Below are 56,449 nucleotides of genomic sequence, written 5' to 3' on the forward strand. Positions count from 1 at the left end.
CCGTCGACGACGTCGTAGTACTGCCCCGCGTACTCGAATCCGGTGCCCGCGAATCCCGCTGCGCCGATCTCGGTTTCGTTCCAGACGCCGCGGGCGACGGTCAGGAATTCCGCCGCACGCCGGTAGCGTTCGTCGCCGCTGACGCGGTCACCGCGGGCATACGCCTCGGCTGCCTCGGTATCGACAGCGAGCCGCCAGTTCAGCCGCCCGGCCGAGTGCCGCTGCAGAGTGGCCGAGATCTTGGCCGCGTACACCGGGGTGCCGAACGCGGGCTGGAATTCCACGGTGACCTGCGCGTAGCGGGTGGCCCGCAGGGCAGCGCCCGCGACGATCCAGGATTCCTCGCCGAACGGGTCATAGGGCGCGAGCACGCCGTCGAAGCCGTTCAGTTCCGCGGCGTCGACGATCTGGGCGAGATCGTCGAACGGACCGAAGCGACCGGGACGTACATCGGTGGCCTCGGTGCGCGGCGCCTGCGGACCGAAGCCGCCGCGTCCGCGCAGTGCGGGTTCGGCGCGGCGACCATCGCCGCGGCTGGGCAGTTTCCAGACGAACTCGCTCATGCGGGCACCCGCTCGGCGGCGACGAGTTCCTGCGCGCGAGCCAACGGCTCAGGGGCGACCCAGGATTCGAGATCGAAGTCCGCGGCCAGGAAACCGTGGGTGTAGAGGAACTGCTTCTGCACGCCGAGCAACTCGACGCGTTCGTCGGTGAGCGACGGGTGCAGACCTCGATGGAATTCGTCACCGTAGGCGGCGGCGACACCCTCGGGGCCGGACAGTGTTTCGCGTTGCAGCACCGCGCGGACACCGTCGAGGTCACCGGCAGCCCAGTCGGCGGCGCGCAGGCTCTGCGCGAGGAAGCCGACGACGACCTCCGGGCGGGATTCGAGCAGGTCCGCGTGCACGGTGATCGGGCGCGGGGTGCCGTTGTTGACGCGCAGACGCCTGGTCGCCGAGGCGTCCAGGTCGACCGCGACGCGCAGCCCGTTCTCCTGCGCCACCTCCTGGGCGCGAGCGCCCTTGACGTAGATGGCGTCGACCTTCCCGGCCAGCAACTCCGCCACACCCCAGGTGGTCGACCGCCGTGCGGTCTGGATCTCGGTGCGCACCTGCGGATCCCGCTCGACGTCGAGTTCGGTGACCCGGACGTCGGCGAGGGTCAGCCCGGCCGGGCGCAGCGCGTTGGCGAAGCCGTGCAACGCCATCGCCCGCGGGAAGCTCCGGGCCTGATCCTGCGCCCAGGCCGGCACGCCCACTCGCAGCCCGGCCAGACCGGCGGCGTCGGCGACCGGCGAATCGGGGCCGACCAGAATCGCCTGCGATTCGTCGATCCAGGTGAGGCCGATCAGCCGGGTCGGCGAGCCCTGGGCGCGGGCGGCCAGCGCGGGCACGTTGCCGCCCTCGCGGATCAGACCGGACAGGTCGTGCAGGAAGTGGTGGCCGGCGAGTTCGGGGCCCGCGTCCTGCAGGACGCCGAACTCGAGGCCCGCGCTCGCCGCAGTCTCACCCAGCCAGCCGAGGCTGTGCGCGAGGCCGCTCGCGGTCGGCACGGGGCAGCGGGTGTACCACAGGGTTTCGGTCATGACTGGCTCCTGGTGTGTGGTCCGACGCCGAGTTGGGCGAGGAATTGCGTTCGGTAACCGAGGGTTTCGGGGGCCGCGTGATCCCGCGGCTGGGGCAGGTCGATGACTTCGTCGACGGCGAAGCGGCCGTGGTCGAGGATGATCACCCGATCGGCGAGCCGGATCGCCTCGTCGACATCGTGGGTGACCATGAGGACGGCGGGGCGGTGCCGGGCGACGAGATCGCCGACCAGGTCCTGCATCTGGAGCCGGGTCAGCGCGTCCAGCGCCGCGAACGGCTCGTCGAGCAGCAGCAGCTCCGGTTCCCTGACCAGTGCCCTGGCCAGGGCGGCGCGCTGGGCCTCACCGCCGGACAGGGTGGCGGGCCACTGCCCGGCCTTGCCGTCGAGGTGCACTTCGCGCAGTGCCCGCAGACCGGCTTCCCGTTGCGCCTTGGTGCGGCGCAGGCCGACGATCACATTGGCCAGCACCCGCTTCGACGGGATCAGCCGGGGCTCCTGGTAGACGGTCGTGCGGCGGGCGGGTACCAGCACTTTTCCGGCGTCGGGTACTTCGAGGCCGGTGAGCAGGCGCAGCAGGGTGGTCTTGCCGGTGCCGCTCGGACCGAGCAGCACGACGAACTCGCCCCGGCGGATGGTCAGGTCGACTCCGTCGAGAACCGTCTTGTCGCCGAAGGCTTTCCGCAGTCCGGTGATCGAGACCGCCACCGGCGCCTGCGCCTCGACCGTCTCCCGCAGGGGCGCGGCTGTTGTCGTGGTCATCGGATCGCCACCTGCTTCCGCCAGGGCATCGCGTAGCGTTCCGCGAGCCGCACGAGTGCGTCGAACACCAGACCGAGCAGCGCGTAGAGCACCACGCACAGCACCATGTAGTCGGTGCGGTTGTATTCCTGGGCCAGCGTCACCAGGTAGCCGACGCCCTGCTGGGTGCCCACCTGTTCGGCGGCGATCAGGCCGGTGATGCTGATCGACAGGCATACCCGCAGCGCCATCAGGATGCCGGGCAGTGCCGCGGGCACGATCACCTCGGCGACGAGCCGGGCGCCGGTGAGACCGAAGCTGCGGGCCGCCTCGACCATCTTGCGGTCGACGTTGCGCACGCCCAGATAGGTGTAGGCGTACATGGGCGCGGTGGTCGCCACCGCGATCAACAGCACCTTGTACAGCTCGTCGATGCCGAACCACGAGATGAACAGCGGTACCAGCGCGAGAAACGGAACCGCGCGCACGATCTGCATGGTCGAGTCGACCAGTTCCTCGCCCAGGCTGGACAGGCCCGACAGCAGGCCGAGCACCAGCCCGACGGAGACGCCGATCGCGACGCCGGCGGCGGCCCGGCCGAACGAGGCGAGCGCGAAATCGACCAGTTGGCCGCTGTCGAGCAGTTCCAGGAAGGCCGACCAGACCGCACTGGGACCCGCGATCACGCGCGGCGAGATCACGCCGCTCGCCGACCCCGCCCACCATGCCAGCACGATGGCGGCGGGGAGCGCGGCGCGCAGGCCCAGCGACAACCACCGGGGTCGCTGCCCGGTCACCCGGGCCCGTGGCGGAGCCAGTTCGAGGGTGGTCATCTCACTTTTCCTTCAGTGCGGCCAGCTGCTCCGGGCTGAGCTTGGAGCGCAGGTCGTAGAAGATGTCGGCGGCGGTGATCCGGCGGCTGATGACGCCGTTGTCGGCGAAGGTGTTCACGACATCGGCGAGGTCGGCGGCATCGGAGTCGGCGGGCAGACGCGGCACGGTGACCTCACCACCTACCCTGATGGCATCGGCGAGGCGATCACCGGTGAGCGCGCGCGGCCCGGTCTTCTCGAAGACATTCTCGAAATCGGCGGGCGCGGCCTTCTGCTTCGCCGTAAGTCCCTGCAGCACTTCCAGATACTTCGCGGCGACGTCCGGGCGCTGTTCGAGGACCTCGGTACGGAACACGACGACGGTGTTGTCGTTGGAGCCGATCGACTTCTCGGTCGCGATCTCGCGCGCCCCCGCGGCCTTGGCCTCCTGGTACGGCACCAGGAACGAGGCCCAGGCGTCGACCTTGCCGGTGGCGAACGCCGAGGCGGCGTCCTTCTGCTGCAGCGGCACCCTGGTCACCTTGTCGGCCGGAATCCCGGCCTGTGCCAAGGCTTTCAGGGTGATGTACTCGCCCTTGCCCGCAGGATTCACCGCGATGCGCTTGCCCACCAACCCCGCCACCGAGGTCACCCCGGACTCGGGGGTGACGACGATCCCGCTCTGGTCCTGACCGGCCGGATCGGCCACGGCGACGATCTTCACGCCGACGTCCTTGGACAGCGCACCGACGACGGGACTGAAGGCGGCGCCCGAGACGTCGAGCTCCTTGGTGTTGAACAGCTTCAGGTTGGAGCTGAAACCGGGTGTGGTGGTGACCCATTGGATCTTCGCGCCGAGCGGGGCCAGCGCAGCGTCGAAGGTGCCGTCGCGCTTGCCGACCGCCAGCGGACCGGTATTGCCCGGGTCGGTCACCTTGAGCACGAACGAGGCCTGGGCACCCTGCTCGGGCGTGGAGCCGGAGCCACACGCCGCGACGAGGGCGACGACGGGGGCGATCGCGAGGGCGATCCGCGAGAAGGCCGGCAGCCTGCGGGACATCGGGGCTCCTGTTCGGGGAAGGGCGGGTGATGCCTTCGCAGCGTAGGAGCGGTACCGGCGCCGAACGAGGTATGTCTTTCCATGGATCGGAAAGCTTGACAGGGAACGATCGGGCGATCTATGGCGAATCGCCAGGGGTAGCGCGCAATTCCTTTCCGTAGAGCGGAAAGCTCGTGCCTATTTCCGTTGATCGCCTGTGTTACCGTCGATTCCGTGGAGACCTCCAGCGTGCAGACCGTGACCCGGGCCCTGTCGGTACTCGATTGCTTCCGCGGCGGCGAAGAACGGGGCGTCTCGGAAGTCGCACGCGCACAGGGCCTGGCGGTGAGCACCACTCACCGCTTACTCGGGGCGCTCGTACAGGCCGGATTCCTCGAGAAGGACGCCGAGTCGAGCCGCTACCGTATGGGCGGCGCACTCGCCGAATACGGCCAGATCGCCTACCGCCAGCACAGGATCTACCTCGCCGAGCCCTACCTCGAACAGCTCGCGGCCACCACCGGCGCCACCGGCTCGGTGGCCACCCGCCACGGCATCCACGCGGTGCTGCTCGGCACCAGCCGGTGGCGCGAGAGCGACGGCCACGAACTGCAGGGCGTGCGACTGCCGCTGCACGCGAGCGCGCTCGGCAAGGCACTGCTGGCCTGGTCCGACGTCACCGACGACGAATTGCGTTCTCTCCCTTACGAAGAGGGCACGGAACGGTCGGTGTCGAGCGCTGCGGAGTTGCGCGCGGAACTGGTCGCGACGCGCGCGCGTGGCTACGCGTTCAACGATCGCGAACTCGATCCCGGGTATCGCACCATCGGCATGCCGATCCTCGACCCGCAGGGCCGCTGCCGCTTTGCCCTCGGGCTGCGCGGTCCGGTCACGCTGATGATCGATGAGCGGGTGCCGTTCTTCGTCGAACTCGCCAAAGTGACAGCGGCCGACATCGCGGCCACGTTCACCGCCGCATCGGACTGACGATCAATCTCATGAAGGGAGCGGCGGTGGCGACCGATACCGCACGTCCCGCAGTCGGACTGCGCTCCGAGCGCGGCGCGATTCTGGCCTCGCTGATGATGGCGACGAGTTTGGTCGCACTCGATTCCACGATCATCGCGACCGGCGTGCTGACCATCACCGCCGACCTCGGTGGGTTCGCGCTGTTCCCGTGGTTGTTCTCGATCTATCTGCTCACCCAGGCCGTCACAGTGCCGATCTACGGCAAGATCGCCGACACCCTCGGCCGGAAACCGGTGATCCTGTTCGGGATCGCGGTGTTCGCGCTCGGCTCGCTGTTGTGCGGGCTGGCGACGAGCATGGTGGCGCTGATCGTGTTCCGGGCGATCCAGGGCATCGGCGCGGGCGCGGTGCAGCCGATGACGATGGTCATCGCCAGTGACCTCTACACCTTGCCCGAGCGCGCGAAGGTGCAGGGTTATCTGGCCGGCGTGTGGGCCGGGTCCGCGGTGCTGGGCCCGCTGCTCGGCGGCACCTTCGCCGATTTCGCGAGCTGGCGCTGGATCTTCCTGGTCAACCTGCCGTTGGCGGCGATTGCCGGAATCATGCTCCTGCGCAACTTCACCGAGACCGCACCGCGCGGTCCACGCCGCCAGGTCGACTATCTCGGCGCGGCACTGCTCACGCTGGGCGCGGGCGCGCTGATCCTCGCGCTGCTCGAGGGCGGACAGTCGTGGGCGTGGAACTCCCCGATGAGTCTCGCGCTGTTCGCGGGCAGCGCCGTCGTGCTGGTCGTGTTCGGGCTCGTCGAGCGCCGCGCCCCCGATCCGATTCTGCCGCTGTGGATCTTCACCCGGCGCGTGGTCGTCGCGGCGAGCGCGGTGTCGGTGCTCATCGGCGCGATCGTCCTCGGCCTCACCTCCTACGTGCCGACCTTCGCCCAGGGTGTCCTCGGCACCACCGCGACGATCGCCGGGCTGACCGTCGGCGCGCTGACCATCGGCTGGCCGATCACCGCCTCGCAGGCGGGTACGCTGTATCTACGGTTCGGCTTCCGCACGACCGCGCTGATCGGCAGCGCGATCGCGCTCGTCGGCTGTGCCGCCCTGCTGCCGATCGGCGCGCACGCGAACCCCTGGCAGATCGCGGGGACCTGCTTCCTCATCGGCGCAGGCATGGGCCTGGTCGCCAATCCCACCCTGATCGCGGCGCAGACCAGCGCGGCGTGGTCGGAGCGCGGCGTGGTCACCTCGGCGACCATGTTCGCCCGGTCCATCGGCAGCGCGGTCGGTGTCGCGGTGTTCGGCGCGATCGTCAATGCCCAGGTCGGCACCGTCGACCGACCGGATCCCGGCGAACTCGCCCACGCCATCCACCTGGTGTTCGTCACCCTGCTCGTCATGGCGGTCGCGCTGTCGGCAGCCGCGCTGACGATGCCGGGCACACGGACACCGACGGGGTGACGACACCGGTATCGTCGAGGCGTGTGGGGAACTGGGGACTCGACTGATCAGGCTGCTCGTCGCGCGCGACGGGCGAGTTCGTTCGGGGCGCAGGCCGCCGTCTATGCCGAGCATCGGCCGGACTATGCGGCGGCAGGCATCCGGTGGGTGCTGGAGCCGCTCGGCGCGAAAGACGTTCCCGCCGTGCTGGATCTGGGTGCCGGTACGGGCAAGCTCACCGACGGACTTCTGGCTGCCGGCGCCGAGGTGATCGCCGTCGAACCCGACGAGGCGATGCGCGCCGAGCTCGTTCGCCGGTACCCGTCGGTGACCGCGCTGTCCGGTACGGCAGAGGACATTCCGCTGCCGGACGGGTCGGTGGACGCCGTGCTGGCCGGGCAGGCGTTCCACTGGTTCGACCAGGCGCGCGCGTTCCCCGAGATCGCCCGGGTGCTGCGGCCGGGTGGTGTGTTCGCCGCGTTCTGGAACATCGAGGACAATCGCGTCGCGTGGGTGGCCGGGCTCCAGCGCACCGTGCGATCGGACGCGTCCTTCCCGCTGCCCGCGGCGGACGAGGGGCTCCCCGAGCATCCACTGTTCACCCCGTTCGAGCGGGCGGAGTTCCCGCATACGCATCGGCGGACCGCTGATTCCCTGGTGCTCACCATCGGCACGCACTCGCACACCATGGTCATTCCCTCCGATCAGCGCGCCGCCCTGCTCGGCCGGATCCGGGACTACCTGCGCGCGACACCGGAGACCGCCGAGGGCGAGTTCGACTACCCCCTGCGCACCGAGGTGATCCGCGCGGTGCTGCGCGGATCACCGCAGCGCTGAACGGCTTTCAGCTGGCGCGTTCCTCCAGCCCGCGCACCACATCGACGACCTCGCCCGGCGCGAACTCGACGACACGACGCACCCGCGAATTCGCCACCGGTGCGAGGTCGACGACGATCGGCTCACCGGCGCCTGCCTGAACGATCGCGGTGATCCGGTCCTGCAGGAAGCCGCCGTCGGGAACGGCGACCCGGATGACGTCACCCACCGTGAGCGCCTCGGCGCGGACCGGGCCGCCGAACGCGGCGGTGGGGTCGAAGGTGCCGCAGCGGGTGTGCCCGGTCGTCGCGCCGAGTCCACGTTCGGCGATGGTCCACCACACCGGCGATTCCGGTTCGCCGGCGCCGACCCGCGCGTGCCAGGCCAGCACCCGGTCGCGTTCGGCCTCGGCGGCCGCACGGGTCTCGTGCAGCGAGACCTGTCGGCGGACCGGGGCACTGCGTGATCGCGTGGTGCCCGCGGCGCCGTCGATCACCAGGATCCAGCGGGCGCCGGCCGCGTCGTCACGACGAGCCGAGACCCGTTTGGCCAGTGCCAGTCCCGGTGTCGCGCCCAGCTGATCGGCGGCCTCCTCGATGCTCTCGACCAGCCCGAGCGCGCGCAGCAGCTCGGCCACCGACAGCTCCGAGGTGCCCAGTTCCTGGGCGAGCGCCGTCATCGGTGTGCGTCTGCGCCAGCCGATACGGGCGCAGTGTTCGTGCCGGGTGAACCACAATCCGCTGCGGGTGCGGCGGTGGTGGTCGACCACCACCGCCCACCAGTCCCACTCCGGTTCGGCGACCAGGCGCCCGCGAATCCATCGTTCGCGCTCGGCCGTCGACACCCGTTCCTCCGGTGGCACGAAATTGCGGAGGGCGGCGCGCACCGCGGATTCGGTGCGCCCCACCGTCCGCGCGGTACGCGCCAGATCGGCCCCGGCCCGCAAGTCGTCGGCCAGTATCCGGTATTCCGATTCACGCCAGGTGGTTCCATGCCTGCTCGGTGGCAGCAGATCGCCACGGTCGATGTCACTCATCCCGTGCCCCCGTTCTCGCACCGCCCGGCCACACTCGCGCCGGGCTCGTTTGTGTGACCCTTCGACGATACCGGTGGGGTATGACAGAAAACGCTTGTCTGCCAGCGGCTTTCCAGCAAACGGGGGGGGTGTGGCGGCTACCCGGTGTGCGCGAGCCCGCGGCGGCCGAAAGCGTAATAGCCCGCGCACACCAGCGCAGCCCACACCGCACCGACGACGAGCGCCGTGCGGCCACCGTCGGTCCACAGCAGCAGCACGACGACCAGGCCGAGGAAACCCAGTGCGGCCCAGTTCGTCACGGGCGCGCCGGGCAGCCGGTAGTCACTGGCGGGCAACTCGCCCGCCCGCACCTTGGCGCGATACTTCACGTGGCACACCAGGATCACGCCCCAGACGACGATGATGCCGACGGTGCTGACCGAGGTGATGTAGGCGAAGGCCTTGTCCGGCGAGATCACGTTCACCACGACACCGATGACCATCGCCGCCGCCGAGGCACAGATGCCGGTGAACGGCACCGACTGCTTGCTCAGCGCTGCGAACCGGGCGGGCGCCTCGTCGCGCAGCGCCAGACTGCGCAGCATCCGCCCGGTGGAGTAGATGCCCGAGTTGCACGACGACAGCGCCGCGGTGAGCAGCACGAAGTTGATGATGCCCGCGGCGGCGGGGATGCCGATCTGCTCGAACACCTCGACGAACGGGCTGCGGCCCGCGTGGAAGCTGCGCCAGCTCGCCACCGACATGATGACGACCAGCGCGCCGACGTAGAACAGGCCGATGCGGAACGGCAGGGTGTTGATCGCCTTGCGCAGGGTGGCCTTCGGGTCGCGGGCCTCCCCCGCCGTCACGCCGACGAGCTCCACGCCGACATAGGCGAACACGACGATCTGCAGCACCAGCAGGGTCTGGCCGAAACCGTGCGGGAACACGCCGCCGTCGGCCCACAGGTTGGTCACCGTCGGATCGGCGGCGTGGCCGAAGCCGAACACGAGCACGCCGATGCCGATCATGATCATCGCCAGGATGGCGGTCACCTTGATGGCCGAGAACCAGAACTCGCCCTCACCGAAGATCCGCACCGAGATCAGATTCGCGGCGAAGAGCACCGCCAGCACCACCAATGCGGTCACCCACTGCGGGATGTCGAACCAGTACTGCACGTACTTGCCCGCGACGGTGATCTCGGCCATGCAGGTGGAGACCCACACCGCCCAGTACGACCAGCCGGTCGCGAAACCGGCGAAGCGGCCCAGGAATTCGTGCGCGTACTCGGCGAAGCTGCCCGACACGGGCCGGTAGGTCAGCAGCTCACCGAGCGCGCGCATGATGACGAAGATGGCCAGACCCGCGGCCAGGTAGGCCAGGATCAGCGACGGTCCCGCCTGCTCGATCGCGGCGCCGGCGCCGTAGAACAGGCCGGTGCCGATCGCGCCGCCGATGGCGATCATCTGGATGGTGCGCGGGCTCAGGCCGCGCGAGTAGCCTTCCGATTCGGATGCCGGAGCGGGTGCCGATACGGCTTCGGTGGAGAGGCCGGGGCCGCCAGCTGACATGGATGGTGTCCTTCCGTCGCGTCGATCAGTGCTGCACGCTACCGTCCGGCAATCGTGGCCGGGGTCACCACCACCGGCCGGCGGAAATACCGGCAGCCCGACGCGGGTTGGCTTGCACGGGAGTTGTTCACTGTCGAGGAGGCTCATGAGCGCGGTCACGCTGTCGGTTCTGGATCTGGCGCCGGTGCAAGCCGACGCGACCGCGGGCGACGCGCTGCATGCGACGACGCGGCTGGCCCAGCACGCCGAGGAACTGGGCTTTCGCCGCTTCTGGGTGGCCGAGCACCACAACATGCCCGGCATCGCGAGCGCGGCGCCCGCGGTCGTGCTGGCGCATCTGGCGGCCTCGACGTCCCGGATCCGGGTCGGTTCGGGCGGGGTGATGCTGCCGAATCATCCGCCGCTGGTGGTCGCCGAGCAGTTCGGCACGCTCGAGTCCCTGCATCCAGGGCGGATCGATCTGGGCATCGGGCGCGCGCCGGGCACCGATCCGGTGACCGCGCGGGCGCTGCGGCGCAACGCCGAGGGCCTGGCCGGTGATTCGTTCCCCCGTGAGCTGACCTCGCTGATCGGATTCTTCCGCGGCGCCGATCCCGACGGCATCGTCGCCAGTCCCGGCCGTGACGCCGAACCGCAGGTGTGGCTGCTCGGTTCGAGCGGCTACAGCGCCCAGGTGGCCGCGGTGCTCGGGCTGCCGTTCGCCTTCGCCCACCACATCGCACCGGATAACACCGCCGCAGCGCTCGGGCTCTACCGCGAGAACTTCCGGCCGTCGGAGACGCTGAGCGCGCCGTACACGATCGTGGCCGCCTCGGCGATCTGCGCCGACACCGAGGCCGAGGCCGACCGGCTCGCCGCACCGCGCGATCTCGCCTTCGCGCAGCTGCGTGCGGGTCGTCCGCAGGCGCTGGCGACGCCGGAACAGGCTGCCGCCTTCCCCGGCAGCGATGCCGAACGACGCTTCGCCGCGCAGCGCAAAACCGGTCAATTGCAGGGCTCGCCGGACACCGTGCGCGCGCAGGCCGCCGAGCTGCTCGCCGCCGCCGCGCCCGACGAGCTCATGCTCAACACCCTCGTCTACGACATCGACGCCCGCATCCGCTCGCTCGAGCTGACCCGCGCCGCGATCAACGGCTGAGCCCGCTCAGCGCAGCCGGAATCCCCTGGCGGTCAAGGACTCCCGCAGCCGGTCGCGGCCGTTGAGCGAAGCCTTCGACGCCAGCCTGGCCAGGACGCGCTCGGTCCACGAGAACGGCAGCCCCTGCTCGGAGTAGATCTCACCGATCCGCTCCTCGTAGGCGGCGACGGCCTCGCGCTGACCGGGCAGATCGTAGGTTTCCTGGTGCAGCACGGCCGCCTGCGGCAGTCGCGGCTTCACCCGCGTACCTTCCGCCGGGTCGGGGTGCCCGACGACCAGGCCGAAGACCGCGAAGACGTGGTCGGGCAGGTGGAGTTCGGCGGCCACCCGTTCCGGGTCGTTGCGCAGCGCGCCGATGTAGACGGTGCCGAGTCCGAGGGATTCGGCGGCGATCACCGCGTTCTGGGCCGCGAGGGCCGCGTCGACGAAGCCGACATAGCTGGATTCGAGATAGTCGGCGCCGTCGAGCGGGGCGCCGTGATCGTCGGCGAGTTGCCGCAGCCGGGCGAAATCGGCCGTCCACACCAGCAGCACCGGCGCCTGCACGATGTGCTCCTGACCACCCGCTACCTCGGCCAGCCGGGCCTTGCGCGCCGGATCGCGTACCTCGATCACGCTCCACACCTGCAGATTCGACGAGGACGCCGCGGACTGCGCGGCCGACACCAGCAGCCGGATCGTCTCGGGCGAGACCAGGTCGGGCAGGTACCGTCGCACCGACTTGTGGTCGTGCAGCACCTGCAGTACCGGATTCCACTGCGCGGGGACCTCGGTCGACGGGTCTGCGTAGCGCTGCTGCACGGGGTGGACGGGGCTGGGTGCGGTCTGCGTCATACCGCCCATCGTCGGACACCGCGCCGCCGGCGTCTGCGGTAACCCTCAGCATGAACCGAACACCGCCCGATCGATACAGTGGGGCTGGGAAGCCCGCCGACTGGTGGGACGAGGGAGCGCGCAATGGGCAAGGTGTTCGACCGGATCGACGACAAGCTGCGGGCCTTCATCGCCGAACAGCCGATGTTCTTCGTCGGCACCGCGCCGTCGGAGGGCGGCCACGTCAACGTCTCCCCGAAGGGGTATCGCGACACCTTCGCCGTGATCGACGACCACACGGTCGCCTACCTCGACCTGTTCGGCAGCGGCTCGGAGACGATCGCGCACCTGCGCGACAACGGCCGCATCACCGTGATGTTCTGCTCGTTCACCCGGACCGCCCGCATCCTGCGCCTGTTCGGCACGGGCCGCGTGGTCCGTCCCGACTCGGCCGAATTCGCCACGCTGCGTGATCATTTCGGCAGCGGGCATCCCGGCATCCGCGCGGTCGTCGCGGTCTCGGTGGAGCGCGTCGCCGACTCGTGCGGCTGGTCGGTGCCCTACCTCGAGCTCGTCGAGGAACGCTCGATCCTCGACGAGGCGCACACCCGCCGCACCGACGCGGACTTCGCCCGCCGCATCGCAGGTGACAACGCCGTCAGCATCGACGGCCTGCCCGCCCTGGAACCCGATCATCCGCTGCCGTCCCAGGTTTCGCGCGAGCGCACGCCCGACGCCGTGGACAGCTAAAGTGCGGCGGTGAACACCGGATCCGCCAGCTCGCTGCTCGACCGTCTCCTCGCCACCCAACCCGCGCCCGCCTGGTGGCTGGTGCTCGTCACCGCCGCGGTGGCGCTCGTCCTGGTCGGCTACCGGCCGCTGTGGCGGCTCACCCGCGCCGCGGTGACCGTGGTCCACGAGGGTGGGCACGCGCTGGTGGCCCTGCTCACCGGGCGCAGGCTGCACGCGATCACGCTGCATACGGACACCTCGGGACTCACCGTGTCCAGCGGTAAGCCGACCGGTCTCGGCATGATCCTCACCGCCGCCGCGGGCTATCCGGCGCCGGCCGCGCTGGGGCTCGGGTACGCGGCGCTGCTCGGGACGGGCCGGGTGACGCTGATGCTGTGGGTGACGCTGCTGATGCTGGCCGCGGTACTCGTCAAGGTCCGCAATATCTACGGCCTGCTCACCGTCGCGGTGCTCGGTGCCCTGGTGTTCGGCGTGTCCTGGTTCGGCACCGATCTACTGCAGGCGGGTTTCGCCTATCTGGCGGCGTGGTTCCTGCTGGCCGCCGCGGTCCGGCCGGTGATCGAACTGCAGCGCAGCCGCCGCAGGCAGCCGGGCCGCACCGATTCCGATGCCGATCAGCTGGCCCGGCTGACCCACCTGCCCGCGCTGCTGTGGGTGCTGTTCTTCACCGCCCTGTGTCTGGCCGCGTTGGTCGTCGGTGGCGGGCTGCTGCTGGCGCCGGTCGAGCAGTTGTATCCGCTGCTTCAGCGGTGATCGGCCCGCCAGGCGTCGATCGCCTCGGTCGCCAGGACGGTCGGCGGGGCGAGCGCGTCGAGGGTCACGCCCGCCTCGTCGGGTTCCAGCGGTTCCAGCGTCTCCAGCTGTGAGTCGAGCAGGATCGTCGGCATGAAGTGGCCGAGCCTGCCGGTCATCCGGCGCAGGAGCTCTTCCCTGGTGGCGGCCAGATGCACGAAGTACGCGTTCGGCGCGCCCCGGCGCAGCCGGTCACGGTAGGAGCGCCGCAACGCCGAACACGCGGCGACGCCACCGGACTCCTGGTGCCCGCCGAGCCAGGTGGCGACCGTGTCGAGCCACGGCCACCGGTCCTCGTCGGTGAGCGGGATGCCTGCCGCCATCTTCTCGATGTTCTCGATCGGATGGAAGTCGTCGCCCTCGGCATAGGGCACGTCGAGCCGCTCGGCCGTCAGCGCGCCGACCGTCGTCTTGCCGCACCCGGAGACGCCCATCACCACGATGACGGGTTGCGCCACATCGACCTCCTCGTCCGACCTACGGGCCTACAGGCTCACATACCGCACGGGCAGTGAGTCCCGGGAAACGCGGCTTCGGCCGTGGATCCGATGGCGGTCAGGGAATCGGATGGTCGGTGGGCAGGTTGACGAAGCTCGGCTCCGCCGGGTCGAGGCGCAGGTGCTGGGGTTCGAGTCCGGTCGCGTTCAGCATCGGCCGGAACGGCAGCGCCTTGGGCGCGTTGCCCGCGTAGACATCGATGCGCAGCCGGTGTCCCGGTGCCAGCACGGCCTGGGTCGGGATGATGGCGACATCGATCGAGGTGGGCGCGCCGGGCACCACGGGCAGCAGCTGGTCGACGGTGAGCGGGTTGAACGGGGCGGTGAGATCGCCGTTGACCGAGCGTGCGCTGCGCCGTTCGTCGATGGCCCGCATGGAGGTCGTCAGCTGACCGGTGGTGAGCACGGTCGAGGTGCCGTCGGGCGCGACATCGTTGACGGTGACGTTCCAGAAACCGTCGGTGGAGTCGTGCACGGTGTTGAGCCGCACATTGATCGGGCCCGAGATCACCGTCTGCTCGGTCAGCGGTGCGCTGGTGAAGGTGAGCGCGTTGCGCTCGGCGATCCGGGAGTCCTTCGCACAGGGGTCCAGTGCCGCCGCCATCCCGGCCGACCCCTGCGCCGCGTCCCGCGAGCACATGGTGCTCAGACCAGGTGCCACAGTGAGGTTTTCAGCGGCTGCGGGTCCGGTGGTGCTGAGCGAACCGTCGTGCAGACTGTCCTCGGTGCTGCCGCTGGGCGTGGCGGACAGGTAGACACGACGATGCGTGACACCGGGCATCGGGAACTCCGGCAGCGTGATCCAGCTGCCGCCCTGCTGCTTCACGGTGACCGGGCCGAACTCGTCGACGCCGCTGTCGATGTCCTTGAGCCACTTGTCGAACCAGGCGCGCTGCAGCACGTCCAGCCGCGGCGGCGCGCCCGGAACACCGGTTCCCGCACCGGGATTCGCGTGATATGTGTCGCCGACGAGGAGCTGTTTGCGCCCCGCGGGCAGGGGGATCTGCTCGTACAGTTTGGTCGCGCTGTTGGCGAAGATGTCGTGCCAGCCGCCGTAGACGAAGGTCGGCACGGTCACCTTTTCCGGATGCCCCATGATCGCCTCGCGGAAGGCCGAGGTGTCGTCGAGCGCGCCGTCGAGCGCGGGCGGCATGTTCGACAGCGACGGGGTGAGCAGCGCCTGGGCGAGCAGGTCGAAGTTGGTCGTCGGGTCGGCCAGCCGGTCGCGGAACCAGGTCCAGTCGAAGGTGCCGGTGGCCATCGAGGCGACATCAGGGACGAATTTGAGCTGGTTCACCGAGTTCAGCCACAGCGGCAGGAAGGTGGTGCCGACGCCGCCGCCGGGGGCGACCACATCGCGCATCAGGTCGCTACCCGGCTCCACCGGAAAGATCGCCTGTAGTGCGGCGGGAGCGTCTTCCGCGGCCCGCAGCTGGTTGATGCCGGAGTAGGAGCCGCCGCTCATGCCGATGCGCCCGTTCGACCACGGCTGGTGCGCCGCCCAGTCGATCACCTCGCGGGTGTCGAGCTGTTCGCGGGCGCCGAGGGTGTTCCATTTGCCTTGGGACAGACCGGTTCCGCGCACATCGGCGACGACGACGGTGTAGCCGCTGCTGATGAGTTTGCGGTCGACGCCGAGCATGGTCTGGATCATGCCGCCGTCGAGTGCCTGCATCAGATCGCCGAAGCCGCTGATCGGGGTGGCCGACAGGTTCAGCCTGCGCACGATGTCGACGGCGGTGGCCTGCAGGCCCGGGATGGCGGCGGCCGATTCGATCAGGCCGGTCATCAGTTTCGAGTACGGCGTGAGGCTGACGATCGTCGGCAGTGGCTTCTGCTCGATCACCCCCGCCGCGTCCGCGGGCCGGTAGACGTCGGCCTTCAGGACGACGCCGTCGCTCATCGCGATCTGGACGCCGCGCTCCACCCGGACCTCGGGGTAGGCACCCGGCCCGTCATGGAGTGCCGTCCAGCGCGCGGCAGGCGCGTCGGCGGGTTGTCCCGCCGCCGGTCCGCCGCCACATCCGAGTACGACTATCAACGCGAGGATCGTCACCAGCATCCGGACGAGCCCGCGTTCGGAACCTCTAACCGCCATAGTGTCGCTCCCCGACCGGTTCGTTTCCCGTTGACCTAGCCACCGCACGATCGGCGCGGAAACTGTAACAGCGCCAACGGCCCGATCCGCCCAGGCTCGGTCCGCTCGGACTGTCGCAGTGAACACGCATTGTTCCAGTTCAGCGGGCTGCCGGGTCGCGCGCGGACACTCGCGAGTGTCGGTGGCTGGTGGTTGACTGGGCACATGCCGGCGCGGTTCCGGCCGGCTTCCACCCATCGCCGAGGAGGACGTTCGACAATGCCGACACGTGACGAAGCTTGGCCTCAGGGCACGCCCTGCTGGATCGACTGTCAGGTCGACGACACCAGCGCCGCCCGTGACTTCTACAGTGCCCTGTTCGGCTGGGACATCCAGGACGGACCCGCCGACGCGGGGGGCTACCTGATGGCAATGCTCGACGGCAAGCCCGCCGCGGGCATCGGCCCGAAACCCGACGCCATGCCGATGCCCTCGGCGTGGACCACCTACTTCGCGGCCGAGCGCGCCGACGAGATCGCCGAAAAGGTCGCCAAGGCAGGCGGACAGGTGTTCATGCCGCCGTTCGATGTCCTCGATGTGGGCCGCATGTTCATCGGCGCCGACCCGACCGGCGGCGTGTTCGGTGTCTGGGAAGCCAAGGCGCACACCGGCGCCGGGATCTACAACCAGCACGGCGCCTACTGCTGGAATGAGCTGCACACCTCCGGCTACGACCAGGCGCACGACTTCTACACCACCGTATTCGGCTGGCACTACACCGAAATCGGTGACGGCGAGAGCTTCACCTACTCCACGTTCGCGCTCCCGGGCCAGAACGACGGCGTCGGCGGCATGATGGACGCGGCCGCACTCGGCACCCCGACCTACTGGCTCACCTGGATCCAGGTCGACGACGCCGACGGCACCCTGGCCAAGGCCACCGACCTGGGCGCCTCGGTGATCATGGGCCCCGACGACAGCCCGTTCGGCCGGATGGGCATCCTGCAGGCGCCGCAGGGCGAGGTCTTCGGTGTCATCGATCCGGCGAAGGCCGTGGGCGAGGTACCCACCGGCGGAGCCTGACGACAGACTCGGGGCATGCGCCGCCCACCGCGCGGCGCGTGCCCCGCGACTCTTGCGCATGGTCGCCCACCGGCGAACCATTGACTGTGGCTGCGGTCGCGGGCCGAGCGCGCTGACGCGCTCCTGGTGGACCACGACACGTCGGCCCCTCCGGACGATCAGGAGAACGTCATGTCTGCCATGATCCGCAAGAATTTCGATGACCCAGAGGAAACCCGGCCCTTCGAGCAGGACAAAGGCAGGCTCGATCTGGTCAATCTCGACACCGGCCCGGTGGGCCGGGCGGTGTTCGAACCCGGCTGGCGATGGTCGGTGCACGTCAAGCCGATCGCGCAGACCGACAGCTGCCTGGCTCCGCACATGGGCTACTGCCTGTCCGGGAGGCTGGCGGTGGTCATGGACGACGGCGAGCAGCAGGAATTCGGCCCCGGCGATCTGATGGTGGTGCCGCCCGGCCACGACGCCTGGGTGGTCGGCGACGAACCCTGTGTGATGCTCGACTGGCAGGGCGTCGCCGACTACGCCAAGCGGTAGGACTTACGGCGTCACGATCGCGAAGTTCGGGTCCGGCTTGTCGATCAGGCCGGGTAGCTTCGCGAGCACGGTGGCGTCACCGTCGATGACGATGTCACCGCTGATGACAGCCTTCTTCAGATCGCCCCCGCCGACCAGGCTGCGGATCAGCACCGGCCGGGTGAGGGTGACGGTCGCGTCCGCGGCGGGCAGTTGGTCACCGGGGAACCGGTCGTAGTGCACGAGCACACCGTTGCGCAGCTCGACGCGGTGAATCCGATTGCCCTCGTCACCGATCCGCCAGTCGGTGGTCATCCGGACCTCCCACGCCTTCGGGCCGTCGATGCGCAGCGACATCGCGTCGAACACCTGCTCCACGCTCAAGGCCGAGGCCAGCGCGGCGGAGTTCGCCGCGGTCGGGGTGCCGAAGGACCCGTGCCGCAGCTCGTGGGCGCCGCTGAGGTAGAAGTTGCGCCAGGTAGCATTCTCCGATCCGTAGGCCAGCTGTTCGAAAGCACTGGCCTGCAAGGCTTTCGCGGTGTCGTTTGCCGGGTCGGCGAAGATCACGTAGTTCACCAGCTGCACCACCCAGCGGAAGTCGGCGGCATCGTAGGCCCGCTGCGCGTGCTGGAGCACCGCGGCGGCGCCGCCCATCGCCTCGACGTGACGGCGGGCGTTCTCCACCGGCGGATGCTCCCAGAGGTGCGCCGGATTGCCGTCGAACCAGCCCATGTACCGCTGGTAGACGGCCTTCACATTGTGGCTGACCGAGCCGTAGTAGCCGTGGGTCGACCACGACGCCGTGAGCGCGGGCGGCATCGTGATCATCTCGGCGATCTCCGCGCCGACGAAGCCCTGGTTCAGCAGCCGCAGCGTCTGATCGTTGAGGTAGGCGTACATGTCGCGCTGGAGCGAGAGGAACTCGACGATCCGGTCGGTGCCCCAGATCGGCCAGTGATGGGAGGAGAACACCAGATCCGACCGGCGACCGTAGCGATTGATCGAGTCGGTGAGGTACTTCGCCCACACGTGCGGATCGCGGACCAGTGCACCGCGCAGGGTGACGATGTTGTGCATGGTGTGCGTCGCGTTCTCGGCCATGCAGAGGATGCGGCGGTCGGGGAAGTAGACATTCATCTCCGACGGCGCTTCGGTGCCCGGGGTCAGCTGGAAGACCATCCGCACGCCGTCGACGATCTCCTCCTGATCGGTGCGGGTGACGTCGCGGGTGGGCGGAATAAGGCTGACCGTTCCGGTCGACGTGGTCTGCCCGAGACCGGCTCCCACCTGCCCCTTCGGGCCGCGGGGCAAGGCGGCGCCGTACATGTAGGCGGCGCGGCGCGCCATCGCGGTGCCGGTGTAGACGTTCTCGGCGACGGCGTGCTCGAGGAATCCCGACGGCGCGATCACCGGGCAGCGGCCCGCCGCGACGTCTTGTGGCGTGATGACCCCGTAGCTGCCGCCGAAGTGATCGATGTGGGAATGCGAGTAGATCAGACCGGTGACCGGTCGATCGCCGCGATGCTTGCGGTAGAGGGCAAGGCCGGCCGCCGCGGTCTCGGCGGAGAGGAGCGGGTCGATGACGATCACGCCGGAGTCGCCTTCGATCAGTGTCATGTTCGATATGTCGAGGCCACGAATCTGGTAGAAGCCCGGCGCGATCTCGTAGAGGCCCTGTTTCACGGTGAGCTGGGCCTGGCGCCACAGGCTCGGATTCACCGACTGCGGACAGGATCCGGCGAGGAAGTCATAGGAGTCGGTGTCCCACACCACTTTTCCCGACGGATCGGTGACCGTGCCCGGTTCGAGGGAGGCGATCCAGCCGCGGTCGGCGTCGGCGAAGTCGGCGGTGTCACCGAAGGGCAAGGTGTCGGCCAGGGCGCGGTTGGCGTCCGCGATCGCCTTCGTGGGATCGGTCTGCGTCTTCGACGGCGCGATCCCGGCCGCTTCGTCACCGCAGCCGCTGACGGTCATGCCGACAGCCAGTGCCGCGGCGGCCCCGGCTCCGACGCCGAGCATGCCGCGTCGTGACACCGAGAATCGGTCCGCGTTCATACCGTCCACCACTGCAACCTCACTCAGGCGATGACTTCTCCGCCGCGTGGGCGGTGCGACCGGGCGTCGCTATTGCAGCATAACTGCAATAACTGAGTTACGGCTGAGCAATCGGCACAGCGGCCAGCTGGATCTCCAGCAGCAGCCGGTCGGCCGGATCGGTCAGGTCGATGCCGAGGACGGCTTCCACCCGGCGCAACCGGTATCGCAACGTATTCGGATGCACACGCAGGGCGGATGCCGCCGCGCTCACCTCGCCGTGCGCCCGCAGGTAGGCCCGCACCGAAACGCGCAGCTCGGCGGCATGGACACGGTCGTAGTCGTCGAGTGCGGCCAGGCGCGGATCGTGCAGTTCCGGTCGGTCGCGGATGAGGTCGACGATCTCGGCCAGCAGCACCGCGGTCCGTGCTTCGGCCAGCGTGCTCACCCGGCTACCCGACGTCGCGGCGGCCGGGCTGTCCAGGACGCGGTCGACCTCGGCGCGGGCGCCGGCGACCGCGGTCAGCCCGGCCACCGGTGCGGCGACCGCGGCACGCACTACCAGGCCCCGTGCCTGCTCCAGTTGCTCGACGAGGCGGCGCACCCAGGAGCCGACGCTGCGTTCGGAGTGGTACGACGGCAGCAGGATATAGACCCGGTCGCCGATCGCCTCGGTCACCGAATCGTCCCGGAAAGCGCTGGCGTGCAATCGGATCAGGCCGCTCGATGCCGTCAGCCCGGCGACGGGCCCGATCGCCGCGATACCGATCACCGCGGCGGGACCGGTGGTGGGCAGGTTCAGTGCGGCGGCCACCGACGGCACGTCGACCCCGTCGCCGTGCGCGCCGAACAGCCTGCGCACCAGCAGCGCCTCGGTCGACGGCGCGTCCAGGCTGCGGGCGATGATCCGCGCGGCGACCGCCGAGGCGCCGCGCAGCACCTGCGCGGCGTCGGGGCGCAGCGGCTGATCGCCCTGCTGCAGCCAGATGGTGCCGAGCATGCGCGCGGGTGTGCCGCGCCGGATGCCGACCACGAGGCGGCGGCGGATATCGAGTTCGGGATGTTCGGGCACGTCGACGACCTCGTCGCCGGCCCGCACCCGGTCGAATACGCCCCACTCGCGCAGGATCCGCAGATAGTCGCTCGGGCCCTCCCTGCCGAGGATGGACCGGATGCGCAGCTGGTCGGCGGAGCCGTCGGAGGCGGAGTAGGCGAGGACATGCGACTGCGGGTCCTCGATGGACACCATCCCGCCGGTCTCCCTGGCGACCACCTGCGCCAGCCCGAACAGGTCGGTGTCGGGGGCGAGCAGGTCGTGGTCGTCGGCGGCGCGCTGGCCGGGCGAGCGGGCCAGCATCCGGCGTACCAGCGGGAACACCTGATCCCAGCGGGCCTGCCGATGCAGGTGCACCAGCGCGATGCCCGCCGCGGCGGCGGCGGCGCGGACCGCGGGAGAGTCGTTGGCGCTCTTGGTCATCAGCACGCGGGGCCGCTGGCCGGGATCGCGGGCGGCGACTTCGCGCAGCCACCGCGCGGTGGCGTCGGCGTCGACTCCGACGAGCAGATACACCTCCGGCAGCGGGCCCTCGGTCTCGAGGTGCTCGGGCAGATCGGCGGGCTCGGCGAGGGCGACCGAGCAGATCGGCACCGACTCGCCCGCCGGCGCGTCCACGAGGGTGGCGACGGTGTGGTCCAGCGCGGTGAGCAGCTGACCGAGCGTGGTGGCCCCGTCCGGCATCGCACACCTCCGGTTCTTTAGCCGATCAGACAACAACCGGGCTAGTTCTTCATCCGATCAGACGATTATGACCGCTCCGCATCGGTGTTGACTACGTCACATCCCGCACCCACCACGACGCAGGAGCCGCCTTCATGGACGCCATCGCGACCACTCCGCCGCCGGTCAACGAGCCGGTCGGCACCTTCGCCCCGGGGACCCCGGAACGAACCCGGCTGCGGACCGCGCTCACCGAACTGTCCGCGACGCCCACCGAGATCCACCACGTGATCGACGGCCGCCACCTGCGTGGCGACGGTCCGCGCTTCGACGTGGTCCAGCCGCACCGGCGCGCCGCCGTGCTCGGCACCCTGCACGATGCGGGCGCCGCCGAGGCCACCGCCGCGGTCGAGGCCGCCACGGCCGCCGCCCCCGCCTGGCAGGCGATGTCGTTCGACGATCGGGCCGCGATCTTCCTGCGGGCCGCCGACCTGCTCGCCGGTCCGTGGCGGGAGAAGCTGTCGGCCGCGACCATGCTCGGTCAGTCCAAGTCCGCGTATCAGGCCGAGATCGACGCGCCGTGCGAACTCGTCGACTTCTGGCGGTTCAATGTCTCGTTCGCCCGCCAGATCCTCGCCGAGCAGCCGATCTCGGCGCCCGGAGTGTGGAACCGGATGCAGTACCGGTCGCTGGAAGGCTTCGTCTACGCGGTGACGCCGTTCAACTTCACCGCGATCGCGGGCAATCTGCCCACCGCGCCCGCGCTGATGGGCAACACGGTGGTGTGGAAGCCGGCCAGAACGCAGGCCGTGGCCGCCTACCTGACCATGCAACTGCTCGAGGCCGCCGGCCTGCCGCCCGGGGTGATCAATCTGGTGCACGGACCGGGACCGGAGATCTCGGACGTGGTACTCGCCGATCCGCGGCTGGCCGGGGTCCACTTCACCGGATCGACCGCCACCTTCCAGCACCTGTGGCGCGAGGTCGCGCAGCGGCTCGACCGGTACCGCACCTATCCGCGGCTGGTCGGCGAGACCGGCGGCAAGGACTTCGTGCTCGCCCACTCCTCGGCCGATCCGGCGGTGCTCACCACCGCACTGCTGCGCGGCGCGTTCGACTATCAGGGCCAGAAGTGCTCGGCGGCCTCGCGCGCGTTCGTCCCGCGCTCGGTGTGGGCGGCGATGTCGGAGGACCTGATCGAGCAGACCTCGGCGCTGCGCTACGGCGATGTCACCGATTTCGCGAATTTCGGTGGGGCACTGATCGATCGGCGCGCGTTCGACCGCAATACCGCGGCGCTGGCGCGGGCCAAGGCGACACCGGGACTGACCGTGGTCGCGGGCGGGCACACCGACGACAGCGTCGGCTGGTTCGTCGAACCGACCGTCGTCGTCGGTGACGATCCCGCCGACGAGGTCTTCCATACTGAGTATTTCGGCCCGATCCTGGCGGTGCACGTCTACGACGACAGCACCCCGGCCGGTTTCACCGACGCCATGGACCTCGTCGACCGCGGCAGCGCCTACGGCCTCACCGGCTCGATCATCGCCGAGGACCGCGCCGCGATCACCGCGGCGACCGGGCGGCTCACCTTCGCCGCGGGCAACTTCTACATCAACGACAAGCCGTCCGGTGCGGTCGTCGGGCAGCAGCCGTTCGGCGGCGGGCGCGCCTCGGGCACCAACGACAAGGCGGGCTCGGCCCAGAACCTGTTGCGCTGGACCTCGGCCCGCACCATCAAGGAAACCTTCACGCCGCCCACCGACCACCGCTATCCGCACCAGGCGCCCGAGACGGAGGCCCGCTGATGTCCGCACTGCTGCGCTCGACCATGCTCGCCGCCGCCCGCTCGCCGCGGCTGGAACGGACCATCACCCGGCTGCCGGTCAGCCGGGAGGTGGTTGCCCGCTTCATCGCGGGCACCACCGAGGAACACGCGGTCGGCGCGACCGTAACCCTGCTGCGCTCCGGCCGATTCGTCAGCATCGACTATCTCGGCGAGGACACCACGGACCTGGCCGGCGCGGAGGCCGTGGTCGCGCACTACCGTGCGCTGATCGCCGCGCTCGGCCGACTCCCCCAGGCCGACGTCGCGACGGGAGCTGTTCGGCCACTCGAAGTTTCGGTCAAGCTCTCGGCGCTGGGCCAGTCGCTGCCGCGCGACGGGCACGCCATCGCCCGCGAGCACGCGCACCAGATCTGCACCGCCGCCGAGGCCGCGGGCATCTGGGTCACCGTCGACGCCGAGAACCACACCACCACCGACTCGACCTTGGCGATCGTGCGCGACCTGCGCGCCGACTTCCCCTGGCTGGGCACGGTGCTGCAGGCCTATCTGCGCCGCACCGAGGAGGACTGCCGGGCGCTGGCGGGTCCGGGGTCGCGAATCCGGTTGTGCAAGGGCGCCTACGACGAACCCGAGTCGGTGGCCTTCCGTGACCGGGCGGAGGTCGACGCGTCGTATCTGCGCTGCCTGGCGACCCTGACCGCGGGCTCGGGCTATCCGATGATCGCCTCGCACGACCCGGCGGTGATCGCGGCGGCCGGGGTGGCCGTGCAGTCGGCGCAGCGCAAGACCGAGGAATACGAGTACCAGATGCTGTACGGCATCCGCGTCGACGAACAGCAGCGACTCGCCGACGCGGGCAACCACGTTCGCGTATACGTCCCCTACGGTGACCAGTGGTACGGGTACTTCATGCGCAGGCTGGCCGAACGGCCGGCCAATCTCGGGTTCTTCCTGCGCGCGCTCGTCGGCGGGCGCGAGTAACGACCGGCTATCCGTTCGGGCTCTACGGCTGAACAATATTCACTCTCGGCGCTCGCGCCCGCGATGTGGCGGTGTACTCAGGTCCGTGCATCGCGATGTGGCGGTGTGCGCCGACGGAAGGAACGCGAATGTCTTTCGCAGAGTTGCGCGCCCAGATGTTGCGCCGCAAACCCCTCGTCGAGGTCGAGGACGAGATTCCGAGCGACGAGCGGCTCGCCAAATCGCTCGGCCTGTGGCAGCTCACCGCCATCGGCGTCGGCGGCATCATCGGTGCGGGCATCTTCACTCTGGCCGGGTCGGTCGCGCATTCGGTGACCGGGCCCGCGGTACTGATCTCGTTCCTGATCGCCGGTGTGGCCAGCGCGGCGGCGGCATTGTGCTACGCCGAGTTCGCCGGCATGGTGCCCAAGGCGGGCTCGGCCTACACCTACGGCTATGTCTCGCTGGGTGAGCTGGCGGGCTGGTTCATCGGCTGGGATCTGCTGCTGGAATACATCGCGGTCGCGGCGGTGGTCGCCATCGGTGTGTCCGGATACTTCGGGTTCCTGCTCGACCAGGTCGGGCTGACACTGCCGGAATGGATGCTCGGGGCGCCCGACACCGGTGACGGGCGGGTCGTCGACCTGTTCGCGGTGCTGTTCTGCCTGGGCACCGCGTGGGTGCTCTCACGCGGGATCGGCAGTGTCGGCCGGTTCGAGACGGTCGCGGTCGGGATCAAGGTCGCCCTGGTGGTGCTCATCGTGGTGCTCGGGGTGTTCCACATCGACAGCGCCAACTACGACCCGTACTTCCCGTTCGGCGTCGGCGCGGTGTGGACGGGTGCGGCGACGGTGTTCTTCGCGGTGTTCGGGTACGACGCGATGAGTACCGCGGCCGAGGAATCGATCGACGGGCGCAAGCATCTGCCCAAGGCGATCATCTACTCGCTGGCCATCGCGATGGTGCTCTACGTGCTGGCCACGCTGGTGCTCACCGGCATGCAGAAGTACACCGAGATCAGTCCTACCAGCGGCTTCTCCACCGCGTTCGAGTCGGTCGGGATGCCGGGCGTCGCCAATATCATCGCCGTCGGCGCGATCATCGGCATCATCACCGTGGTGCTCACCTTCATGCTCGGCGTCACCCGGGTGTGGTTCGCGATGAGCCGCGACGGATTGCTGCCGGAATGGTTCGCCAAGACCCACCCGACCCGCAAGGTGCCGACCAGGGTGACCTGGATCGTCGGTGTCGGCGCGGCGATCCTGGCCGGGGTGCTGCCGATCAACACTGTCGCCGAGCTCACCAATATCGGCATCCTGATGGCCTTCATCGTGGTGTGCGTGGCGGTGATCGTGTTGCGGCGCACCAGGCCCGACGCGCCACGCTCGTTCCGGCTGCCGTTCATGCCTGTCATCCCGCTGATCGGCATCGGGTTCTCGGCCTACCTGATCTACTCGCTGCCGTGGGAGACGTGGTTGCGTTTCCTGGTCTGGCTGGTGGTGGGGCTGGTCGTCTACTTCGGGTACTCCCGCACGCATTCGGTGATGAACCGGACGGCGGCGCAGCCGAGCGAGTAGGCAGGCGACGGCCGGTCTGTGCTGTGATGGGCCGATGAGGTCAGGGCACCAGGGCGAGGCGGCGGACGAGCCGGGAGCGCGTCCGCCGCGGCGCCGCCGCGATCCGGCGAAGACGCGCGAAGCCATCATCGTCGGGCTGCTCGCCGCGATCACCGAGGGCGATTTCGCGCCGACGACCCGCGAGATCGCTTCTCGGGCAGGCACTTCCGAACGCAGCATCTTCGTGCACTTCGCCGACCGCGATGCCCTGCTCGCCGCCGCGACCGAGCACCAGTCCGCCACGGTGGAGGCGTGCCTGGTGACGCCCGATCCCGGCCTGACCCTCGCCGAACGGATCGCGATCGCGGTGCGGCAGAGCGGTGCGATCTTCGATCTTCAGCGCACCCCGCGCCTGCCCGGTCTGCAGGAGTCGCGGTCGGTCGCCGCGATCGACGCGCGCATGCGCCTGACCGACGAACGCATCCGCGCCGTCCTCGCCGCGCTGTTCGCCCCCGAACTCACCCGGCCCGACGGCACGGCGGACGCCGAGTTGCTCGATCTGATCGACGGCACGCTCGCCTGGCCGATGCGCCACCATCTGCAGGACCGGCGCGGGCTGTCCGGCGAACAGGCCTCGGCGGCGATCGAACGGGCGCTGCGGCTGCTACTCGCTCAGCGCTGACTCCGGTCGCACCAGCACCCGCTTGAGGATCTTGCCGGTCTCCCCGCGCGGCAGGGCGTTGAGGAACGTCACGTCGCGCGGGACCGAGAAGCGGCTGAGGCGGTTGCGGATGTAGGTCCGCACCATGTCCGAATCCAGGCCCGCCCCTTCGCGTTTCACCACGAACGCGGCCAGCCGCTGACCGAATTCCCGGTCGGGGACACCGACCACGGCCACCTCGGTGATCTGCGGCAGATTCGCGAGGGCTTCCTCGACGGGTCGCGGGAAGACGTTCTCCCCGCCGGAGATGATCATCTCGTCGTCGCGGCCCGCCACGAACAACCGGCCCGCGGCGTCGAGATAGCCGAGGTCGCCGGTGTCGAGCATGCCGTCGGCTTCCTCCGGCGGCGCCGCGTTGACGTAGCCGTCGAAGAGCATGTGATTGGCGACGAAGATGTGCCCGGTCGCGCCGACCGGCACCGGACGCAGGTCGGGACCGAGCACAGCGACGCGGGTGCCGAGCGGCGGGCGGCCCGCGGTGGTCGGCGAGACCCGCAGGTCGGCGGGGGTGGCGACGCTGGCCCAGGAGACCTCGGTCGACCCGTACACGTTGTAGAGCACGTCGCCGAAGGTGTCGAGGAAGCGCAGCACGGTGGCCCCGGCCAGTGGGGCGCCGCAGCTGACGACGTGCTGCAGGCTCGACAGGTCGAAGCTCGCGCGCACCTCACCCGGCACGTCGAGCAGGCGTTCGACCATGGTCGGGACCACGATCAAGGTGGTGATCCGGTGCTGGACGATCGCGCGCAGACAGTCGAGCGCGTCGAAACCGGCGGTGAGCACCACGGTGGCGCGCAGCGCGGTGCTCAGCTGCAATCCGGCCAGGCCCCAGGTGTGGAACAGCGGCGCTGGGATCAGCATGACCTCTTCGACCCGCAGCGGAATCCGCGAGAGCAGTGCGGCGATCGTGCCGAAGCCCTTGGCGTGCGGACGGCGCGCGCCCTTGGGTGAACCACTGGTGCCCGAGGTGAGCACGATCAGCCGACCGGGATGCGCGGGCACCGGGAAGTCGTTGCGTCCCCACGCGATCAGGCCGTCGACCGTCGTGCGATCCGGGTCCGGCGGCAGATCGTCGGTGGTGTATCGCGGAACGTCGCCGTGCAGGTAGCGGATCAGCGTTTCCAGCGGTCCGTCGACGAACACCGCGCTGAGCCGATGGCGCTGCACGATCTCCTCGATCCGCCGCCCGGACAGTCCGGCATTGAGCAGCGCCACGTCGACGCCGAGTTTGCCCGCGGCGACCATCGTTTCGACCATGCCGGCGTGATTGCGTGACAGCAGGCCGATGGCGTCACCCGCGCGCAGGCCCAGCGTGTGCATCGCCCCCGCCAGCGCGGTGGACCTGGCGTCGACCTCGGCGAAGGTGCGGGTGCCCCGCGGGTCGATCAGCGCGAGCCGATCCGGCGCGTGCGCCGCGCCTGCGGCATACCCGCCTGCCAAGTTGAAACCCCACTTCGACAGGGAGCGAAGCTGTTTCATGATCGAGATGGGTTCGGGACGCATCAGCCCGGTCGCCGCGATGCTGCGCGCCACGCCGGCATTGCGCCGGAGCAGCGAGCGCTCGGCGTTGACCACCACCGAGGATCTGGTGCCAGCGATGACGTCGGCGGTGCGGCGCAGTCCCGCCTTCACCCAGTCGGTGACCGTGGAGTTGCTGCGTTCGCCGAGCAGCGGGTGCACTCTGGCCGCGGCGAACAGGGTGATGTCGAGGCGGGTGCGCTGCTCGTCGCCGCGCAACCGGACCGAGGCGAAGCTGCCCAGCGCCGGGCTGCGCAGTTCGAAACTCTCGTACCAGCGGCCGATCACGAGGACGAACTCGTGTGTCTCGATCCCCGCGGCGGCCGACCCGACCCGCACCTGCCACACCACCGACCCGTCGGGTCGCTCGACCCGGTCACAACTGCCGATGCCGGTGAACATCCGTGGATAGCTCTGCGGATCCAGCAGTACATCCCACAATGATTGACGCGCGATCGTGAAATCCGCGGTGACATCGATGACGTCGGTGACCAAACTCCGTGCTCTTCCCGTCGGCCTGTTCGACCAGCACGCTACCCGTCCGTGCCGCTCCTCGATCAAGAATCAGACAAAACCGGAGGTTTCGGACCGGTTCGACCGGACTTTGGTTTGCGCGCCACACCTCACGACGTTGCAGATGTGAAACTCCCCAATTGCTTGCACCCCACCCGAGGATGCCGAAGTATTGCTGGCAGTACCGACCCGATCTGCATGAGTCGCCGCGACGTGCGGCACGACGAGCGAAGAGGTGTGGACATGACAGCGAGCTGGCCAGGTAGTTCGATGAACTCTTTCGATGACATCTTCCAGCGATTCTTCGGCTCAGGAATGTCGGCGAAGCCACCAGTGCAACGCATCGACCTGGGCAGACTCATGACCGACAACGCCAAGTTGCTGATCGGCTCGGCCCGCGAGGCCGCCCAGGAGTGGGGCAATTCCGAGATCACGCCCGAGCATCTGCTCTACGCCGCCACCGAATCCGAACCGGGCCGCAGCATCGTGGCCGAGCTCAGCCTCGACCCCGACCAGGTTGCCGAGCAGATGCAGGAATACCTCGACACCGGTTCGCCCAGCGAAAACGACCTCGCCGACATCACCCTCAGCCCCGGCACCAAGCTGGCGCTGCGCGCCGCCCAACGGCAGGCCGCGCAGTCCGGCAGCAGCTACATCGGCCCCGAGCACGTCCTGCTCGGCATCGCCTCGCTCCCCGACTCCGTGGCGGCCCAGGCGCTGATGGCCGGCATCGCCGCCACCCAGAGCGGCAACACGTCCGGCCCCGCGACCACGGGCGCCCCTGCCAAGCGCCGGCAGCAGACCGACACCCCCACGCTGGACGAATACGGCCGCGATCTCACCGCGGAGGCCCGCGAAGGGCTCGTCGACCCGGTCGTCGGGCGGGCGGAGGAGATCGAGCAGACGATCGAGATCCTGTCGCGGCGGCGCAAGAACAATCCCGTGCTGATCGGTGACCCCGGTGTCGGCAAGACCGCGATCGTGGAGGGGCTGGCGCAGCGGATCGTCAACAACGACGTGCCCTCCACCCTCGCCGACCGCCGCGTCATCGCGCTCGACGTCGGCACGCTGGTCGCGGGGAGCAAGTACCGCGGTGAGTTCGAGGAGCGGCTGACCAAGATCCTCGACGAGGTCCGCGCGCACAAGGACGAACTGATCGTCTTCATCGACGAGCTGCACACCATCGTCGGCGCCGGTGGCGGCGGCGAGGGCTCGATGGACGCGGGCAACCTGCTCAAGCCCGCGCTCGCCCGCGGTGAACTGCATGTCGTCGGCGCGACCACGATCGACGAATACCGCAAGTACATCGAGAAGGATGCCGCGCTGGAGCGCCGGTTCCAGCCGGTGATCGTGTCGGAGCCCTCGGTGGAGGACACCATCGAGATCCTGCGCGGTCTGGCCGATGTCTACGAGGAGCACCATCAGGTGCGCTACTCCGACGAGGCGCTGATCGCGGCGGCCCAGCTGTCGGATCGCTACATCACCGATCGGTTCATGCCCGACAAGGCGATCGATCTGATCGACCAGGCCGGTGCCAGGGTGCGGCTGCGTTCGGGCACGCCCGATGCGGAGGCGAGGGCCAAGGACGAGGAGATCGCGCGGCTGTACCGGGAGAAGGACGCCGCGGTCGACAACGAGGACTACGAGAAGGCGAACGCGGTCAAGGCCGATATCGCGGCCAAGGAGGAAGAGCTCGAGGAATCCGGCGTGCGGGCAGGCGAGCCCGAGGTCGGGGTCGTCGACATCGCCGAGGTGATCTCCCGGCAGACCGGTATTCCCGTCGCGGATCTCACCGCCGAGGAGAAGCAGCGCTTGCTCCAGCTCGAGGACGTGCTGCACAAGCGGGTGATCGGGCAGGACGAGGCGATCGTCGCGGTCGCCGAGGCGGTGCGCCGCGCCAGGGCCGGGCTCAAGGATCCGAACCGGCCGATCGGCTCGTTCCTGTTCCTCGGGCCGACCGGTGTCGGCAAGACCGAACTCGCGAAGGCGTTGGCCGAGGCCGTCTTCGGCGACGAGGACCGGCTCATCCGCTTCGACATGAGCGAGTTCCAGGAGAAGCACACGGTCTCGCGGCTGGTCGGCGCCCCGCCCGGATATGTCGGCTACGACGACGCGGCGCAGCTCACCGACAAGGTGCGCAGGCAGCCGTACTCGGTGATCCTGTTCGACGAGGTCGAGAAGGCGCACCCGGACGTGTTCAACGTGCTGCTGCAGTTGCTCGACGACGGCCGGGTCACCGATTCCAAGGGCCGCACCGTCGATTTCAAGAACACGATCGTCATCATGACCTCCAATATCGGCTCGGACCTGATCTTGAGGGCGCCGGAAGGTGATCTGGATGCGATCGAGCCGCAGCTGATGGAACGGCTACAGCAGCATTTCCGGCCGGAGTTCCTCAACCGCATCGACGAGACGGTGGTGTTCCACCGGCTCGACAAGTCGCAGCTGGAACGGATCGTGAACCTGATCCTAGACAAGACCCGGCGTATGCTCGCCGCCCAGGACATCGAGCTCGAGATCAGCGAGTCGGCGGTGGACTGGCTGGGCGATCGGGGTTTCCAGCCGGAGTTCGGCGCCCGGCCGTTGCGCCGCACGGTGCAGAAGGAGCTCGACAACCGGATCTCGCGGCTGCTGCTCGACGGCGGGCTGGAACCGGGGGCGACGGTGAATGTCGACACGGCCGACGATGATCTGGTCGTCACCGCCGTCACGCCGACCGGGGGCGCCGATACCAATGGCGCCGAACCGAAGCCGCACACGAAGAAGAAGGCGGCGAAGAAGGGCGAGGACAAGAAGCTCACCTCGTCGAAGAAGTAGGCACAGACGGCGGTGGCCCGGTCCGCGCGGACCGGGCCACCGTCGTGTTCGGGTCAGCCGCCGGTGACCACGCAGGACTCACCGAAACGGTAGCCCTTGCCGACGCTCACATCGGCGCCGCGGCCGACGCCGTCCTGCAGTGCCGCGAGGCTGTGCGGGCCGCTGCTCGACGGCACCCAGTCGATGGAGGCGGTGCCGTCGAGCGGGACGACCACGGCCAGCAGAGTGCCGTTGTCGTAGAAGGAGACAGGTTCGATGCCGACGCTGAGCCGGGCCACCAGATGATGGGTGCATCCGGTGCCGTAATTGGTTGCCATCCCGACGCTGAGTCCGGGGTCGACCGTCAATTGCGAGACCGCCGCGGAGGCGGACGGTGAGCCGATCGTCAGGGCCAGCAACGCCGTCCCGGTGGCCGCGAAGGCGAAGGCGAATTTCCTGTCACTCATATCTCACGTCCTTGTGCTGCGGGCCGGCCGAACGCGAGGCCGGCGAGTCGAGGTCAATCCTCACCCCATCGCGGGACCGATGGTGGGAGAACACACGAAACGTTTGCCGCTCGCCGGACCCCGGCGGAATTCGCTATACCCGTGACCAGAGCGCGGGCGTGTTCGGCGGCGTCCAGTTCGGGTCGTGCCGCGGGGCAGCGAACGTTGCGTGAGTTCCTCGACATTCCTCCGGCGGGCATGCCGCTCAGCCGCAGCACCGATCAGCGGCGGGTGATGTGGAGCGGCAGGCTCGCGTGGCGCCGCACGAACAGGCTCGGCATCCATCGCGGTGGTGCGTCGTCGACGAGGGTGAATCGTTCGGTGCGCTCGAGCAGCAGGGTGATCGCGGCCGTCGCTTCGAGGCGGGCCAGGGCCGATCCGATGCAGAAGTGCGCGCCCGCGCCGAACGCCGCGTGCGCTCGTCCGCGCGGCCGTTCCAGGTCGACGACATCCGGGTCACCGAACATCGCCGGATCGCGGTTGGCCGCGCCCCACAGCAACAGCAGGTGACTGCCCGCGGGGAGCGCGACACCGGCCAGCTCGGTATCGGCGACGACGTGTCGGTGGTGGCCACGAAACGGCGATTCCACCCGCAACGCTTCGTCCAGGAACGCCGGCACCAGCTCGGGACGATCTCGCAGTCGCGACTGGAGGTCGAGGTCGGTGGCCAGCAATCGCGCGGCCGAGGCGATCAGTCCCGCGGTCGACTCACCGCCCGCGCCGATCAGCTGCACCACGATCAGCACCGCCTGCTGCTCATCGATCCGTCCGGCAGCCAAGGCGGCGGCGAGCACGTCGATCAGCGCTTCCGGCGAATCCAGCCCGGCGGCACGGTCTTTCGCCGCCGTGACCGCACCGTAGGCATAGTTGGCCAGTTCGGCCGCCGAGGTGACCAGCGCCGTCATCCTGCCGTCGGCGACGATGCCGCCCAGCATCTCGGTGGAGTCGTACGCCCACGACAGCAGTTGCGGAACGTCGGCGCGCGGCAGCCCGACGAGTTCGGCGATCAGCGCGAGCGGCAGCCGGTCGGCGATGCCGGTGGCCCAGTCGATCCGGTCACCGTCGAGCTCTTCCGCCCAGAGCTGCTCGGTGAGCGCGGTGACCACGGGCCCGAGCGTGCGCACACGCTTGGCCAGCGCCGGGCCGACGACGCTGCGGTGGGTGGAATGGACGGTCCCGTCGGCGGTGGCCAGCACATGCACGGCCTGTCCGGTCGCGTCGAGGTCGAAGGTGACCGGCGCCGCGCCGGGCTGGGCGACCAGCACCCCGGTCAGATGCGAGGAGAAGTCCGCCGTCCGCGCGGTGGCCTCGGTGACCGCGGCCCACGACGCGACGAGGAAGAAGTCGGTGCCCGGCACCCGGTGGACCGGCGCGTGCTCCCGCAACGTGCGGTACAGGGGGTACGGGTCGTCGAGCACCGCCGCATCGAAGAGATCGATCGCCCCGAGTTCCGTGGTCATCGCCGCCGCCTTTCCTTGGTCAGGTTGTCGGCGCTCACCGTGCCCCGTGGCGAACAGAGGGTCAATGGCCGTCTCACCCTGAGACTGCCCGGACACCTGGTGCACCGGCGACAGATCTCGCGAAAAGCCACTTTTCCAGCACTAGTGTGGGTAGACAATTTCGATAGAACGTCTCAGCTCGAGACAACGAAGGAGCTCCCGATGACCGCCGACTGGCTGGCCGGCGGCGACCGCCGCACCGTCGCGATCGACCGGATCGAACGCGCCGCACTCACGCTGTTCCTCGAACACGGCATCGACGACGTCACCGCCGAGGACATCGCCGCGGCCGCGGGCTGCTCCCGCGCGACGATGTACCGCTACGTCGGCGGGAAGCCGCGCCTGGTCCGGGCGGTCATGGTCAGGGCCGCGGGCACTGTCGTCGCCCGCGTCGAAGCCGCCGTCGATCAGGTGCCCGCGGCCCGTCGCCCGGTCGAGGCGATCCTGGCCGCTGTCGCCGCGCTGCGCGCCGATCCGGTCCTGCGGCAGTGGCTGATCCGGCACCGCTCCCCCGACACCGACGAATTCCTCGCCGACGCACCGGAACTCGGCCGCATCGCGACCGCGCTCACCCGCATCGCCCCCGACGACGCGGCCGCGGCCTGGATCGTGCGGGTCGTGCTGTCGTTGCTCACCTGGCCACTGCCCGACGCCGCGGCCGAGCGTCAGCTGGTCGAACGGTTCGTCGGTCCGGCCCTGCGCGTCCGCTGAGCGCGGATCAGGGCATCGGCAGCGGCGGCGTCTTCGGGAACTCGACCGGCAGCGCGGCCAGCGAACGGTGGAACGGGCCGGGCCGCCACACCAGTTCCTCGGCGGGCACGGCCAGTGTCAGCTCCGGGATCGCGTCGAGCAATTGGTCGATCGCGTCCTGCACGATCAGATACGCCACCGGCTTGGCGGGGCAACCGTGCGGGCCCGCGCTCCAGGCCAGATGCGCCCGGTTGTCGACCACATCGCGACCGGCGATGGCCGGATCGTTGTTGCAGGCCGACATGCTGATCACGACCGGTTCGTGCGCGGGCAGCCACATCTCGTCGACCAGGATCGGCTGACGCGGATAGGTCATACAGAAATTCGCCAGCGGCGGGTCCGTGAAGAGCACCTCGTCGAGCGCGTCGCGGGTGGACAGGCTGCCACCGAGCACATTGCCCGCGAAACGATCGTCGGTGAGCATCAGCCGCAGCGTGTTGACGATCAGGTTCAGCATCGGCTCGATGCCGGCGCCGTAGAGCACCAGCAGCTGATGCACCATCTCCTCGTCGGTGAGCGCGGCCGGGTGGTTCAGCAGCCGGGTGGCGACATCGTCGCCCGGCTCGCGCTGCCGCAGCGCGACCAGGTCGGTCAGCGCGGAGGCGAGCAGGTTGTTGCCCGCTTCGGCTTCGTCGCCCTCGAAGATCTGCGCCATGCCGGTGGCGACCTGCTGGCCGATCGCCGGGGTGCAGCCCAGCATCGAGTTCAGTGCCTGGAACACCAGCGGAAACGCGTACTGGCTCAACAGGTCCGCCGAGCCGGTCGCGCAGAAGCTGTTGATCAGCGGGATCGCGAACTGCTCGATGGTGGCGTGCATCGCGTACAGATCCACTCCGGCGATGCCGGCGACATTGGCCTGCCGGTACCTGGCGTGTTCGGCGCCGGTGGTGCGCAGCGCGGCCGGGCGGAACTGCAGCATCGGCAGCACCGGGCAGTCCTGCGGGATATTGCGCTGCCAGGTCCGCGGATCGGCCGGGAAGTGCTCGGGATCGTTGAGGATCCGGACCGCCGTGTGATATCCGATCACCAGCGTCGCGCGGATTCCCGGCGACAATTCGACCGGCACCACCGAGCCGAACCGGCGCCGCATCTCCCGGTAGGCCGCCTGGGGGTCGGCGGCGAACTCGGGGGCGTACATCGGAACCCGCTCGTCGGCCGCGAGGTCCACTGTCATGATGCTGTTGCTTCCTGCCTGCGGAACAGATACTCCGCCAACGTGACCAGCGCGCGCAGCCCGTGGTCGCGGCGGCGGGCGTCGACCGCGACCACCGGGGTGTCCGGCGCCAGGTCTAGCGCCTCACGCACCTCCTCGAGCGGGTAACGCCGGAAGCCCTCGAACTCGTTGACCGCCACCGCATACGGCACACCGCGCTTTTCCAGCGCCGAGAGCACGTCGTCGGCCTTCTCGATGCGCCGGGTGTCGACCAGCACGAGCGCGCCCAGTGCGCCCCGGGCCAGCTCCTCCCACAGCGGGGCGAAGCGTTCCTGACCCGGCGTGCCGAAAAGATACAGCGCCAGTTGCGGATTCAGGGTGATCCGGCCGAAGTCCAGGGCGACGGTGGTCTGCACCTTGCTGCCCAGCCCGGCCATATCGTCGACGCCGATACTGGCCTCGGTGATCGTTTCCTCGGTCCGCAGCGGCCTGATCTCGGAGACGCCGCACACGAACGTCGTCTTACCGACGCCGAAATTGCCTGCGACCAGGATCTTCACCGACCGCGTCACGGTCTCCGCGACGTAGTCGACCTCACCCCGCGATGGCACGGAGACCATGCAGCACCTCCTTGATCAACGCGAGTTCCGGCTTCACTTCGGCCGGAGTCGGGCAGTGTAGATGGCCGCTGTCGAGCAGATCGGACACGATGATCTTCACGACCGACGCGGGCAGATCCAGATACGCCGACAGCTCGGCGATGGAGAGCGCGCCACGGCGACTGGTGAGCGCGAGGACCCGGCGCTCGTCGGGGCGGTGATCGGGCCGCGCGTCGGCGACGGCGCGAACCAGGGTCACCAGGTCCAGTTCATGCGCGGCCCGCACTCGGCCACCGGTGCGCACATACGACCGGACCAGGTCGGGATCGCGTCTGCCGCGACTCATTACCTGCCACCGTGCCGCGGCGCGCTGCCGATCTCGTGGCCGACGCGCGAGGCAAGTTCGTTCATCCGGTGCGCCACCAGCGCGACGTCGACGTCGACGGTGGTGGCGACGCCTAGCAGCGCCCCGACACCGGCCGCGGTGATCATGATCATGCCCTCGTCGTACTCGGTCATGTTCTGGCGCACCGCGTTCGACGATCCGCCGCAGAACTCGCCGAGCGCCTTGCCGAGCGAGCGCAGGCCGGAGGCGGCCGCGGCGAACCGTTCGGCGTCGTCCTTGGCCACTCCACGGGAGTGGGCGATACGCAGTCCGTCATCGGACAGCAGCACCGCGAAGCGGACGCCGGGGATCTCCAGATCCTCGAGCAGCCACGCCAGTCGGTTCGTGCTATCGGCTACCGGTGTGCTCATCGGCTGTTCCTTCCGTGGTTCGCTCGGCCGCAGCGAGGCGACCGCTGCGGGAACCGCTGTGCCAGGCAGCGGCGAGGTTGGGGCGAGCATGCCCCGATTCGGTGGGCACTCCCGCCGAATCCGGCGCGACCGGCCTGCGGCGGCGCTTGGGCAATCCCCCACTGGTGATCTCGTGCACTTCGGCGCGGGGCCCGTCGGCCTCGTCCAGTACCGGCACGGGCACCGGGACGTGGGCGGGAGCAACGAGTTCGGGCTCGGGCAGGCGTGGCGCGGCACCGCTCACCAGCAGTGCCGACGGCACGTAGACCATCGCCCGCATGCCGCCGAAGATGTTCGGCCCGTCGACGTGGACGGAGAACCCGTATCGCCGCGCCAGCGCCGCGATACCGGGGAAGCCGACCTTCGGCGCAGGCCCGAGATCATGGATGTCGACGGCGCGTTCGCCGCTGAGCACCTGCCGCGCGTCCTCGAGCTGCTCGGGGCTCATCCGCATGCCCGCGTCATCGACGATGACGGTGACACCGTGGTGCCCCTCCTGGAAGCCGACCTCGACGAACGACGACGGCGGCGAATAGCGCAGCGCGTTGTCGAGCAGCGTGGCCAGGGTGTGCACGAGCGGTTCCACCGCGCGGCTGATCACGACCCGATCGGACTGCCCCGACCGCACGCGCAGGAATTCCCGGACGCGCCCGGTGGCGCCGCCCGCCACGTCGGTGAGCGACTGCTGCGGCCAGCGACGGCCGGGCAGACCACCGGAGACGATCACATAGGACTGCGCCTGCCGGATCATCTGCTGCACGGTGTGGTCGATCCGGGTCAGCGTCTCGTAGATCGCGTCGTCACGATGCTCACGCAGCGCCACGCTCACCACCTGCCCGAGGTCGGTCCCGAGGCTGACCACCGAGGTGCCGAACGAGCGCACCGCGGCGCTGGTGGCGGCCCGCGAGGACGCCGAGAGCTCGGCCTGCGCCTCCTCTTTGGCGACCACGACCTCACTGACCCGGCGCTGCTCGCCGTAGCGTTCGACCATCGCCCTGGTCTCTTCGGAGACCACGCGCAGACCCTCGGCGTGACCGGTGGCGATCATCTGCAGTACCTGGCCGACCTGCGAATTCTGCAGTTCCAGCGGCAGATCGACACCGACCGCGGGGATCTCGTGCCTGCGCACCGCGTCGGTGATCGACGGCAGCGTCAGCTGCGCCAGCTGGATCAGCGCGTTCTCGCACGCGAGGCGCTCGCGGATGGCGGCGTCGGCGCGTAGTCGCTGCTGGCGCTCGTTGCGCATGGCAAAGACCATCACGGCCATCGCGAGCAGCAACAGCGGCGCTCCGATGGCGAGTAACAGCACCGCGATTCCTGAGTTCATCAGATCTTTCGTCGTCGTCGACCGCACCACGCCCTGGCCGGTGGGCCCTCACCGGCCGGCCCGGGAGGCATTCGCGTGGCAAGCTTCGCTGCCAGCGACCCGCACACAGTAGCAGCACCATGATCGATTACGACGCGGATCTTCCTGTCCACCATCAGAATTCCCACCCACGCTCCTGGGCAGGTGATCTATTCTGATTTGCTATGCCCCGATCCGGTCGAGGCGGAACCTCGGGTACCGGATACCATCCCCGGGTGGCGAAACTGAAGCTCTCCGTCGATGTCCCCGTCCCGCCGGACCAAGCGTGGGCCCACGCTTCCGACCTGCCCGCGCTCGGCGACTGGCTGAGCATTCACGAGGCGTGGCGCGGCACCCTGCCCGACGGCCTCACCCCCGGCACCGTCCTCGTCGGCATCGCCCGCGTCAAGGGCTTCCGCAACAAGGTCACCTGGACCGTGCGCACCGCCGAACCGCCGCGCCGCCTCGCGCTGACCGGCTCGGGCATCGGCGGCAGCAAGTTCGGGCTCGGGCTGCTGGTCGAACCGGCGGGCAGCGGCTCGAAGGTCGGTGTCGACATCGATCTGGGCGGCGCTCCGCTGTTCGGACCGATCGGTTCAGCTGTCGCGAAGGCGCTGCGCGGCGATATCGAACGCTCCCTCGAAGCCTTCGTCAAGCTCTACGGCTGAGGCGCGACGCGAAAGCCCGGGCGCAACAGCAGGTTCCGTCCGGGCTTTCGCTGCGTGTGGCGTCAGACCACCGCCACTGCTTCGGCGTCGACCGGGGCCTTGGGCTTGCTCCGGGGCAGGAAGAACGCCGGGATCAGGGTCAGCGCCGTCAGAACCACGGTGACCCAGTAGGTGTTACTGAACGCGTCGGCGGCCAGTTCCAGACCTTGCTCGATCACCGACGGCGGCACCTGCGCCGTGAGCTCGGGCTGGGCGTTCGAGGCGATACCGATCTTGGCCTCGGGGTGATCGTTGAGCTGGGCGGCCAGCACGACCGACATCGTCGCCGTGCCGATCGAGGCCGCGGTCTGGTTGATGATGTTCATCAACGTCGAACCGCGCGCGACCTGGGCGTGCGAGAGCGTCTGGATGGCGGCGGTCATCACCGGCATCATGGTGCAGCCCATGCCGAGACCCATCACGAACAGCGCGGCGCCGATCATCAGGTAGGACGTGTCGGCGTGCAGCTGGGTGAAGCCGGCCAGGCCGATGGTGATGAAGGTGATGCCGAACATGACGATCTTGCCCGGCCCGATCTTGTCGACCAGGAAGCCGGCGATCGGCATCGTCAGCATGGCGCCGATACCCTGTGGCGCCATGAGCAGGCCGGAATCGAAGGCCGTCTCACCGCGCACCTGCTGCAGGTAGTTCGGCAGCAGGAAGCCCGCACCGAAGAATGCCGTCGCGAACAGGGACATGGTCAGCACCGAGAAGCGCAGCGACGGATTGCGGAACAGGCGCAGATCGATCAGCGGATGCTCGGTGCGCAGCGCGTGGAACACGAACGCCACCAGCAGCACAGCGCCGATGATCGCCGGAATGAGCACGCGCGCGGCGAGCACCGTGCCCTTCTCCGGGATGGAGGAGACACCGAACAGGAACAGCGCGAGGCCGGGCGAGGCCAGCAGCATGCCGAGGAAGTCGAATGATTCCGACGGCTTCGGCTTGTCGGGCGCGAGCACGATATAGGCCAGGACCAGGGCGACGATACCCAGCGGCAGGTTGATCAGGAAGATCCAGTGCCAGCTGAAGGAGTCGATGAGCCAGCCGCCGAGGATGGGGCCGCAGATCGGGCCGAGCAGCATCGGCACACCGAGCACCGCCATCACGCGGCCGATCCGCTGCGGGCCCGCGGCATGGGTCATGATCGTCATGCCCAGCGGCATGAGCATGCCGCCGCCGATGCCCTGGATGACGCGGAACGCCACCAGCGACTCGATGCTCCACGCCATCGAACACAGCACCGACCCGATGATGAAGAAGATCAGCGCCGCCATATAGAGGCGTTTGGTGCCGAAGCGGTCGGCCGCCCACCCGGTCATCGGGATGACCGAAGCCAGCGCCAGGGTGTAGCCGGTCATGGTCCAGGCGACGACCTCGACGGAGGCCTGGAAGTCCGCCATGAATGTCGGAATCGCGACGGTGACCACGGTGATGTCGAGGATCGACATCACGGCACCGAGGACGACTACGCCCGCCACTTTGAGTACGGCGGCATCCAGCTTGTCAGAGGTGGGATCGGCGGCGGCGCCGATATCCGGAGGTTTCGTCACCGCTTAAGCCTGGCATCTTTCGTCGCCGAAGACCAGCGAAATCCATTGTTCGCGAGCTCGTGTCACACGGGAGCGACCGCCACGGCATCGGCGGCCCGCAGCGCCGTCACCGTCGAATCGGGCGAAGCGGGCAGAAGCGGCAGTCTGACCGCCGCACTGGGGATCTGCCCGCGCTCGGCCAGCACCGCCTTGATCACCGTCGGGTTGGGTTCGGCGAACAGCGCGGCGCCGAGCGCGTCGAGGCGATGGCCGAGCGCACGGCCGCGCGTGACGTCATCGGCGAGCCAGGCGGCGACGAGTTCGGCGTAGGCGGCGGGCGCGATATTGGCCGCGGCCAGGATGCCGCCCCGCGCGCCGAGCGCGAGCAGGGCCGAGGCGAACCGGTCGTCACCGCACAGCACCGTCGTCGCGGACCCGGCACGCGCCATCAGTTCGACACTGGCCGCGTCGACACCTCCCACGGAGTGCTTGAACCCGGCGATGTTCGGAATGCCCGCGAGCCGCACCAGCGTCTCCCCACTGAGCGGGCGCGCGGTGCGGTACGGCACGTCGTAGACGTAGAGCGGGGCCGGACTGGCCGCCGCCAGCGCGGTGAAGTGCGCGACGACACCCTCCTCACTCGGCCGCACGTAGTAGGGCACCACCGCGAGCACTCCCGCGACCGGGTGCCGCATTTCGCCGACCGCCCTGACCGATTCCGCGGTCGCATTGCCGCCCGCGCAGACGATCAGCGGCGCGTTCCGTTCGGCGCACACGGCGGCGCAGAGGTCGAGGACGCGGTCCCGTTCGTCGGCGGTCAACGCCGACGGCTCGGCGGTGGTACCCAAGGCGACGAGTCCGGTCGCGCCCGCGTCGAGGACGCTGTGCGCGTGCCGTTCCAGGGCAGCGGGCGCGAGTGCGCCGTCGGCGGTGAACGGCGTGATCATGGGGACGAACAAACCCTGCAGCGATGTCATGGCTCCATCGTCATGGCGACAGATACATCAGGTCCAGTTCACATTCATGACGATGAACATAAGCTGAACTGATGCTGGATGTCCGCAAGCTCCGCCTCCTGCGCGAACTCGCCCACCGCGGCACCATCGCCGCGGTCGCCGATGCGCTCAGCTACACGCCCTCGGCCGTGTCGCAACAGCTCACCGCCCTCGAGCGCGAGGCGGGCGTCCCCCTCCTGGAACGCACGGGCCGCCGCGTCACTCTCACACCGGCAGCGCATCTGCTCGTCGGCCACACCGAAACGATCCTCGCCGCCCTCGAACGCGCCGATGCCGAATTGGCGGACGCCCGAGACGAACTCGTCGGCACTCTGCGTATCGGCGCCTTCCCCACCGCCGCCCGCACGCTCCTCTCCCCCGCGCTGGTCGCCCTGAGCACCGACCATCCCCGGCTCGAACTCACGGTCACCGAGATCGACCCGGCCGATGTCCCCGACGCCCTGCGCGCGGGTGCCCTCGACATCGCCCTCACCCACGACTACGACCTGGTTCCCGCCACCCCCGACCCCGCCATCCACACCGAGCCCCTGCACACCGAAACCGTCTACCTCGCCACCCGAAACCCCGCACCGGACACCGACCCCCTCCGCGCCCACATCGAATCCCCGTGGATCGCAGGCACACCCGGCACCCTCTGCCACACCGTCACCCTCCGCGCCTGCCAGGCAGCGGGTTTCACCCCTCGCATCCGTCACCACGCCGACGACTTCAATACGGTCCTGGCCTTGGTCGCCGCCGACGCGGGCACCGCGATAGTCCCCGACCTCGCCTTGCCCTCCCCACCCGGCACTGTCTGCCTCACACCGTTGTCGACCCGCCGCCACACCCACCTCGCCTACCGCAACGGCACGGCCACCCACCCCGCCATCGCCGCCGCCCGCACCGCTTTACGCTCGGCTGCCCGAGCGGCGGAACATCATCCGTGAACGACAAACCCACCCGGCCCGATGCCACGGGCAGCTCAGATCGGCAGCCGAGCGCGCGATGACAGCTCAGGCGGTCTTCTCGCGTTGGGGGGTGCGCTGGCGGGTGCGGGTCGCCGAGACCGGGTCGATGTCGGGCATCGACCACTGGGCCGAGAGGGCGAGGCTGGGTTCGCGGCCGGACGCCACGTGCCGGTAGGCGATTTCGGCGGCGGTGTCGGGGTCGCCTGCGGCGATGGCGGCGTAGAGGGCTTCGTGCTCGTCACACTGGGTGCCGGGGTCGCGTTCCTTGGTGAGGTGGAACAGCCAGCGGACGCGAGATTCCAAGGGGCGCAGCAGGGATTGCAGCAGCGGGTTGCCGGAGACCTCGACGATGCGGGCGTGGAAGCCGGCATTCGCGGCGGCGATCGCGGCCTGGTCGCCCGCGGCGGTGGCCTGACGGGCGGCATCGAGTTGCTCGCGCAGGACGGCGAGGTCGCTGGGTTCGGCGCGTTCGGCGGCCAGGCGGGCGGCCAGCACTTCCAGGCTCTCGCGGACGTCGAACAGGTCGCGCACGTCGGTGACGGTGAACGGGGCGACGATCGCGCCCTGACGCGGCACGATGACGACCAACCCCTCGCGCTCGAGCATCTGCAGCGCCTCGCGCAGCGGGATCCGGGAGATCTCCAGCTCGGTCGCGAGATCGCGTTCGACCAGCCGCTGCCCGGGACTCAGCCGCAGGTCGATGATCCGGTCGCGTAGCTCCTCGTAGGCCCGGTCACGCAGCGACTTCTTCGCCGGTTCCTCCGCCACCGCACCATCCTTCCGCGCTTGCACTCCCACCACGGTAGTCCCGCCCACCGTGCGCGACCGTTTCTTACGTTTCGGTAATCCGCCGGTCATCTGCGGGCCCCAGGCTGACACTTAACGGTATACCGCTAAGTGAGCGGTTCGTTCGATCAAGGAGTACCCCGTGCACAAGTCCACTCGGCGCGCGATCGCCTTCGGCTCGGCCGCCCTGGCCGCCGCTGCCCTGCTGTCGGCCTGCGGTTCCTCCGGCACCGCGGCTTCGGGCGGCAAGCTGAAGGTCGGCGTATTCTTCCCCGGCTCGCTCTCGGACACCGGCTTCATGCAGTCGGGATATCTCGGCTACCAGCGCATCGCCGACAAGCTCGGCGACCAGGTGGAACTGAGCAAGGTGGAACAGGTCGCCGCCGCCGACTACCAGCAGGCCCTGGTCCGGTTCGCCTCGACCAACGATCTGGTGATCTCGCTCGGCGGCCAGACCGACGCCGACGTGCGCAAGGTGGCCCCGCAGTTCCCGAACGTGAAGTTCGTCGAGATCGGCGGCCCCGCCGACGCCGAGCCCATGGCCAATCTCGCCTACTACGACCCGCAGCAGGCCGAGGCCGAGTTCCTCAGCGGCGCGGTCGCGGCGGCGGGCTCGAAGGGCGGCGCGGTCGCCTTCGTCGGCGGTGTCGAGCTGCCCGCGATCGTCAACGCCGCCAACGCCTTCGGCAACGGCGCCCGCTTCGCCGAGCCCGGCGTGAAGGTGCTGACCCCGCAGTATGTCGGCGACTTCAACGACCCGGCCAAGGCGAAGCAGGCCGCCCTGGCCGACTACGGCGCAGGCGCAGGCGCGCTCGGCCAGATCGTCAACCTGGGCAAGGCAGGCATGGAGCAGGCCGCGACCCAGTCCGGCGCGGCCATGGTCGGCGGCCCGATCCCCGGCGACTGCACCAACCCCGTCTACCTCGGCTACGTGCACACCGACATCGGTGCCGAGGTGGAGTTCGCCGTCAACGCCGCACTCGACAATTCGTGGAAGGCCGAGAACGTGCGCTTCGGCCTCACCTCGCCCAACCACGGCACCGATTTCGTGTTGTGCAGCAAGGACACCGCGGTCGCCGACGCGCTCGCCAAGGCGAAGTCGGCCCTGTCCACCGGCGCGGTCAAGCCGTACTGACCGTCATGAGTACTCCCGCATTGACCCTGCAGGGCTTGGGTAAGCGCTTCGGTGACGTACAGGCCCTGCACGAGGTAGACGTCACCGTCGAATCCGGCACCGTCCATTGCGTTCTCGGCGAGAACGGCGCGGGCAAGTCGACGCTGTGCAACCTGGTCTTCGGCGGCTACCGGCCCGACACCGGGCGGATGACGCTGGGCGGCACCGAGTTCCGGCCCGACTCGCCCGCTGCCGCAATGGCCGCGGGTGTGGCCATGGTGCACCAGCACTTCAGCCTGGTCACCACGATGACCGTGGCGGAGAACCTGCTGCTCACCCAGCGGGGAGTGCGGATGCGCCGCGCCGAGCTGACCGACCGGCTCGACGAGATCGCGCAGCGCTACCGCCTGCGGATCGACCTCGACCAGCAGGTCGCGACGATGCCGGTCGGCGCGCGGCAGAAGGTCGAGATCGTCAAGGCCCTGCTGCGCGATCCGTCCCTGATCCTGCTCGACGAACCGACCGGCGTGCTCGATCCCGCCGAGATCGACGCGCTGATCGACACCTGCCGCGCCGTCGCCGCCGACGGCAAGGCGGTGGTGCTGGTGACGCACAAGCTCGGCGAGGTCGCCCGGGTCGCCGACGCCGCGACCGTGCTGCGGCGCGGCACGGTCGCCGGCGGCGGGCGGATGTCGAACACCGGCATCGCGCAGCTGCTCACCGCCATGGTCGGCCGCACCGCAGCCGACCTCGATCCGACGGTGGCCGCGACCCTCGGCCTCGACACCGTCGAAACCGCCAGGCCCACAGCGAAAGTCACGCCTGCGATCGGGAGCGAAACGCCGGTGCTGTCCGTCGACGGTCTCCGCGCGTACCGGGCCGACGGCAGCACCGCCCTCGACCAGGTGCGGCTGCGCGTGCGGCCCGGCGAGATCGTCGGCATCGCCGGTGTAGAAGGCAACGGCCAAAGCGAACTCGTCGCCGTCCTGGCGGGCAGTGCACCGGCCGCGGGCGGCACCGTCACCCTCGACTGCACCGATATCACCGCGGCGCGCCCCGCCACCCGCACCGGTCTCGGCCTCGGTGTCGTGCCCGAAGACCGTCACCGTGACGCCATGGTCGCCGACATGACGATCGCCGAAAACCTCTTCCTCGGGCAGCTCGACAGGTTCCGCCGCTTCGGGTTGCTGGACAAACGTGCCATGGGCCGCGCCGCGCGGGCCGAGCTCGCGCGGTTCGATGTGCGCGCCGCGGGGCCGTGGGCGCGCATGGGCGCGCTCTCGGGCGGCAATCAGCAGAAGGTGGTGCTCGCTCGCGAGCTGTCCACCACGAATCTGCGCTGCCTGGTCGCCGCCCAGCCGACGCGCGGATTGGATATCGGCGCGGTCGATTTCGTGCTGACCCAGCTGCGCCGCGCCGCCGCCGACGGCTGCGGTGTGCTCGTGGTGTCGAGCGAGGTGCCCGAACTACTCGCCCTGTGCGATCGGGTGCTGGTCGCCTACCGCGGCGCGCTCACCGGTCCCGTCGACACCGCCGATCCCACCGCGGCACAACAGATCAGCGAATTGATGATGGGAGTGACGGCATGACTGCAACGACCGAGCGCAGGCCGATCCCGGCCGGCTTGCGACGAATCCCGCTGCGCCGCTGGGCACACCAGCCCGTTGTCGTCGCGGCCGCGGCGATGATCGCCGCCGGCGTGGTCGGCCTGATCCTGGCCGCCGTCGCGGGTGCGGCGCCCGGCGCGGCGATGACCGCACTGTGGGAGGGCATGTTCGGCAGCAGCTACGCCGTCGGCGCCTCGCTCAATGTCGCCGCCACCTTGATGCTCGTGGCTGTCGGCTTCACCATCGCGCACCGGGCGGGCCTGGTGAATGTGGGCGGCGAGGGCCAGATCTGCGCGGGCGGGATCGCCGCCACCGCCATCGGGACCACCCTGACCGGCGCTCCTGCCACGGTCACCCTCCCCGCGGTGCTGATCGGCGCGGGGGCCGCGGGCTGGCTCTGGGCCGCGATCGCCGCCTACCTGCGGGTCCGGCGTGGCACCAGCGAGATCATCACCACGCTGCTGCTCAATTTCGTCGGCTTGGCGATGGTACTGCTCGTGGTGCACGAACCCGCGTTGCTGCGGCAGCCGGTGACCTCGTCGGAGACCCTGCCGCAGTCCGAGCAGCTGACCCCGGCGGCGCATCTGCCGCTGCTCGGCATCGAGCGTTCCCCCGCGACCATCGCGCTGTGGATCGCGGTGGTGGCCGCGGTCGGCACCTCGATCCTGGTCCGCCACACCGCACTCGGCACCCGGCTGCGTGCGGTGGGTCTCAACCCCGACGCGGCGATCCGGCTCGGGCTGCCCGTGCAGCGGCTGCGCTTCCTCAGCTTGTCGGGTGCCGGCGCGTTCTCCGGCATCGCGGGCGGATTGCTCGTCGCCACAGCGCCTTTCGTGCTCGCCGAGGGGTTCTCCTCCGGATACGGCTTCTCCGGGCTGGTCGTCGGCCTGCTGGCCCGCGGCTCGGTGGCCGCCGTCGTCGCCGTCTCGCTGCTGCTCGGATTCCTCGTCTCCGGCGGGATCAACCTGCAGCTGGCGGCGAATGTGCCCGCGTCGACCATCGCGGTCGTCGAGTCGCTGATGATCGTGTTCATCGCGGGCGCCGCCCTCTGGACCCGATCGGTGCGCAAGTCCGAACCCGTTGCCCCGCAACCTGTCTCCCCGATCGATACCGCCGACCTCGCAGGAGCACCGCGATGAGTCTCGACACGGTCACCGACATCGCCACCAGCGGTATCGGTTTCACCCTGCCCATCCTCGTCGCCGCGAGCGGAGAACTGGTCAGCGAACGCGCGGGAGTGCTCAATCTGAGCCTCGAAGCCATGATGCTGACCGGCGCGTTCGCCGGGGTACTCGGCGCGGTCACCACCGGTTCACCCGTCCTCGGCGCGATCGCCGCGGTGGCCGCCACGCTGATCTTCGGTGCGCTGCAGGCGATCTGGAGCGTCACCTTGCGGGCCGACCAGATCGTCGTCGGTATCGCGAGCAATGCGCTGGCGCTCGGTGCCACCACCTATGGCGCACGGCTGTTGCTGGCCGACGGCAAGGGCCACAGCGTCCCGGGTTTCGACGCGCTGCGGATCCCCCTGCTGCACCGCATCCCGGTCGTCGGACCCGCCCTGTTCGGGCAGACCGCGCTGGGCTACCTGTGCATCGCCGTCGTCGCCGCGCTGGCGTTCGTGTTCGCCCGCCGCACCAAGCTGGGCCTGGTGATCGACGCGATCGGCGAGGACGCCGTCGCCGCCGACCGCACCGGTCTGTCCGTGCGGGTCGTCCGCTACGGCGGTGTGCTGCTCGCCGCGTTCGCCGCGGGCCTGGGCGGCGCGCAACTGGCGCTGTCGGAGGTGCATTCGTTCAGCGACAACATGACCGGCGGCATCGGCTACCTCGCCGTGGTCGCGGTGATCGCCGGCCGCTGGCGCGCGCTCGGCGTGATCTGGGCGTCGGTGTTCTTCGGCATCGCGCAGGCGCTGCAGTTCGCGCTGCCCGCGCTCGGTGTCGACGTGCCGTTCGCCCTGCTGGTGATGCTGCCCTACCTGATCGCGATCGTCGCCGTCAGCGGCCTGGTCGGCACCAGCCGCTCACCGCGCGACCTGACCGTCGCCTTCGCCCGAACTTCCTGACCCGTCCCCGCTTTCGAGGAGCTCCTCCGTTGACGCTGATCCTGTCGCATTCCGATGTGACCGCCGTGCTCGACCGCAGCGAGGTGCTGACCGCGGTCGAACGGGCCCACGCCGACCTCGCGCTCGGCACCGCGCTCGTCCCGCCGCCACCTGCGATGACACTCGGTGGCGCGGCCTTCGTGCCGATGGTCGCCGCCGCCGAATCCGCCGGGGCCGCCGCCGTGAAACTGCTCGCCGACCTGCCCGCCAACCGCGACCGTGGGCTCCCGGTGCAGCGGTCGGTGATCGTGGTGACCTCGGCGGCCGACGGCGGCTGCGAAGCGCTGATCGACGGGCGGCTGGTCACCGCCGTGCGCACGGCCGCCGCCAGCGCGGTCGCCACGAAATACCTTGCCCGGCAGAATGGTTCGGTTCTCGGCCTGGTCGGCGCCGGCAGCCTTGCCGTCGAGCACACGCGCGCGATCGCCCAGGTGCGCGCGCTGCGCACCGTCCTGGTCTGGTCGCGGTCGACGGAGACGATCGAGCGGTTCGGCACCGCGATCGCCGATCTCGGCCTCACGGTGCGAGCGATGCCGACACCGGAGGCGGTGACCCGCGCCGCCGACATCCTGTGCACGCTCACCCCGTCACGGGAACCGATCGTGCGGGGCGCGTGGTTCGGCGACGGCCTGCACGTCAACGCGGTCGGCGCACCCCCGCGCGCCGACCACCGCGAGGTCGACGGCGCGGCGATGCGCCGTGCGACCGTCGTCGTAGACTCGGTCGGTACCACGCTCACCAAGTCCGGTGACACGCTGCTCGCCCTCGCCGAGGGCGCGATCACCGAGGCGGCGGTGAGCACCGAGCTGGGCGAGGTGATCGCGGGCCGGGCATCCGGTCGCGCCGGCGACGGCGACATCACCCTGTTCAACTCGGTCGGCATCGGCCTGCAGGACCTGGCCGCCGCCCGACTGCTCATCGACAAGGCTCGTGCCAACGGCATCGGAACGGAAGTGGACCTCGCGAAATGACCGCACTCACCGATATCGACATCACCCACCTGCGTCGCGCCATCGACCTCGCCGGCCAGGCCGCGGCGCGTGGTGACCGGCCCTTCGGGGCGGTCACCGTCGACCGCGACGGCCGCGTGCTCGCCGAGGGCACGAACGCGGTGAGCAGCAGCGGCGACGTCACCACCCACGCCGAACTCGTCGCGATCACCACCGCCACCGCGGCGGGACACGCCGAGGCGTTGCGTGGCTCGACCATGTACGCGAGCGGCGAGCCGTGTCCGATGTGCGCCGCCGCGATGGTGTGGGCGCGGGTCGGGCGGATCGTCTTCGCCGCGGCGGCCGCCGAATTCGGCCAGATCCTGCCCGACGGCCCGCGTTTCGCGCTGACCTGCGCCGACCTGGTCGCCACCTCGAACGTGCCGGTCGAGGTCAGTGGCCCGCATCTGGGCGGGGAAGCGCTCGAGGTCTTCCGTGCCGCCACGGCGGGCTGACCCACCGATCACCGGACCGGAACGGACTCCCCACCCAGCTCGCGCTGTTCCTCGATCGCCTCGGGCGTGCCAGGGACCTGGGTGCCGCGCAGCGAGACGCCCTTGGTCTCGATGAGGAAGTAGGCGGCGATCAAGCCGACCAGGCAGGCGCCGAACATGTAGTACGCCGGGAACAGGTGATCACCGGTCGCCTCGATGAGCGCCTGGTTGACCACCGGTGCGGTACCACCGAACAGCGAGGTCGCCACGTTGTAACCGATCGCCACGCCGGCGAAGCGCACGATCGTGGGGAACATGGCCGGGAAGGTCGCCGAGATGGTCGCCAGCTGCGGCGCGTAGAGCAGGCCTAGGATCGCGAACCCGGCGATGGCGCCGGTCAGCGAGCTGCCGATCAGCTTGTACACCGGGATGACCATGATCATCAGCGCCGCGCACGAGAACAGCCACATCGGCCTGCGCCCCACCCGGTCGGAGAGCGCGCCGAGGAACGGCAAGGTCACCAGCATGGCGAGCTGGCCGATCAACGGGACGAGCAGCGCGTCGGATTCCGCCATGCCCAGCGTCGTCCCCAGGTAGGTCGGCGTGTAACTGAGCAGCGAATAGTTCACCACATTCAGCGCGATCACCAGGCCGAACAGGGTCAGGACGGGACGCAGGTATTTCGTCACCAGATCGCGGTAGACGCCGACCACTTCCTCGGTTTCGTCCTTGCTCTCGACCTCGCGGAATACCGGCGTGTCCTCCACCCGGTTCCGCAGGTACATACCGATCAGCCCCAGTGGCGCGGCGATGAGGAACGGCAGCCGCCAGCCCCACGATTCCATCGCCGTATCGTCGAGAATATTCACCAGCAACAGGGCGACAAGATTGCCGAGCGTGAATCCGGCCAGCGTACCGACTTCGAGAAAACTGCCATAGAAACCGCGCTTGCGGTCCGGCGCGTATTCGGCCATGAATGTCGCGGCGCCGCCGTATTCGCCGCCCGCGGACAATCCCTGGACCATGCGCAACAGGTAGAGCAGGATCGGCGCGGCGATGCCGATGACCTCGTAGCTGGGGATCAAGCCGACCGCCAGGGTCGACGCCGCCATCAGCACGATGGTGGTGGCGAGCACGCGTTTACGGCCGATCCGATCGCCCAGCGGTCCCCAGATCATGCCGCCGATGGGCCTGATCAGAAACGAGACCGCGAATCCGAGCAGTGTGTAGACCACGCTCGAACCCGTCCCGTCGCCGGGAAACAACGACGCGGCGATATAGGTCGCCAGGTAGGCGTAGACGCCGTAATCGAACCATTCGACCGCATTTCCGATCGCCGATGCACCGATGGCTCGGTGCAGCACCGATTTCGATTCCTGTGACATCCACAAAACCTCTCGTCGTCGCCTCTTCGGACTACCCGGCGATTTCGCCGGGCAAACGTTGCGACTACGCGAAGAAGGCCCTGGGTTCAGGCGAGAGCCGACAGTTTGCCCGCGAGAACAGTTTTCTCGCGTTCGTTGCCACACAGCCGGACTGCCTCGGCCAGTGCGTCACGCGCCTCGTCGGTGCGGCCGAGCCGCGTGAGCAGTTCGCCGCGCACACTCGGCAGCAGATGCGAATTCGCCAGCGCCCCACCGGCGGCCAGTGCGTCGACGATCGGCAGCGCGGCGGCGGGCCCGTCCGCCATCGATACCGCCACCGCCCGGTTCAGCTCCACCACCGGTGACGGCGCGAGCCTGCCCAGCGCTTCGTAGAGCAGCACCACCCGCTCCCAGTTCGTCGCCTCGACCGACGGTGCGACAGCATGACATTCGGCGATCGCGGCCTGCAGTCCGTACGCGCCGAGCCCACGCCCGACCTCGGCGGCCTTGACCAGCGCGGCCCGGCCACGCCGGATCGCCGAACGGTCCCAGCGGCGCCGATCCTGCTGCTCGAGCAGCACCGGCTGCCCATCGGGACCGGTTCGCGCGGGAAACCGCGCCGCGGTCAGCTCGAGCAGCGCGAGCAATGCGAACACCTCGGCCTCGCCCGGCATCAGCCGGGCCAGGACCCGCGCGAGCCGCAATGCCTCACCGGCCAGGTCGAACCGGATGAGATCGCCGCCGGTGCTGGCCGACGACCCCTCGGTGAAGATCAGGTAGATCACCCCGAGCACCGATCCCAGCCGGGCCCGGCGTTCGGCCGCGGGCGGCACCTCGAACGCGACCTCGGCCGCACCGAGTGTCTTCTTCGCCCTGGTGATCCGCGCCTGCACGGTCGCGGTCGGCACCAGGCAGGCTCTGGCGATCTCGTCGCTGGTCAGACCGCCGACCACACGCAATGTCAACGCCAGCCGGGCTTCCCGCGACAGCACCGGGTGACACGAGATGAACATCAGGGCGAGCACGTCGTCGTCGATCTGGTCGGGATCCCACAGGACCTCCGCGGCCGCGCGGGCCGGGTCGGCGGCCTCGCCGCCGGTCAGCACGCCACCCTCGCCGAGATTGCCCGCGAGGGTGGCGTACCGCTCGTCGAGGGCGGCGCGGCGCCGGAACGCGTCGATCGCGCGGCGCCGTCCGACGGTGAGCAACCACCCGGCCGGTTGCCGTGGCACGCCGTCGCGCGGCCACGTCACCAGTGCCTCGGCCAGCGCCTCCTGCGCGAGATCCTCGGCCATCGCGAAATCTCCGGTGTAGCGGGCCAGCGCGCCGACGATCCGGGCCGATTCGATCCGCCAGACGGCGGCCACGGCTTCCCGGCCGGTGTGGTGGGTCATCGTCGCTGTGCTCAGAGCTGGCCGGTGGCCTCGCGCCAGGCGCGTTCCTTCATGATCCAGGTATTGTCCTGCGGGAATTCGTCGATGCTGGGGACCCGGCGGATCTCGGTCTTGACGCCCGGCCCGGTCATCGGCATCCGCTTGGCCCATTCCACCGCCTCCTCCTTGGAGGCGACATTGAGGATGTAGTAACCGCCGAACAGTTCCTTGGTCTCGCCGTAGGGTCCGTCGGTGACGACCGGGGGTTCCGAGGCGTAGTCGACGACCACTGTGTCGGCGGCGTCGTCGAGGCCCTCGGCGGCGACGAGCACGCCGGCCCGGATCAGTTCGTCGTTGAATTTGCCCATGGTTTCCAGGATCTCGTTGAAGTCGAGCTGGGCGGTCTTGGCCCAGGCTTCGTCGGTCGCGCGCATGATCAGCATGTACTTCATGGTGTGTCTCCTCGGGTAGGTGCGGATCCTTCGTTCATCCCTAGGTCGAACGGGCCACGACACCGATCGACAACCGATCGAAACTTTTTCCAGGACTATTTTCCGCAGCCTACGACGGCGGCCGGGTGACCCGCACGATCGCGAGTGCGCGATCCGGGTACCCGCGACGGCTCGGCGTGATACATCTCGAAGAGACCTGTCACGCGACACAGAGGACAGGCAGAGGGGCAAGGAGTCCATCGTGAGCGCAGTCCTCGTCGAGCAACGCGAGCATGTGCTGGTCGTCGTCATCAACCGGCCGCAGGCCATGAACGCGGTCGACGCCGAGGTCAGCACCGGTGTGGGCGAGGCGCTCGAGCAGGCCGAGGCCGACGCGCAGATCCGGGCCGTCGTGCTCACCGGCGCCGGCGAGCGCGCATTCTGCGCGGGCGCCGACCTCAAGGCGCTCGGCCGCGGTCAGGGGATTCTGGCTCCCGGACACGAGGATTGGGGCCTGGCCGGATATGTGCGTCATCCGATCAGCAAGCCCACCATCGCCGCGGTGAACGGCTTCGCGCTGGGTGGCGGCACCGAACTCGTCCTCGCCAGCGACCTCGCCGTCGCCGCCGAGACCGCCACGTTCGGCCTGCCCGAAGTCGCGCGCGGCCTGTTCGCGGCCGCCGGTGGCGCCTTCCGGCTGCCCGAGCAGCTGCCGCGCAAGGTCGCCATGGAGATGATCCTCACCGGCGAACCGATCACCGCCGCCCGCGCGCTCGAACTCGGGCTGGTCAACCGGGTCGTCCCGGCCGACCTGGTCCTCGACGCGGCCCTGGAGCTGGCGGGCCGGATCGCCGCGAACGCGCCGCTGGCGGTGCAGGCGAGCAAGCGGGTCGCGCTCGGCCTGGTCGACGGCAAGATCGCCGACGACGCGGCCTGGGACCTCACCAACCGCGAGATCATGGGCGTCGCGCAGACCGAGGACGTCCGCGAGGGCACCCTCGCCTTCGCCGAGAAGCGCAAGCCCCACTGGCAGGCTCGCTGACCGCGATGCGGATTCTGATTCTCGGCGCCTCGGGCTTCGTCGGCAGCGCGCTGCACGCGCAGCTGGGCGAACGCCACGAGGTCGTCGGGACCAGCAGGGCCGGGAACGGGCTGATCCCGGTGGATCTCGCCGATGCCGATGCGGTCCGCGCACTCGTCATGGACCGCATCGACGTGGTGATCCATACCGCCGGGATCGTGGATCTGGTTGCTGCCCAACGGGATCCGGAGGCCGCCTACGCGGCGAACGTCGCACCGATGGCGGCGCTGCTCGACGCCGTGGACGACGCGGGCGCGAAACTGGTGTATCTGTCGACCGACAACGTGTTCGACGGCACCCGGGACCACTACGACGAAACCGCCCTGCGCACACCGATCAACGTCTACGGCTGCACCAAGTCCGCCGCCGAGCAGTTGGTCCTGGCCCGCGGCGGGCACCTCGTTGCCCGGCTCCCGCTGGTCTACGGCCGCAGCCCGCGCTCGGACAAATTCCTCGCCCGCTTCGCCACCCCGACCATCGAGGCGCGCACCGATATCGTGTGCAACCCGCTCTATCTCCCCAGCTTGGCGCCCATGCTCGAGCACCTCGCGGACGAGAAGGGCGTGGTCCACCTGGCCGGTTCGGAGACAGTGAGCCGCTACGAGCTGATGACTCGCGTCCGCGACCGGCTCGGCGCGCCGACCCGAATTGTGCCCACCGGCAACGATTCCGCGCCACCGGACTGCCCGCGGCCACGGCGGCTGATCCTGCGCAGCGTCCGGCACAGCCACACCGGCCCCGCGGTGGACGCCGCCCTCGACGACCTCATCGGCCCTGCGCCGACGCCTCCGCCTGGGCGCTGATCGCCGTCCCCATCCACCGGCGCAGGTAGCGCCGTAGTTCGTCGTCGCCGCGTGGCGGGTTGCCGGGCGAGAGGAAGAACGACTGCATGGTGCGCAGGGCGTATTCGACGAGTTCGCGCAGCGCCGGTTCGTCGTATCCGTGTGCCGCCCAGTCGACATCGAAGCGCCGGATCATCGTCATGCCGAAGGCCTGCGCCTCGTCGGAGGTGAGGCTGTCGGTGTGGAGGTTCGCGTACGAACTCGACAGCAGGATGCCCAGGTGCGGGGTCTGACGGACCTCGGTGAGGGTGTAGACGACGGCCTCGATCATCGCGTCGGCCGGGTCGTCGAGCCCGCGAACGTGCGCCGTCAGCCGATCGAGGAAGCCGTCGACCGAGGCGATGGCCGCGGCCGTCATCAGGGCGTCGGCGCTGGGGAAATACCGGTAGACGGTCTGGCGGATGACGCCGAGCGATTCCGCGACGTCGGCGATGCTGATCTCCGCGCCGGTCCGGCCGATGAGTTCGACCGCGGCGGCGACGATCCGGCGCGCGGCCTCCGCATCGTCAGCCGGCGGACTGCCACCCCATCCACGTCTGCGCGCCACCGGGTGGACGCTAGCACAACCCCAGGTCACAGCGAATTCCGTAAAAGTGATCATACACGCGAAGGCCTTTGCGTATGATTACCTCATCACCCGAGCGGCAGGCACACGCCCGAACAACGAGGTACTCCACGTGACCGACCTTCATGTCCGCAAAATGGACTTCGCCTTCTCCGACTACGACGTGCCGTTCCTGTGGAATCCACAGAACCCGGCCTTCTCCTCGATGGCCAATGCCGTCTCGTTCCTGGCGATCGGCTTCGAGAAGATGATCGTGCAGCTGATCACGCAGGCGAAACCGCAGATCACCGACCCCGAGGTAGCCGAGGAAGCCGACGCGTTCATGCGTCAGGAGGGCCAGCATTCGACCGCCCACCGCCAGCACGTCAAGGCACTGATCCGGCGCTATCCGGGCCTGCAGCAGACCCTCGACGCGGTGATCGGCGAGTTCGACAAGCTCACCGCGAGCACCCCGGTCAAGTACCGCCTCGCCTACACCGCCGATCTCGAGGCGACCTTCACGCCGGTGTTCAAGCTGATGCTCGACAACGACTCGACCCTGTTCGCCCCCGGTGACGATCGGGTCGCCTCGCTGTTCATCTGGCATTTCGTCGAGGAGGTCGAGCATCGCAGTTCGGCGCTGATCATCTTCAACTCCGTGGTCGACAGCGAGCTGTACCGGATGCGGGTGGCGCCCTCGATCTTCCGGCACGTATTGCAGGTGATCCGAGTGGCCTGCGAGGGCTTCAACGAGCATGTGCCGCTGGCAGATCGGCAGGTCGACGCGCTGTCGATGTTCGCGAACTACCGTCGCGGGCAGACCCTGCGCCGGTTGCTGCCCGGGCTGCGGCCCGCCGACAACGGCACCATGCCTCGCGCGTTCGACGATCTGGGCCTGGGTGAACAGCTCGTCGCCCTGGGCGGCATCATCCGCAGCCAGATGCCTCGGCACAATCCCGCGCACGAGAACCTGCCCGCGCTCGCCGACGAGTGGTTCCGCCGCTATGACGAGGGCTACGACGTCACCCGTTGGTACACCGCCGATTCCGTCAGTTCGTAGGAGGGCCGCCCGATGGCCGAACACTGCTCACCCACCTTCGCCGAGCTCGCCACCCAGCTCGGTTTCTCCTGCGAGGAAGCGGGCGGACTCGTCGAGTTCCGTAGTCCCTTCGCCCTGGAGAACTGGACGCTGCCGGTTCTCGAGATCACCATCGTGCTCGGCGCGGTGCTCGCGCTCTGGTACGCGATCGTGCGCCTGCGCCGCCACGGCGACCCCACCGACCTGGTGTTGTGGTTCGGCGCGACCGCCTACCTGTTCGTGATCGAGCCGCCGCTGTACTTCCCGGCCGCGTTCGGCATCGAGGACCATGTCGACACGATGTTCGCGCACAACGTGTTCACCGTGGATTTCCTGTGGGGCCGATTGCCGATCTACATCGTGGCGATCTATCCGCTGATGGCCACGATGGCCTTCGGGATCGTCCGGATGCTCGGCATCTTCCGGCGCTACGGCGTGCTCGTGGGCGCGATCTGCGTGGGTTTCGTGCACCACGCGTTCTACGAGATCTTCGACCATCTCGGCCCGCAGCTGCGGTGGTGGGAGTGGTCGGTGGACAATCCCATCAACCAGCCGATGTTCGACTCGGTGCCGGTGGGCAGCGTGGTGGTGTTCGCCGCG

At 69.4% G+C, this 56,449-nt stretch carries 53 protein-coding genes (2 of these 53 running past the window's edge); 26 read left to right on the forward strand and 27 right to left on the reverse strand.

Annotated elements, in window-relative coordinates:
- The 5 genes in view from ACFVAV_RS11785 to ACFVAV_RS11805 are tightly spaced (at most 1 nt apart) and all read right to left on the reverse strand, a layout consistent with a single transcriptional unit that may run on beyond the window.
- Positions 1–563: the 5' portion of an LLM class flavin-dependent oxidoreductase gene (locus ACFVAV_RS11785; protein ID WP_379033880.1), read on the reverse strand. It extends 538 nt beyond the left edge of the window; 563 of the gene's 1,101 nt are visible here — the first part of the coding sequence; it begins with the start codon at positions 561–563; its stop codon lies off the left edge, out of view.
- The gene (locus tag ACFVAV_RS11790; RefSeq protein ID WP_379033882.1) at positions 560–1,585 is read right to left on the reverse strand and encodes an ABC transporter substrate-binding protein; all 1,026 of its coding nucleotides are present in this window, start codon (positions 1,583–1,585) and stop codon (positions 560–562) included. Before ACFVAV_RS11790 ends, ACFVAV_RS11785 begins: the two co-directional genes overlap by 4 nt.
- Positions 1,582–2,346, reverse strand: coding sequence for an ABC transporter ATP-binding protein (locus ACFVAV_RS11795; RefSeq protein WP_379033885.1), 765 nt, complete (start codon positions 2,344–2,346; stop codon positions 1,582–1,584). Before ACFVAV_RS11795 ends, ACFVAV_RS11790 begins: the two co-directional genes overlap by 4 nt.
- Entirely contained in the window at positions 2,343–3,158 is an 816-nt protein-coding gene (locus tag ACFVAV_RS11800) for an ABC transporter permease (protein WP_379033887.1), read from the reverse strand. The genes ACFVAV_RS11795 and ACFVAV_RS11800 overlap by 4 nt, the downstream gene beginning before the upstream one ends.
- A gap of 1 nt (position 3,159) precedes the next feature.
- Positions 3,160–4,197, reverse strand: a complete 1,038-nt coding sequence (locus tag ACFVAV_RS11805; RefSeq protein WP_379033889.1) for an NrtA/SsuA/CpmA family ABC transporter substrate-binding protein — start codon at positions 4,195–4,197, stop codon at positions 3,160–3,162.
- A gap of 213 nt (positions 4,198–4,410) precedes the next feature.
- Here ACFVAV_RS11805 and ACFVAV_RS11810 point away from each other — a divergent pair, with 213 nt between their 5' ends.
- From ACFVAV_RS11810 to ACFVAV_RS11820, 3 genes are read left to right on the forward strand one after another with little or no spacing between them, the layout of a single operon-like run.
- Positions 4,411–5,163, forward strand: a complete 753-nt coding sequence (locus tag ACFVAV_RS11810) for an IclR family transcriptional regulator (protein WP_379033891.1) — start codon at positions 4,411–4,413, stop codon at positions 5,161–5,163.
- Positions 5,164–5,189: 26 nt separating this feature from the next.
- Positions 5,190–6,605, forward strand: a complete 1,416-nt coding sequence (locus ACFVAV_RS11815; protein WP_379034545.1) for an MFS transporter — start codon at positions 5,190–5,192, stop codon at positions 6,603–6,605.
- A 21-nt stretch (positions 6,606–6,626) separates the two neighbouring features.
- Positions 6,627–7,421: a class I SAM-dependent methyltransferase gene (locus ACFVAV_RS11820; RefSeq protein WP_379033893.1), complete on the forward strand. Its 795-nt coding sequence runs from the start codon at positions 6,627–6,629 to the stop codon at positions 7,419–7,421.
- 7 nt (positions 7,422–7,428) lie between these two features.
- On the opposite strand, the gene ACFVAV_RS11825 is transcribed toward ACFVAV_RS11820, so the two are convergent.
- Positions 7,429–8,436, reverse strand: coding sequence for a hypothetical protein (locus ACFVAV_RS11825; protein ID WP_379033895.1), 1,008 nt, complete (start codon positions 8,434–8,436; stop codon positions 7,429–7,431).
- 137 nt (positions 8,437–8,573) lie between these two features.
- Complete coding sequence (locus ACFVAV_RS11830; RefSeq protein ID WP_379033897.1) at positions 8,574–9,989, reverse strand: amino acid permease; 1,416 nt, start codon at positions 9,987–9,989, stop codon at positions 8,574–8,576.
- 145 nt (positions 9,990–10,134) lie between these two features.
- On the opposite strand from ACFVAV_RS11830, the gene ACFVAV_RS11835 reads away from it, so the two are divergent.
- Complete coding sequence (locus ACFVAV_RS11835) at positions 10,135–11,127, forward strand: LLM class flavin-dependent oxidoreductase (protein WP_379033899.1); 993 nt, start codon at positions 10,135–10,137, stop codon at positions 11,125–11,127.
- 6 nt (positions 11,128–11,133) lie between these two features.
- Here the strand turns inward: ACFVAV_RS11835 and ACFVAV_RS11840 are convergent, their stop codons facing one another.
- Positions 11,134–11,961: an NADPH-dependent oxidoreductase gene (locus ACFVAV_RS11840; protein ID WP_379033901.1), complete on the reverse strand. Its 828-nt coding sequence runs from the start codon at positions 11,959–11,961 to the stop codon at positions 11,134–11,136.
- 123 nt (positions 11,962–12,084) lie between these two features.
- On the opposite strand from ACFVAV_RS11840, the gene ACFVAV_RS11845 reads away from it, so the two are divergent.
- Together ACFVAV_RS11845 and ACFVAV_RS11850 are read left to right on the forward strand one after the other, a co-directional pair.
- Positions 12,085–12,690: a pyridoxamine 5'-phosphate oxidase family protein gene (locus ACFVAV_RS11845; RefSeq protein ID WP_379033903.1), complete on the forward strand. Its 606-nt coding sequence runs from the start codon at positions 12,085–12,087 to the stop codon at positions 12,688–12,690.
- A 9-nt stretch (positions 12,691–12,699) separates the two neighbouring features.
- Positions 12,700–13,446, forward strand: coding sequence for a M50 family metallopeptidase (locus tag ACFVAV_RS11850; RefSeq protein WP_379033905.1), 747 nt, complete (start codon positions 12,700–12,702; stop codon positions 13,444–13,446).
- Here the strand turns inward: ACFVAV_RS11850 and ACFVAV_RS11855 are convergent.
- On the reverse strand, positions 13,437–13,919 hold the full coding sequence (locus ACFVAV_RS11855; RefSeq protein WP_379034547.1) for a gluconokinase: 483 nt from the start codon (positions 13,917–13,919) through the stop codon (positions 13,437–13,439). The two genes, ACFVAV_RS11850 and ACFVAV_RS11855, sit on opposite strands and share 10 nt — an antisense overlap.
- A gap of 121 nt (positions 13,920–14,040) precedes the next feature.
- A complete protein-coding gene (locus ACFVAV_RS11860) occupies positions 14,041–16,080 on the reverse strand; it encodes a CocE/NonD family hydrolase (RefSeq protein WP_379033907.1) in 2,040 nt (679 codons plus the stop codon).
- Between the two features lie 258 nt (positions 16,081–16,338).
- On the opposite strand from ACFVAV_RS11860, the gene ACFVAV_RS11865 reads away from it, so the two are divergent.
- A complete protein-coding gene (locus ACFVAV_RS11865) occupies positions 16,339–17,142 on the forward strand; it encodes a VOC family protein (protein WP_379033909.1) in 804 nt (267 codons plus the stop codon).
- A 171-nt stretch (positions 17,143–17,313) separates the two neighbouring features.
- Positions 17,314–17,676 carry a cupin domain-containing protein gene (locus ACFVAV_RS11870; protein ID WP_379033911.1) on the forward strand — a complete coding sequence of 121 codons (363 nt, stop codon included), beginning with the start codon at positions 17,314–17,316 and terminating at the stop codon, positions 17,674–17,676.
- Positions 17,677–17,679: 3 nt separating this feature from the next.
- Here the strand turns inward: ACFVAV_RS11870 and ACFVAV_RS11875 are convergent, their stop codons facing one another.
- Together ACFVAV_RS11875 and ACFVAV_RS11880 are read right to left on the reverse strand one after the other, a co-directional pair.
- Positions 17,680–19,629 (reverse strand): alkyl/aryl-sulfatase, encoded by a 1,950-nt coding sequence (locus ACFVAV_RS11875; protein WP_379034549.1) that lies wholly within the window; start codon positions 19,627–19,629, stop codon positions 17,680–17,682.
- A gap of 178 nt (positions 19,630–19,807) precedes the next feature.
- Positions 19,808–21,427, reverse strand: a complete 1,620-nt coding sequence (locus ACFVAV_RS11880) for a PucR family transcriptional regulator (protein WP_379033913.1) — start codon at positions 21,425–21,427, stop codon at positions 19,808–19,810.
- Between the two features lie 134 nt (positions 21,428–21,561).
- Between ACFVAV_RS11880 and pruA the strand changes: the two genes are divergently transcribed.
- The 4 genes from pruA to ACFVAV_RS11900 all read left to right on the forward strand — a co-directional run bounded on the left by pruA (position 21,562) and on the right by ACFVAV_RS11900 (position 26,393).
- Complete coding sequence (gene pruA / locus ACFVAV_RS11885; protein WP_379033915.1) at positions 21,562–23,214, forward strand: L-glutamate gamma-semialdehyde dehydrogenase; 1,653 nt, start codon at positions 21,562–21,564, stop codon at positions 23,212–23,214.
- A complete protein-coding gene (locus ACFVAV_RS11890) occupies positions 23,214–24,176 on the forward strand; it encodes a proline dehydrogenase family protein (RefSeq protein ID WP_379033917.1) in 963 nt (320 codons plus the stop codon). The genes pruA and ACFVAV_RS11890 overlap by 1 nt, the downstream gene beginning before the upstream one ends.
- Positions 24,177–24,304: 128 nt before the next feature.
- Complete coding sequence (locus tag ACFVAV_RS11895; RefSeq protein ID WP_379033919.1) at positions 24,305–25,732, forward strand: amino acid permease; 1,428 nt, start codon at positions 24,305–24,307, stop codon at positions 25,730–25,732.
- A gap of 34 nt (positions 25,733–25,766) precedes the next feature.
- Positions 25,767–26,393 carry a TetR/AcrR family transcriptional regulator gene (locus tag ACFVAV_RS11900; RefSeq protein ID WP_379033921.1) on the forward strand — a complete coding sequence of 209 codons (627 nt, stop codon included), beginning with the start codon at positions 25,767–25,769 and terminating at the stop codon, positions 26,391–26,393.
- Here ACFVAV_RS11900 and ACFVAV_RS11905 read toward each other — a convergent pair.
- Positions 26,376–28,442 carry an AMP-binding protein gene (locus ACFVAV_RS11905; protein ID WP_379033923.1) on the reverse strand — a complete coding sequence of 689 codons (2,067 nt, stop codon included), beginning with the start codon at positions 28,440–28,442 and terminating at the stop codon, positions 26,376–26,378. The genes ACFVAV_RS11900 and ACFVAV_RS11905 overlap by 18 nt on opposite strands.
- A 261-nt stretch (positions 28,443–28,703) precedes the next feature.
- Between ACFVAV_RS11905 and ACFVAV_RS11910 the strand changes: the two genes are divergently transcribed.
- Positions 28,704–31,277: an ATP-dependent Clp protease ATP-binding subunit gene (locus ACFVAV_RS11910; RefSeq protein WP_379033925.1), complete on the forward strand. Its 2,574-nt coding sequence runs from the start codon at positions 28,704–28,706 to the stop codon at positions 31,275–31,277.
- 53 nt (positions 31,278–31,330) lie between these two features.
- Here the strand turns inward: ACFVAV_RS11910 and ACFVAV_RS11915 are convergent, their stop codons facing one another.
- Positions 31,331–31,723, reverse strand: coding sequence for a hypothetical protein (locus ACFVAV_RS11915; protein WP_379033927.1), 393 nt, complete (start codon positions 31,721–31,723; stop codon positions 31,331–31,333).
- Positions 31,724–31,983: 260 nt separating this feature from the next.
- Positions 31,984–33,222, reverse strand: a complete 1,239-nt coding sequence (locus ACFVAV_RS11920; protein WP_379033929.1) for a cytochrome P450 — start codon at positions 33,220–33,222, stop codon at positions 31,984–31,986.
- Positions 33,223–33,423: 201 nt separating this feature from the next.
- Between ACFVAV_RS11920 and ACFVAV_RS11925 the strand changes: the two genes are divergently transcribed.
- On the forward strand, positions 33,424–33,972 hold the full coding sequence (locus ACFVAV_RS11925; RefSeq protein WP_379033931.1) for a TetR/AcrR family transcriptional regulator: 549 nt from the start codon (positions 33,424–33,426) through the stop codon (positions 33,970–33,972).
- Between the two features lie 7 nt (positions 33,973–33,979).
- On the opposite strand, the gene ACFVAV_RS11930 is transcribed toward ACFVAV_RS11925, so the two are convergent.
- The 5 genes from ACFVAV_RS11930 to ACFVAV_RS11950 are packed head-to-tail and all read right to left on the reverse strand — an operon-like array spanning position 33,980 to position 37,885.
- Positions 33,980–35,185, reverse strand: coding sequence for a cytochrome P450 (locus ACFVAV_RS11930; protein ID WP_379033933.1), 1,206 nt, complete (start codon positions 35,183–35,185; stop codon positions 33,980–33,982).
- Positions 35,182–35,784, reverse strand: coding sequence for an ATP/GTP-binding protein (locus ACFVAV_RS11935; protein ID WP_379033935.1), 603 nt, complete (start codon positions 35,782–35,784; stop codon positions 35,182–35,184). The genes ACFVAV_RS11930 and ACFVAV_RS11935 overlap by 4 nt, the downstream gene beginning before the upstream one ends.
- Entirely contained in the window at positions 35,759–36,109 is a 351-nt protein-coding gene (locus tag ACFVAV_RS11940; protein ID WP_379033937.1) for a DUF742 domain-containing protein, read from the reverse strand. The genes ACFVAV_RS11935 and ACFVAV_RS11940 overlap by 26 nt, the downstream gene beginning before the upstream one ends.
- The gene (locus ACFVAV_RS11945) at positions 36,109–36,519 is read right to left on the reverse strand and encodes a roadblock/LC7 domain-containing protein (RefSeq protein WP_019046642.1); all 411 of its coding nucleotides are present in this window, start codon (positions 36,517–36,519) and stop codon (positions 36,109–36,111) included. Before ACFVAV_RS11945 ends, ACFVAV_RS11940 begins: the two co-directional genes overlap by 1 nt.
- Entirely contained in the window at positions 36,497–37,885 is a 1,389-nt protein-coding gene (locus ACFVAV_RS11950) for a sensor histidine kinase (protein ID WP_379033939.1), read from the reverse strand. The genes ACFVAV_RS11945 and ACFVAV_RS11950 overlap by 23 nt, the downstream gene beginning before the upstream one ends.
- Before the next feature lie 254 nt (positions 37,886–38,139).
- Between ACFVAV_RS11950 and ACFVAV_RS11955 the strand changes: the two genes are divergently transcribed.
- A complete protein-coding gene (locus ACFVAV_RS11955; RefSeq protein WP_379033941.1) occupies positions 38,140–38,571 on the forward strand; it encodes an SRPBCC family protein in 432 nt (143 codons plus the stop codon).
- Positions 38,572–38,633: 62 nt separating this feature from the next.
- Here the strand turns inward: ACFVAV_RS11955 and ACFVAV_RS11960 are convergent, their stop codons facing one another.
- Positions 38,634–40,163, reverse strand: coding sequence for a DHA2 family efflux MFS transporter permease subunit (locus tag ACFVAV_RS11960; protein WP_379033943.1), 1,530 nt, complete (start codon positions 40,161–40,163; stop codon positions 38,634–38,636).
- A 62-nt stretch (positions 40,164–40,225) separates the two neighbouring features.
- Positions 40,226–41,119: a 4-hydroxy-tetrahydrodipicolinate synthase gene (dapA, locus tag ACFVAV_RS11965; protein WP_379033945.1), complete on the reverse strand. Its 894-nt coding sequence runs from the start codon at positions 41,117–41,119 to the stop codon at positions 40,226–40,228.
- Positions 41,120–41,190: 71 nt separating this feature from the next.
- Here dapA and ACFVAV_RS11970 point away from each other — a divergent pair, with 71 nt between their 5' ends.
- On the forward strand, positions 41,191–42,084 hold the full coding sequence (locus ACFVAV_RS11970) for a LysR substrate-binding domain-containing protein (protein ID WP_379033947.1): 894 nt from the start codon (positions 41,191–41,193) through the stop codon (positions 42,082–42,084).
- Positions 42,085–42,150: 66 nt separating this feature from the next.
- Here the strand turns inward: ACFVAV_RS11970 and ACFVAV_RS11975 are convergent, their stop codons facing one another.
- Positions 42,151–42,873, reverse strand: a complete 723-nt coding sequence (locus ACFVAV_RS11975) for a GntR family transcriptional regulator (RefSeq protein WP_379033949.1) — start codon at positions 42,871–42,873, stop codon at positions 42,151–42,153.
- A 160-nt stretch (positions 42,874–43,033) separates the two neighbouring features.
- Here ACFVAV_RS11975 and ACFVAV_RS11980 point away from each other — a divergent pair, with 160 nt between their 5' ends.
- The 6 genes from ACFVAV_RS11980 to ACFVAV_RS12005 are packed head-to-tail and all read left to right on the forward strand — an operon-like array spanning position 43,034 to position 49,157.
- Positions 43,034–44,026, forward strand: coding sequence for a BMP family protein (locus ACFVAV_RS11980; RefSeq protein WP_379033951.1), 993 nt, complete (start codon positions 43,034–43,036; stop codon positions 44,024–44,026).
- A gap of 5 nt (positions 44,027–44,031) precedes the next feature.
- Positions 44,032–45,594, forward strand: a complete 1,563-nt coding sequence (locus tag ACFVAV_RS11985; RefSeq protein WP_379033953.1) for an ABC transporter ATP-binding protein — start codon at positions 44,032–44,034, stop codon at positions 45,592–45,594.
- A complete protein-coding gene (locus ACFVAV_RS11990; RefSeq protein WP_379033955.1) occupies positions 45,591–46,751 on the forward strand; it encodes an ABC transporter permease in 1,161 nt (386 codons plus the stop codon). The genes ACFVAV_RS11985 and ACFVAV_RS11990 overlap by 4 nt, the downstream gene beginning before the upstream one ends.
- Positions 46,748–47,674: an ABC transporter permease gene (locus ACFVAV_RS11995; RefSeq protein WP_379033957.1), complete on the forward strand. Its 927-nt coding sequence runs from the start codon at positions 46,748–46,750 to the stop codon at positions 47,672–47,674. The genes ACFVAV_RS11990 and ACFVAV_RS11995 overlap by 4 nt, the downstream gene beginning before the upstream one ends.
- 29 nt (positions 47,675–47,703) lie before the next feature.
- On the forward strand, positions 47,704–48,684 hold the full coding sequence (locus ACFVAV_RS12000; protein ID WP_379033959.1) for an ornithine cyclodeaminase family protein: 981 nt from the start codon (positions 47,704–47,706) through the stop codon (positions 48,682–48,684).
- On the forward strand, positions 48,681–49,157 hold the full coding sequence (locus ACFVAV_RS12005; RefSeq protein ID WP_379033960.1) for a nucleoside deaminase: 477 nt from the start codon (positions 48,681–48,683) through the stop codon (positions 49,155–49,157). Before ACFVAV_RS12000 ends, ACFVAV_RS12005 begins: the two co-directional genes overlap by 4 nt.
- 8 nt (positions 49,158–49,165) lie before the next feature.
- Here ACFVAV_RS12005 and ACFVAV_RS12010 read toward each other — a convergent pair whose 3' ends face one another.
- The 3 genes from ACFVAV_RS12010 to ACFVAV_RS12020 all read right to left on the reverse strand — a co-directional run bounded on the left by ACFVAV_RS12010 (position 49,166) and on the right by ACFVAV_RS12020 (position 52,325).
- Positions 49,166–50,521, reverse strand: a complete 1,356-nt coding sequence (locus ACFVAV_RS12010; protein WP_379033961.1) for an MFS transporter — start codon at positions 50,519–50,521, stop codon at positions 49,166–49,168.
- 86 nt (positions 50,522–50,607) lie between these two features.
- On the reverse strand, positions 50,608–51,894 hold the full coding sequence (locus ACFVAV_RS12015) for an RNA polymerase sigma factor (RefSeq protein WP_379033962.1): 1,287 nt from the start codon (positions 51,892–51,894) through the stop codon (positions 50,608–50,610).
- Positions 51,895–51,905: 11 nt separating this feature from the next.
- Positions 51,906–52,325, reverse strand: a complete 420-nt coding sequence (locus ACFVAV_RS12020) for a YciI family protein (RefSeq protein WP_379033963.1) — start codon at positions 52,323–52,325, stop codon at positions 51,906–51,908.
- 238 nt (positions 52,326–52,563) lie between these two features.
- Here ACFVAV_RS12020 and ACFVAV_RS12025 point away from each other — a divergent pair, with 238 nt between their 5' ends.
- Both ACFVAV_RS12025 and ACFVAV_RS12030 read left to right on the forward strand, forming a co-directional pair.
- Complete coding sequence (locus ACFVAV_RS12025; RefSeq protein WP_379034551.1) at positions 52,564–53,346, forward strand: crotonase/enoyl-CoA hydratase family protein; 783 nt, start codon at positions 52,564–52,566, stop codon at positions 53,344–53,346.
- 5 nt (positions 53,347–53,351) lie between these two features.
- Positions 53,352–54,188 carry an SDR family oxidoreductase gene (locus ACFVAV_RS12030; protein WP_379033964.1) on the forward strand — a complete coding sequence of 279 codons (837 nt, stop codon included), beginning with the start codon at positions 53,352–53,354 and terminating at the stop codon, positions 54,186–54,188.
- Here the strand turns inward: ACFVAV_RS12030 and ACFVAV_RS12035 are convergent.
- Positions 54,151–54,774: a TetR/AcrR family transcriptional regulator gene (locus tag ACFVAV_RS12035; RefSeq protein ID WP_379033965.1), complete on the reverse strand. Its 624-nt coding sequence runs from the start codon at positions 54,772–54,774 to the stop codon at positions 54,151–54,153. The genes ACFVAV_RS12030 and ACFVAV_RS12035 overlap by 38 nt on opposite strands.
- Positions 54,775–54,904: 130 nt before the next feature.
- Between ACFVAV_RS12035 and ACFVAV_RS12040 the strand changes: the two genes are divergently transcribed.
- A complete protein-coding gene (locus ACFVAV_RS12040; RefSeq protein ID WP_379033966.1) occupies positions 54,905–55,831 on the forward strand; it encodes a metal-dependent hydrolase in 927 nt (308 codons plus the stop codon).
- Positions 55,832–55,843: 12 nt separating this feature from the next.
- Positions 55,844–56,449, forward strand: the 5' portion of a protein-coding gene (locus tag ACFVAV_RS12045) for a hypothetical protein (RefSeq protein ID WP_379033967.1). Its footprint extends 546 nt past the window's final position; the window shows 606 of its 1,152 coding nt (coding positions 1–606); the start codon lies at positions 55,844–55,846; its stop codon lies beyond the right edge, outside the window.

The organism is Nocardia sp. NPDC057663 (assembly GCF_042799895.1).
Classification (GTDB): domain Bacteria; phylum Actinomycetota; class Actinomycetes; order Mycobacteriales; family Mycobacteriaceae; genus Nocardia.

Coding starts and splice junctions, on each gene's coding strand:
- ACFVAV_RS11790 (WP_379033882.1), bottom strand. CDS start 1,585: ATGACCGAAACCCTGTGGTACACCCGCTGCCCCGTGCCGACCGCGAGC.
- ACFVAV_RS11795 (WP_379033885.1), bottom strand. CDS start 2,346: ATGACCACGACAACAGCCGCGCCCCTGCGGGAGACGGTCGAGGCGCAG.
- ACFVAV_RS11800 (WP_379033887.1), bottom strand. CDS start 3,158: ATGACCACCCTCGAACTGGCTCCGCCACGGGCCCGGGTGACCGGGCAG.
- ACFVAV_RS11805 (WP_379033889.1), bottom strand. CDS start 4,197: ATGTCCCGCAGGCTGCCGGCCTTCTCGCGGATCGCCCTCGCGATCGCC.
- ACFVAV_RS11825 (WP_379033895.1), bottom strand. CDS start 8,436: ATGAGTGACATCGACCGTGGCGATCTGCTGCCACCGAGCAGGCATGGA.
- ACFVAV_RS11830 (WP_379033897.1), bottom strand. CDS start 9,989: ATGTCAGCTGGCGGCCCCGGCCTCTCCACCGAAGCCGTATCGGCACCC.
- ACFVAV_RS11835 (WP_379033899.1), top strand. CDS start 10,135: ATGAGCGCGGTCACGCTGTCGGTTCTGGATCTGGCGCCGGTGCAAGCC.
- ACFVAV_RS11840 (WP_379033901.1), bottom strand. CDS start 11,961: ATGACGCAGACCGCACCCAGCCCCGTCCACCCCGTGCAGCAGCGCTAC.
- ACFVAV_RS11845 (WP_379033903.1), top strand. CDS start 12,085: ATGGGCAAGGTGTTCGACCGGATCGACGACAAGCTGCGGGCCTTCATC.
- ACFVAV_RS11855 (WP_379034547.1), bottom strand. CDS start 13,919: ATGGGCGTCTCCGGGTGCGGCAAGACGACGGTCGGCGCGCTGACGGCC.
- ACFVAV_RS11860 (WP_379033907.1), bottom strand. CDS start 16,080: ATGGCGGTTAGAGGTTCCGAACGCGGGCTCGTCCGGATGCTGGTGACG.
- ACFVAV_RS11865 (WP_379033909.1), top strand. CDS start 16,339: ATGCCGACACGTGACGAAGCTTGGCCTCAGGGCACGCCCTGCTGGATC.
- ACFVAV_RS11870 (WP_379033911.1), top strand. CDS start 17,314: ATGTCTGCCATGATCCGCAAGAATTTCGATGACCCAGAGGAAACCCGG.
- ACFVAV_RS11875 (WP_379034549.1), bottom strand. CDS start 19,629: ATGACCGTCAGCGGCTGCGGTGACGAAGCGGCCGGGATCGCGCCGTCG.
- ACFVAV_RS11880 (WP_379033913.1), bottom strand. CDS start 21,427: ATGCCGGACGGGGCCACCACGCTCGGTCAGCTGCTCACCGCGCTGGAC.
- pruA (WP_379033915.1), top strand. CDS start 21,562: ATGGACGCCATCGCGACCACTCCGCCGCCGGTCAACGAGCCGGTCGGC.
- ACFVAV_RS11890 (WP_379033917.1), top strand. CDS start 23,214: ATGTCCGCACTGCTGCGCTCGACCATGCTCGCCGCCGCCCGCTCGCCG.
- ACFVAV_RS11895 (WP_379033919.1), top strand. CDS start 24,305: ATGTCTTTCGCAGAGTTGCGCGCCCAGATGTTGCGCCGCAAACCCCTC.
- ACFVAV_RS11900 (WP_379033921.1), top strand. CDS start 25,767: ATGAGGTCAGGGCACCAGGGCGAGGCGGCGGACGAGCCGGGAGCGCGT.
- ACFVAV_RS11910 (WP_379033925.1), top strand. CDS start 28,704: ATGACAGCGAGCTGGCCAGGTAGTTCGATGAACTCTTTCGATGACATC.
- ACFVAV_RS11915 (WP_379033927.1), bottom strand. CDS start 31,723: ATGAGTGACAGGAAATTCGCCTTCGCCTTCGCGGCCACCGGGACGGCG.
- ACFVAV_RS11920 (WP_379033929.1), bottom strand. CDS start 33,222: ATGACCACGGAACTCGGGGCGATCGATCTCTTCGATGCGGCGGTGCTC.
- ACFVAV_RS11925 (WP_379033931.1), top strand. CDS start 33,424: ATGACCGCCGACTGGCTGGCCGGCGGCGACCGCCGCACCGTCGCGATC.
- ACFVAV_RS11930 (WP_379033933.1), bottom strand. CDS start 35,185: ATGACAGTGGACCTCGCGGCCGACGAGCGGGTTCCGATGTACGCCCCC.
- ACFVAV_RS11935 (WP_379033935.1), bottom strand. CDS start 35,784: ATGGTCTCCGTGCCATCGCGGGGTGAGGTCGACTACGTCGCGGAGACC.
- ACFVAV_RS11940 (WP_379033937.1), bottom strand. CDS start 36,109: ATGAGTCGCGGCAGACGCGATCCCGACCTGGTCCGGTCGTATGTGCGC.
- ACFVAV_RS11945 (WP_019046642.1), bottom strand. CDS start 36,519: ATGAGCACACCGGTAGCCGATAGCACGAACCGACTGGCGTGGCTGCTC.
- ACFVAV_RS11950 (WP_379033939.1), bottom strand. CDS start 37,885: ATGAACTCAGGAATCGCGGTGCTGTTACTCGCCATCGGAGCGCCGCTG.
- dapA (WP_379033945.1), bottom strand. CDS start 41,119: ATGACATCGCTGCAGGGTTTGTTCGTCCCCATGATCACGCCGTTCACC.
- ACFVAV_RS11970 (WP_379033947.1), top strand. CDS start 41,191: ATGCTGGATGTCCGCAAGCTCCGCCTCCTGCGCGAACTCGCCCACCGC.
- ACFVAV_RS11985 (WP_379033953.1), top strand. CDS start 44,032: ATGAGTACTCCCGCATTGACCCTGCAGGGCTTGGGTAAGCGCTTCGGT.
- ACFVAV_RS11990 (WP_379033955.1), top strand. CDS start 45,591: ATGACTGCAACGACCGAGCGCAGGCCGATCCCGGCCGGCTTGCGACGA.
- ACFVAV_RS11995 (WP_379033957.1), top strand. CDS start 46,748: ATGAGTCTCGACACGGTCACCGACATCGCCACCAGCGGTATCGGTTTC.
- ACFVAV_RS12005 (WP_379033960.1), top strand. CDS start 48,681: ATGACCGCACTCACCGATATCGACATCACCCACCTGCGTCGCGCCATC.
- ACFVAV_RS12010 (WP_379033961.1), bottom strand. CDS start 50,521: ATGTCACAGGAATCGAAATCGGTGCTGCACCGAGCCATCGGTGCATCG.
- ACFVAV_RS12015 (WP_379033962.1), bottom strand. CDS start 51,894: ATGACCCACCACACCGGCCGGGAAGCCGTGGCCGCCGTCTGGCGGATC.
- ACFVAV_RS12020 (WP_379033963.1), bottom strand. CDS start 52,325: ATGAAGTACATGCTGATCATGCGCGCGACCGACGAAGCCTGGGCCAAG.
- ACFVAV_RS12030 (WP_379033964.1), top strand. CDS start 53,352: ATGCGGATTCTGATTCTCGGCGCCTCGGGCTTCGTCGGCAGCGCGCTG.